This window comes from Mesorhizobium sp. URHB0026 (assembly GCF_054059755.1).
Genome location: NZ_JBSSCN010000001.1, coordinates 1,449,715 through 1,502,898 on the forward strand (window position 1 = coordinate 1,449,715; position 53,184 = coordinate 1,502,898).

62 protein-coding genes and 1 tRNA gene (2 of these 63 cut by a window edge) are annotated in these 53,184 nt (G+C 64.4%); 28 read left to right on the forward strand and 35 right to left on the reverse strand.

Features of this window, described 5'->3' with window-relative positions; all coding sequences use genetic code 11:
* Positions 1–334, reverse strand: the start of a protein-coding gene (locus ACVWWD_RS07335; protein WP_352549562.1) for a DUF805 domain-containing protein. Its footprint begins 395 nt before the window's first position; the window shows 334 of its 729 coding nt (coding positions 1–334); its start codon is at positions 332–334; the stop codon falls past the left edge of the window.
* Between the two features lie 370 nt (positions 335–704).
* Here ACVWWD_RS07335 and ACVWWD_RS07340 point away from each other — a divergent pair, with 370 nt between their 5' ends.
* Both ACVWWD_RS07340 and ACVWWD_RS07345 read left to right on the forward strand, forming a co-directional pair.
* Positions 705–1,418 (forward strand): glycosyltransferase, encoded by a 714-nt coding sequence (locus ACVWWD_RS07340; protein ID WP_457102978.1) that lies wholly within the window; start codon positions 705–707, stop codon positions 1,416–1,418.
* Positions 1,393–1,581: a hypothetical protein gene (locus ACVWWD_RS07345; RefSeq protein WP_023793587.1), complete on the forward strand. Its 189-nt coding sequence runs from the start codon at positions 1,393–1,395 to the stop codon at positions 1,579–1,581. Before ACVWWD_RS07340 ends, ACVWWD_RS07345 begins: the two co-directional genes overlap by 26 nt.
* 3 nt (positions 1,582–1,584) lie before the next feature.
* Here ACVWWD_RS07345 and ACVWWD_RS07350 read toward each other — a convergent pair whose 3' ends face one another.
* Positions 1,585–3,453, reverse strand: a complete 1,869-nt coding sequence (locus ACVWWD_RS07350) for a DEAD/DEAH box helicase (RefSeq protein WP_352549557.1) — start codon at positions 3,451–3,453, stop codon at positions 1,585–1,587.
* A 462-nt stretch (positions 3,454–3,915) separates the two neighbouring features.
* On the opposite strand from ACVWWD_RS07350, the gene ACVWWD_RS07355 reads away from it, so the two are divergent.
* Positions 3,916–4,950, forward strand: a complete 1,035-nt coding sequence (locus tag ACVWWD_RS07355; protein WP_023774477.1) for an aspartate-semialdehyde dehydrogenase — start codon at positions 3,916–3,918, stop codon at positions 4,948–4,950.
* A gap of 178 nt (positions 4,951–5,128) precedes the next feature.
* The gene (locus ACVWWD_RS07360; RefSeq protein ID WP_023774476.1) at positions 5,129–5,581 is read left to right on the forward strand and encodes a GNAT family N-acetyltransferase; all 453 of its coding nucleotides are present in this window, start codon (positions 5,129–5,131) and stop codon (positions 5,579–5,581) included.
* 2 nt (positions 5,582–5,583) lie between these two features.
* On the opposite strand, the gene ACVWWD_RS07365 is transcribed toward ACVWWD_RS07360, so the two are convergent.
* Positions 5,584–5,991: an ACT domain-containing protein gene (locus ACVWWD_RS07365; protein WP_352549554.1), complete on the reverse strand. Its 408-nt coding sequence runs from the start codon at positions 5,989–5,991 to the stop codon at positions 5,584–5,586.
* Positions 5,992–6,180: 189 nt separating this feature from the next.
* Between ACVWWD_RS07365 and ACVWWD_RS07370 the strand changes: the two genes are divergently transcribed.
* Together ACVWWD_RS07370 and ACVWWD_RS07375 are read left to right on the forward strand one after the other, a co-directional pair.
* Entirely contained in the window at positions 6,181–6,588 is a 408-nt protein-coding gene (locus ACVWWD_RS07370; RefSeq protein WP_352549552.1) for a DoxX family protein, read from the forward strand.
* Positions 6,589–6,755: 167 nt separating this feature from the next.
* Positions 6,756–7,019 (forward strand): YMGG-like glycine zipper-containing protein, encoded by a 264-nt coding sequence (locus ACVWWD_RS07375; protein WP_023774473.1) that lies wholly within the window; start codon positions 6,756–6,758, stop codon positions 7,017–7,019.
* Positions 7,020–7,124: 105 nt separating this feature from the next.
* Here the strand turns inward: ACVWWD_RS07375 and ACVWWD_RS07380 are convergent, their stop codons facing one another.
* The 8 genes from ACVWWD_RS07380 to ACVWWD_RS07415 all read right to left on the reverse strand — a co-directional run bounded on the left by ACVWWD_RS07380 (position 7,125) and on the right by ACVWWD_RS07415 (position 13,989).
* The gene (locus tag ACVWWD_RS07380) at positions 7,125–7,970 is read right to left on the reverse strand and encodes an acyl-CoA thioester hydrolase/BAAT C-terminal domain-containing protein (protein ID WP_352549549.1); all 846 of its coding nucleotides are present in this window, start codon (positions 7,968–7,970) and stop codon (positions 7,125–7,127) included.
* A 124-nt stretch (positions 7,971–8,094) separates the two neighbouring features.
* Positions 8,095–8,496, reverse strand: a complete 402-nt coding sequence (rpsP, locus tag ACVWWD_RS07385; RefSeq protein WP_352549547.1) for a 30S ribosomal protein S16 — start codon at positions 8,494–8,496, stop codon at positions 8,095–8,097.
* 48 nt (positions 8,497–8,544) lie between these two features.
* Positions 8,545–8,871 (reverse strand): chorismate mutase, encoded by a 327-nt coding sequence (locus tag ACVWWD_RS07390; RefSeq protein ID WP_352549545.1) that lies wholly within the window; start codon positions 8,869–8,871, stop codon positions 8,545–8,547.
* Positions 8,872–8,878: 7 nt separating this feature from the next.
* Positions 8,879–10,495 (reverse strand): signal recognition particle protein, encoded by a 1,617-nt coding sequence (gene ffh, locus ACVWWD_RS07395; protein WP_352549543.1) that lies wholly within the window; start codon positions 10,493–10,495, stop codon positions 8,879–8,881.
* Between the two features lie 313 nt (positions 10,496–10,808).
* Positions 10,809–11,765 carry a CPBP family intramembrane glutamic endopeptidase gene (locus tag ACVWWD_RS07400; protein WP_352549541.1) on the reverse strand — a complete coding sequence of 319 codons (957 nt, stop codon included), beginning with the start codon at positions 11,763–11,765 and terminating at the stop codon, positions 10,809–10,811.
* Positions 11,766–11,941: 176 nt separating this feature from the next.
* Complete coding sequence (locus ACVWWD_RS07405) at positions 11,942–12,541, reverse strand: DUF1236 domain-containing protein (RefSeq protein ID WP_023782104.1); 600 nt, start codon at positions 12,539–12,541, stop codon at positions 11,942–11,944.
* A gap of 62 nt (positions 12,542–12,603) precedes the next feature.
* The gene (locus tag ACVWWD_RS07410) at positions 12,604–13,701 is read right to left on the reverse strand and encodes a zinc-binding metallopeptidase family protein (RefSeq protein WP_023774467.1); all 1,098 of its coding nucleotides are present in this window, start codon (positions 13,699–13,701) and stop codon (positions 12,604–12,606) included.
* A gap of 84 nt (positions 13,702–13,785) precedes the next feature.
* Positions 13,786–13,989 carry a hypothetical protein gene (locus tag ACVWWD_RS07415; RefSeq protein ID WP_352549539.1) on the reverse strand — a complete coding sequence of 68 codons (204 nt, stop codon included), beginning with the start codon at positions 13,987–13,989 and terminating at the stop codon, positions 13,786–13,788.
* Between ACVWWD_RS07415 and ACVWWD_RS07420 the strand changes: the two genes are divergently transcribed.
* Positions 13,988–14,785, forward strand: a complete 798-nt coding sequence (locus ACVWWD_RS07420; RefSeq protein ID WP_023793574.1) for a lytic murein transglycosylase — start codon at positions 13,988–13,990, stop codon at positions 14,783–14,785. The genes ACVWWD_RS07415 and ACVWWD_RS07420 overlap by 2 nt on opposite strands.
* Before the next feature lie 49 nt (positions 14,786–14,834).
* Here the strand turns inward: ACVWWD_RS07420 and ACVWWD_RS07425 are convergent, their stop codons facing one another.
* The 3 genes from ACVWWD_RS07425 to ACVWWD_RS07435 form a co-directional block, all read right to left on the reverse strand.
* A complete protein-coding gene (locus tag ACVWWD_RS07425) occupies positions 14,835–15,062 on the reverse strand; it encodes a hypothetical protein (RefSeq protein ID WP_457102979.1) in 228 nt (75 codons plus the stop codon).
* Positions 15,063–15,377: 315 nt separating this feature from the next.
* Entirely contained in the window at positions 15,378–15,812 is a 435-nt protein-coding gene (locus ACVWWD_RS07430) for a hypothetical protein (protein WP_352549535.1), read from the reverse strand.
* Positions 15,813–15,983: 171 nt separating this feature from the next.
* On the reverse strand, positions 15,984–17,207 hold the full coding sequence (locus ACVWWD_RS07435) for an argininosuccinate synthase (protein ID WP_023782099.1): 1,224 nt from the start codon (positions 17,205–17,207) through the stop codon (positions 15,984–15,986).
* Between the two features lie 314 nt (positions 17,208–17,521).
* Between ACVWWD_RS07435 and ACVWWD_RS07440 the strand changes: the two genes are divergently transcribed.
* Complete coding sequence (locus ACVWWD_RS07440) at positions 17,522–18,163, forward strand: LysE family translocator (protein WP_023774461.1); 642 nt, start codon at positions 17,522–17,524, stop codon at positions 18,161–18,163.
* On the opposite strand, the gene ACVWWD_RS07445 is transcribed toward ACVWWD_RS07440, so the two are convergent.
* Genes ACVWWD_RS07445 through rlmN form a run of 3 tightly spaced genes read right to left on the reverse strand, consistent with a single transcriptional unit; the run spans position 18,135 to position 20,286 of the window.
* Positions 18,135–18,608, reverse strand: coding sequence for a hypothetical protein (locus ACVWWD_RS07445; RefSeq protein WP_023782098.1), 474 nt, complete (start codon positions 18,606–18,608; stop codon positions 18,135–18,137). The genes ACVWWD_RS07440 and ACVWWD_RS07445 overlap by 29 nt on opposite strands.
* On the reverse strand, positions 18,605–19,054 hold the full coding sequence (locus tag ACVWWD_RS07450) for a hypothetical protein (protein ID WP_457102980.1): 450 nt from the start codon (positions 19,052–19,054) through the stop codon (positions 18,605–18,607). The genes ACVWWD_RS07445 and ACVWWD_RS07450 overlap by 4 nt, the downstream gene beginning before the upstream one ends.
* On the reverse strand, positions 19,051–20,286 hold the full coding sequence (gene rlmN / locus ACVWWD_RS07455) for a 23S rRNA (adenine(2503)-C(2))-methyltransferase RlmN (protein WP_352549531.1): 1,236 nt from the start codon (positions 20,284–20,286) through the stop codon (positions 19,051–19,053). Before rlmN ends, ACVWWD_RS07450 begins: the two co-directional genes overlap by 4 nt.
* A gap of 277 nt (positions 20,287–20,563) precedes the next feature.
* On the opposite strand from rlmN, the gene ACVWWD_RS07460 reads away from it, so the two are divergent.
* Positions 20,564–20,863, forward strand: coding sequence for a hypothetical protein (locus ACVWWD_RS07460; protein WP_023774457.1), 300 nt, complete (start codon positions 20,564–20,566; stop codon positions 20,861–20,863).
* 82 nt (positions 20,864–20,945) lie between these two features.
* Here ACVWWD_RS07460 and ACVWWD_RS07465 read toward each other — a convergent pair whose 3' ends face one another.
* A complete protein-coding gene (locus tag ACVWWD_RS07465) occupies positions 20,946–21,443 on the reverse strand; it encodes a DUF305 domain-containing protein (protein ID WP_457102981.1) in 498 nt (165 codons plus the stop codon).
* Positions 21,444–21,630: 187 nt separating this feature from the next.
* On the opposite strand from ACVWWD_RS07465, the gene ACVWWD_RS07470 reads away from it, so the two are divergent.
* Positions 21,631–22,986, forward strand: coding sequence for a chloride channel protein (locus ACVWWD_RS07470; RefSeq protein ID WP_457102982.1), 1,356 nt, complete (start codon positions 21,631–21,633; stop codon positions 22,984–22,986).
* Between the two features lie 53 nt (positions 22,987–23,039).
* On the opposite strand, the gene ACVWWD_RS07475 is transcribed toward ACVWWD_RS07470, so the two are convergent.
* The 3 genes from ACVWWD_RS07475 to ACVWWD_RS07485 form a co-directional block, all read right to left on the reverse strand.
* On the reverse strand, positions 23,040–23,543 hold the full coding sequence (locus ACVWWD_RS07475) for an invasion associated locus B family protein (protein ID WP_015314944.1): 504 nt from the start codon (positions 23,541–23,543) through the stop codon (positions 23,040–23,042).
* 286 nt (positions 23,544–23,829) lie between these two features.
* Positions 23,830–24,192: a YkvA family protein gene (locus ACVWWD_RS07480; protein WP_352552362.1), complete on the reverse strand. Its 363-nt coding sequence runs from the start codon at positions 24,190–24,192 to the stop codon at positions 23,830–23,832.
* A gap of 127 nt (positions 24,193–24,319) precedes the next feature.
* Entirely contained in the window at positions 24,320–24,616 is a 297-nt protein-coding gene (locus ACVWWD_RS07485) for a 4a-hydroxytetrahydrobiopterin dehydratase (RefSeq protein ID WP_023774453.1), read from the reverse strand.
* Positions 24,617–24,666: 50 nt separating this feature from the next.
* Here ACVWWD_RS07485 and ACVWWD_RS07490 point away from each other — a divergent pair, with 50 nt between their 5' ends.
* Entirely contained in the window at positions 24,667–25,185 is a 519-nt protein-coding gene (locus ACVWWD_RS07490; RefSeq protein WP_352552364.1) for a low molecular weight protein-tyrosine-phosphatase, read from the forward strand.
* On the opposite strand, the gene thpR is transcribed toward ACVWWD_RS07490, so the two are convergent.
* Together thpR and ACVWWD_RS07500 are read right to left on the reverse strand one after the other, a co-directional pair.
* Positions 25,089–25,685 (reverse strand): RNA 2',3'-cyclic phosphodiesterase, encoded by a 597-nt coding sequence (thpR, locus tag ACVWWD_RS07495; RefSeq protein WP_352552366.1) that lies wholly within the window; start codon positions 25,683–25,685, stop codon positions 25,089–25,091. The two genes, ACVWWD_RS07490 and thpR, sit on opposite strands and share 97 nt — an antisense overlap.
* A 129-nt stretch (positions 25,686–25,814) precedes the next feature.
* Positions 25,815–26,450 (reverse strand): arylesterase, encoded by a 636-nt coding sequence (locus ACVWWD_RS07500; protein ID WP_352552368.1) that lies wholly within the window; start codon positions 26,448–26,450, stop codon positions 25,815–25,817.
* A gap of 83 nt (positions 26,451–26,533) precedes the next feature.
* Between ACVWWD_RS07500 and ACVWWD_RS07505 the strand changes: the two genes are divergently transcribed.
* From ACVWWD_RS07505 to ACVWWD_RS07520, 4 genes are all read left to right on the forward strand, one after another.
* Positions 26,534–27,229: an ABC transporter ATP-binding protein gene (locus tag ACVWWD_RS07505; RefSeq protein ID WP_352563484.1), complete on the forward strand. Its 696-nt coding sequence runs from the start codon at positions 26,534–26,536 to the stop codon at positions 27,227–27,229.
* Positions 27,229–29,778, forward strand: coding sequence for an ABC transporter permease (locus ACVWWD_RS07510; protein ID WP_457102983.1), 2,550 nt, complete (start codon positions 27,229–27,231; stop codon positions 29,776–29,778). Before ACVWWD_RS07505 ends, ACVWWD_RS07510 begins: the two co-directional genes overlap by 1 nt.
* 227 nt (positions 29,779–30,005) lie before the next feature.
* The gene (locus ACVWWD_RS07515) at positions 30,006–30,779 is read left to right on the forward strand and encodes a Bax inhibitor-1/YccA family protein (protein WP_023774447.1); all 774 of its coding nucleotides are present in this window, start codon (positions 30,006–30,008) and stop codon (positions 30,777–30,779) included.
* 105 nt (positions 30,780–30,884) lie between these two features.
* Positions 30,885–31,463 (forward strand): GNAT family N-acetyltransferase, encoded by a 579-nt coding sequence (locus ACVWWD_RS07520; RefSeq protein WP_023782087.1) that lies wholly within the window; start codon positions 30,885–30,887, stop codon positions 31,461–31,463.
* Between the two features lie 75 nt (positions 31,464–31,538).
* Here ACVWWD_RS07520 and ACVWWD_RS07525 read toward each other — a convergent pair whose 3' ends face one another.
* A complete protein-coding gene (locus tag ACVWWD_RS07525) occupies positions 31,539–31,919 on the reverse strand; it encodes a DUF2794 domain-containing protein (protein WP_023782086.1) in 381 nt (126 codons plus the stop codon).
* Between the two features lie 550 nt (positions 31,920–32,469).
* Here ACVWWD_RS07525 and ACVWWD_RS07530 point away from each other — a divergent pair.
* Genes ACVWWD_RS07530 through ACVWWD_RS07555 form a run of 6 tightly spaced genes read left to right on the forward strand, consistent with a single transcriptional unit; the run spans position 32,470 to position 38,411 of the window.
* Positions 32,470–33,105 (forward strand): helix-turn-helix domain-containing protein, encoded by a 636-nt coding sequence (locus ACVWWD_RS07530; RefSeq protein ID WP_352552376.1) that lies wholly within the window; start codon positions 32,470–32,472, stop codon positions 33,103–33,105.
* Positions 33,106–33,140: 35 nt separating this feature from the next.
* Positions 33,141–34,211 carry an extracellular solute-binding protein gene (locus tag ACVWWD_RS07535; protein ID WP_352552378.1) on the forward strand — a complete coding sequence of 357 codons (1,071 nt, stop codon included), beginning with the start codon at positions 33,141–33,143 and terminating at the stop codon, positions 34,209–34,211.
* 22 nt (positions 34,212–34,233) lie between these two features.
* Positions 34,234–35,097: an ABC transporter permease gene (locus ACVWWD_RS07540; RefSeq protein ID WP_352552380.1), complete on the forward strand. Its 864-nt coding sequence runs from the start codon at positions 34,234–34,236 to the stop codon at positions 35,095–35,097.
* A complete protein-coding gene (locus ACVWWD_RS07545) occupies positions 35,097–35,894 on the forward strand; it encodes an ABC transporter permease (protein WP_352552382.1) in 798 nt (265 codons plus the stop codon). Before ACVWWD_RS07540 ends, ACVWWD_RS07545 begins: the two co-directional genes overlap by 1 nt.
* Positions 35,891–37,003 (forward strand): ABC transporter ATP-binding protein, encoded by a 1,113-nt coding sequence (locus ACVWWD_RS07550; protein ID WP_352552385.1) that lies wholly within the window; start codon positions 35,891–35,893, stop codon positions 37,001–37,003. Before ACVWWD_RS07545 ends, ACVWWD_RS07550 begins: the two co-directional genes overlap by 4 nt.
* Positions 37,004–37,025: 22 nt before the next feature.
* Positions 37,026–38,411 carry an NAD(P)/FAD-dependent oxidoreductase gene (locus ACVWWD_RS07555; protein ID WP_352552387.1) on the forward strand — a complete coding sequence of 462 codons (1,386 nt, stop codon included), beginning with the start codon at positions 37,026–37,028 and terminating at the stop codon, positions 38,409–38,411.
* Positions 38,412–38,465: 54 nt separating this feature from the next.
* Here ACVWWD_RS07555 and ACVWWD_RS07560 read toward each other — a convergent pair whose 3' ends face one another.
* Together ACVWWD_RS07560 and acnA are read right to left on the reverse strand one after the other, a co-directional pair.
* Complete coding sequence (locus ACVWWD_RS07560) at positions 38,466–39,275, reverse strand: DUF1223 domain-containing protein (RefSeq protein WP_352552389.1); 810 nt, start codon at positions 39,273–39,275, stop codon at positions 38,466–38,468.
* A 400-nt stretch (positions 39,276–39,675) separates the two neighbouring features.
* Positions 39,676–42,366 (reverse strand): aconitate hydratase AcnA, encoded by a 2,691-nt coding sequence (gene acnA / locus ACVWWD_RS07565; RefSeq protein WP_023774437.1) that lies wholly within the window; start codon positions 42,364–42,366, stop codon positions 39,676–39,678.
* Positions 42,367–42,650: 284 nt separating this feature from the next.
* On the opposite strand from acnA, the gene ccmA reads away from it, so the two are divergent.
* The 4 genes from ccmA (at position 42,651) to ACVWWD_RS07585 (ending at position 44,841) form a co-directional block, all read left to right on the forward strand.
* Complete coding sequence (ccmA, locus tag ACVWWD_RS07570; protein WP_457102984.1) at positions 42,651–43,256, forward strand: heme ABC exporter ATP-binding protein CcmA; 606 nt, start codon at positions 42,651–42,653, stop codon at positions 43,254–43,256.
* A gap of 49 nt (positions 43,257–43,305) precedes the next feature.
* Complete coding sequence (ccmB, locus tag ACVWWD_RS07575; RefSeq protein WP_023782077.1) at positions 43,306–43,971, forward strand: heme exporter protein CcmB; 666 nt, start codon at positions 43,306–43,308, stop codon at positions 43,969–43,971.
* Positions 43,972–44,095: 124 nt separating this feature from the next.
* The gene (gene ccmD, locus ACVWWD_RS07580; protein WP_023774434.1) at positions 44,096–44,263 is read left to right on the forward strand and encodes a heme exporter protein CcmD; all 168 of its coding nucleotides are present in this window, start codon (positions 44,096–44,098) and stop codon (positions 44,261–44,263) included.
* Positions 44,260–44,841 carry a DsbE family thiol:disulfide interchange protein gene (locus ACVWWD_RS07585; protein ID WP_023782076.1) on the forward strand — a complete coding sequence of 194 codons (582 nt, stop codon included), beginning with the start codon at positions 44,260–44,262 and terminating at the stop codon, positions 44,839–44,841. The genes ccmD and ACVWWD_RS07585 overlap by 4 nt, the downstream gene beginning before the upstream one ends.
* Before the next feature lie 81 nt (positions 44,842–44,922).
* Here the strand turns inward: ACVWWD_RS07585 and ACVWWD_RS07590 are convergent, their stop codons facing one another.
* From ACVWWD_RS07590 to ACVWWD_RS07605, 4 genes are all read right to left on the reverse strand, one after another.
* On the reverse strand, positions 44,923–45,162 hold the full coding sequence (locus tag ACVWWD_RS07590) for a Trm112 family protein (RefSeq protein WP_023782075.1): 240 nt from the start codon (positions 45,160–45,162) through the stop codon (positions 44,923–44,925).
* An 84-nt stretch (positions 45,163–45,246) separates the two neighbouring features.
* Entirely contained in the window at positions 45,247–45,918 is a 672-nt protein-coding gene (locus ACVWWD_RS07595) for an LON peptidase substrate-binding domain-containing protein (protein WP_023782074.1), read from the reverse strand.
* A gap of 106 nt (positions 45,919–46,024) precedes the next feature.
* Positions 46,025–47,047: a thioredoxin gene (gene trxA / locus ACVWWD_RS07600; protein ID WP_023782073.1), complete on the reverse strand. Its 1,023-nt coding sequence runs from the start codon at positions 47,045–47,047 to the stop codon at positions 46,025–46,027.
* Between the two features lie 84 nt (positions 47,048–47,131).
* The gene (locus ACVWWD_RS07605) at positions 47,132–47,629 is read right to left on the reverse strand and encodes a prolyl-tRNA synthetase associated domain-containing protein (RefSeq protein ID WP_352552396.1); all 498 of its coding nucleotides are present in this window, start codon (positions 47,627–47,629) and stop codon (positions 47,132–47,134) included.
* Between the two features lie 210 nt (positions 47,630–47,839).
* Here ACVWWD_RS07605 and ACVWWD_RS07610 point away from each other — a divergent pair.
* Positions 47,840–47,914: transfer RNA gene (locus tag ACVWWD_RS07610), tRNA-Gly, on the forward strand.
* A gap of 94 nt (positions 47,915–48,008) precedes the next feature.
* On the opposite strand, the gene ACVWWD_RS07615 is transcribed toward ACVWWD_RS07610, so the two are convergent.
* From ACVWWD_RS07615 to ACVWWD_RS07625, 3 genes are all read right to left on the reverse strand, one after another.
* Positions 48,009–48,305: a hypothetical protein gene (locus ACVWWD_RS07615; RefSeq protein WP_023793522.1), complete on the reverse strand. Its 297-nt coding sequence runs from the start codon at positions 48,303–48,305 to the stop codon at positions 48,009–48,011.
* Positions 48,306–48,502: 197 nt separating this feature from the next.
* Positions 48,503–49,048 carry an outer membrane protein gene (locus ACVWWD_RS07620; RefSeq protein ID WP_352552399.1) on the reverse strand — a complete coding sequence of 182 codons (546 nt, stop codon included), beginning with the start codon at positions 49,046–49,048 and terminating at the stop codon, positions 48,503–48,505.
* Positions 49,049–49,127: 79 nt separating this feature from the next.
* A complete protein-coding gene (locus ACVWWD_RS07625) occupies positions 49,128–49,328 on the reverse strand; it encodes a DUF2934 domain-containing protein (RefSeq protein WP_031240359.1) in 201 nt (66 codons plus the stop codon).
* A 176-nt stretch (positions 49,329–49,504) separates the two neighbouring features.
* Here ACVWWD_RS07625 and ACVWWD_RS07630 point away from each other — a divergent pair, with 176 nt between their 5' ends.
* Both ACVWWD_RS07630 and ACVWWD_RS07635 read left to right on the forward strand, forming a co-directional pair.
* Positions 49,505–49,720, forward strand: a complete 216-nt coding sequence (locus ACVWWD_RS07630; protein ID WP_352552402.1) for an invasion associated locus B family protein — start codon at positions 49,505–49,507, stop codon at positions 49,718–49,720.
* A 69-nt stretch (positions 49,721–49,789) separates the two neighbouring features.
* Positions 49,790–51,034 carry a Xaa-Pro peptidase family protein gene (locus ACVWWD_RS07635; protein WP_352552404.1) on the forward strand — a complete coding sequence of 415 codons (1,245 nt, stop codon included), beginning with the start codon at positions 49,790–49,792 and terminating at the stop codon, positions 51,032–51,034.
* 41 nt (positions 51,035–51,075) lie between these two features.
* On the opposite strand, the gene ACVWWD_RS07640 is transcribed toward ACVWWD_RS07635, so the two are convergent.
* A complete protein-coding gene (locus ACVWWD_RS07640; protein WP_023782064.1) occupies positions 51,076–52,512 on the reverse strand; it encodes an amidase in 1,437 nt (478 codons plus the stop codon).
* Between the two features lie 342 nt (positions 52,513–52,854).
* On the reverse strand, positions 52,855–53,184 hold the 3' portion of the coding sequence (locus tag ACVWWD_RS07645; protein WP_352553659.1) for a Gfo/Idh/MocA family protein. Its footprint extends 762 nt past the window's final position; only the last 330 of its 1,092 coding nucleotides appear in the window; the start codon falls outside the window, past its right edge; the stop codon is at positions 52,855–52,857.

Below are 53,184 nucleotides of genomic sequence, written 5' to 3' on the forward strand. Positions count from 1 at the left end.
AGAGATCACTGGGTTCGGCGGTTGCGCTCTCGCTGGATCGGCCGAAATGCCGCGCCTGCCCGCGCGCCGTGGATGCGGTGCCGGCTTGGGCCGGTGCCGCACTTATGCCGGCGCCCACCGTCGAGTTCACGGCCGGGCTCGGGGTGGGTTGGCCAGCGATCGAAAAGACGTCCCGCGCCTGGCCGCCGCCCGGCTGGAACTCGACCGTCGTCCCGTTAGGCATGGCGGTTTGCCGGCGCAGGTTCTCGCGGGTGAAAGTGTAGCTGTTGCCGTCGGCTCCGGTGATGAAGCCGAAGCCCTGGTCTTCGTCATAGTGAAGCACTTCGCCGCGCATCCGCCCGCCCCTTATAGCCCGTTCCCGGCCAAGATGTGGCACAGGCCCAAGCCCATGGGCAAGCCGCCCATAGCTACCGTCTTCGCGGCGAATGAAGCATAAGACACCGAGTGCAACCGTTTTGGCCAAAGCAGACCATGACAGTGGAATATTCCAATGCCGCCGCGGCGACCGACGATGGCGAGGTGACGGTGCCGCCCGGGCGGGTCACCTTGGCCATCTGCCACCGGGCTGATGCTCTGGCCGCCCGGCAAGGGCCTGGCTGGCATTCCACGGGTAGGGAGCTTTCTCGTGAACGCGGCTCTGGCGGATCCGGTTGGATGCGAAACCCGAGGCGCCGGGCCAGAGCACCGGGGCGGAGCCAGGCCTCGTGCTGATCAGCCATCACATCCTGACCCAACAACACCGATCCGCGGTATCGGCTACCACCAGCAAGCTTGCCTTTCTTTGCCACGATCTCATCCCGACACTGCGTCCGGACCTGGTCGGTGCGGGCATCGGCGAGACCCGATACGGCTCTTATCTCGAACACTTCGTGCGCATCGGCGTTCTGCGCTTCCGCCGAGGTTGGCGCGACGTTGAGCGATCACATGCGCAAGGCCGGCGTCGCCGCGCCTGTGGTGTACCGGTTTCCGATGCCCTCCATCCTCCACGAGACCGCTTCGCGCATGGGCGCGACCTCCCGCATAGAGACCGGCGAACCGTTTGTAATCTATTGTTCCACCATCCAAGTACGAAAGAACCACATCCTCTTGGCGCGCACTGGCGGCAGGCGCTGGACGAAGGCGTCAAGCGGTCGAAGCTTGTCTGCGCTGGGCGCTGGGGCTGGATGATCGAGCCGCTGCGCGCCTATCTCAAGACTTATCCGAAGCTATCCGAATCGGTCACGTTCACCGGCCTGGTCAACGACGAGGAGCTAATCCAGTATTATCGAAGCGCCTCTTTCGGCGTCTTTCCCTCGCATATTGAGGGCTGGGGCTACGGCGCCTCGAAATGTCTCGATTTCGGCATTCCGGTGATCGTCTCGACCGCGCCGTCGCTGATCGAGGAGCGGCGGCATGATGCCGGCGATCGACCCCAATGACCAGGCCGGCTGGTACGCTGCGATCCGCAAAATGGCGGAAGACCACGCCTGGCGATCCTCGCTGGCGGATCGCATCGCCCAAAACCACCGCCCGACGCCGGCATGGGCAAGCTGGGCCGCGATCAAGGCCGGCCTGAAGGAGAGCGCGGCCGGCCGTCTCTAGATTTTACGAAGGCCGCTTCTTCGTCTTCTTGTTTTTTGGCGGACCGGCGTTGTCGAATTTCGGCTTGCCCGGCTTCTTCGCCCACGGCTTTGCCTCATGCGTGGTGGCCGGACGCTGGTCGGCTGAAGCCGGTGCACGCTTCTCGAATTTGCGCTTCGGCGCGTTCGGGTCGAATGGCGCCTTGCCGCGATGCGGTTTCTTGTCCGGGCTCGGCGGCTGATAGCCGGCCCGCGACAGGTCCGGCGTGCCGTCCAGCCGCTTGACCACGATGTTGCCCTGCAATTTGCGGTCGGGCTCGATCGCGGCGAGAAAGCGCTCCGCCCAGTCGGCGGCGATCTGCACGAACGTCTCTTCCGGCTGCATCTTAATGGCGCCGATCTCGCGCTTGCTGATGCTGCCGGCACGGCACAGCATCGGGATCAGCCAGCGCGGCTCGGCATTCTGGCGGCGGCCCACCGACAACGAGAACCAGACGCTGGCGCCGAAATCGTCGCGGCGGCTGGGCGCCTCGTCGCGATGGGCGAATTTTTCGCCCGCCGCTCTTTCACGCGATGGTGTGAAAGGCGCGACGTCCATGAGATCCTCGGGCGCCGAGCGGCTGGCGCGGCACTGGCGCACGAAAGCGGCCGCCACCTGTTCGGCGCCATGACGGCTAAGAAGCGCATCGATGAACTCGCGCTCGTCATCCTTCAGCGGTTCGTCGAAAGCCGGGTCGGCAAGAATGCGCTCGTCGTCGCGCCGTATCACGTCGTCGGCCGAGGGCGGGCTCGCCCATGTCGCCGTCAGCTTGGCGCTTTGCAGCAGCCGCTCGGTACGCCTGCGGGCGCTGTTGGGCACGATCAGCGCGCTGACGCCCTTGCGCCCGGCACGTCCCGTGCGGCCGCTGCGGTGCAGCAGCGTTTCGGGATTGGTCGGCAGGTCGGCGTGGATCACCAGTTCGAGATTGGGCAAGTCGATGCCCCGCGCCGCGACGTCGGTGGCGATGCAGACTTTCGCACGGCCGTCGCGCATCGCCTGCAGCGCATGGCTGCGTTCGTTCTGGCTGAGTTCGCCCGAAAGCGCGACGACGGAAAAATTGCGGTTGTTGAAGCGTGCCGTCAGATGATTGACGGCGGCGCGCGTGTTGCAGAACACCAGCGCGTTCTTGGCCTCATAGAAGCGAAGCACGTTGATGATGGCGTTCTCGCGGTCGGCGTGGGCGACATTCAGCGCCCGATATTCGATGTCGAGATGCTGCTTTTCCTCGCCGGCGGCCGAGATGCGTACGGCATCGCGCTGATAGCCCTGGGCGAGCGTGGCGATGGAGCGCGGCACGGTGGCCGAGAACATCAGCGTCCGGCGCTCGGCCGGTGCGGCATCGAGGATGAATTCGAGGTCCTCGCGAAAGCCGAGATCGAGCATCTCGTCGGCCTCGTCGAGAACCACGGCCTTGAGCGTCGACATGTCGAGCGAATGGCGCGTGATGTGGTCGCGTAGCCGGCCTGGCGTGCCGACGACGATGTGGGCGCCGCGCTCCAGCGCGCTCCGCTCGGTGCGCATGTCCATGCCGCCGACGCAGGACGCCACCGTGGCGCCGGTCGGCTCATAGAGCCATTCGAGTTCGCGCGTCACCTGCAGCGCCAGTTCGCGCGTCGGCGCCACCGCCAATGCCAGCGGCGCCGCTGCCGGGCCGAAACGTTCCGCGCCGTCGAGCAGCGTCGGCGCCATGGCAAGGCCGAAGGCGACGGTCTTCCCCGAGCCGGTCTGCGCAGACACCAGCGCATCGGCCTGGCCGAGCTCCAGCACCGCCTTCTGCACCGGTGTCAGGTCGGAATAACCACGTTTTTCCAGCGCTTGTGCCAGCGCGGGAACAATACCATCGAAGTTGGACATCTCGTTCTTTCGGAATTCAGGGGTTCTGCGCTCATCATGGAGCACATGCCGGGGGGGCTGGCGGCGCCAGCCAGACAATCTTGGCCGTTCGTACTTCCTGCCGCCCTTCTTGTACAGGGTGCCATGAAGGCTATGCGTGGTGTCGCCAATTGACTCCTGCCGCAAACCGCGTAAAAGCCCGCTTCGAACGGGACTCGTTTTTCGATGCGCGGCCTTTTGATGGCTCTTCTTGCATTCGATGCCCCCAGCCTCAATGCGAACCATTGGGCCGGGCGCGTCGCCGCGTCGCCTGGTTCTGGCAAAACCCCATTCTTGGCCAAGAAAACCACCAAAACCACCACCAAAACGGTGTGATTCCCTTGGCCTAACCACCCTCTCCCGGGTCCGGCCTGGGGGACGGAACCCGCACTTGGCCGGCGGGTTTTCTCCAAAAACCAAGCGGAGAGGGACAGGAGATCTCAGATGAGTTTCAAGGTTGCGATAGTCGGCGCCACGGGCAATGTGGGCCGGGAAATGCTCAACATTTTGGAAGAGCGCGGCTTTCCAGTGAGCGAAGTCGTGGCGCTCGCCTCGCGGCGCAGCATGGGCACGGAAGTGTCGTTCGGCGACCGCACGCTGAAGGTCAGGCCGCTCGATCAGTATGATTTTTCCGACACGGACATCTGCATCATGTCGGCCGGCGGCAATGTCTCCAAGGAATGGTCGCCGAAGATCGGCAAACAGGGCTGCGTCGTCATCGATAATTCGTCGGCCTTCCGCTACGACCAGGACGTGCCGCTGATCGTGCCCGAGGTTAACCCGGACGCGATCTCGCTGTTCACACGCAAGAACATCATCGCCAACCCGAATTGCTCGACGGCGCAGCTCGTCGTGGCGCTGAAGCCGCTGCATGATTTCGCCACCATCAAGCGCGTCGTCGTCGCCACCTACCAATCGGTGTCGGGCGCCGGCAAGGAAGGCATGGACGAGCTGTTCACACAGACCCGTGCGGTGTTCGTCGCCGACAGCGTCGACGTCAAGAAATTCACCAAGCGCATCGCCTTCAACGTCATCCCGCATATCGACGTCTTCCTCGATGACGGTTTTACCAAGGAAGAATGGAAGATGGTCGCCGAGACCAAGAAGATGCTCGATCCCAAGATCAAGCTGACGGCGACCTGCGTGCGCGTGCCGGTGTTCATCGGCCATTCGGAAGCGGTCAACATCGAGTTCGAGAAGCCGATCACCGCCGATGAGGCGCGCGACATCCTGCGCGATGCCCCCGGCTGCCAGGTCTTGGATAAGCGCGAGGATGGCGGCTACATCACGCCGCTGGAATCGGCCGGCGAGGACGCCACCTTCATCTCGCGTATCCGCGAGGATTCGACCATCGACAACGGCCTGTCGATGTGGATCGTCTCCGACAATCTGCGCAAGGGCGCGGCGCTGAACGCCGTGCAGATCGCCGAGCTCCTGGTCGAGCGCGGCCTTATCCAGCCGAAGAAGAAGGCGGCCTGACGTAGGTTTGTTTTCGCTCACGGGCCGTATCGCCGCTGCCGCGGCGGGCCCTCCGCGAGGGCGCCGGACGACCGGCGGCCCGCGGTCGCCGGGCTCGGCCTTCGGCCGTTAGCTCTCTTCTCCCCGTCACTATACGGGGAGAAGGTGCCGGCAGGCGGATGAGGGGCAGCGCCGACCTATGAGCGATCGCACCAAAATCACTCTGCGCCCGGCCATCGATTCGGATGCCGCCGCAATCGCGACCATGATGCGTGCGTCGCTCAACGCTTTCGACTGGATGCCAGTGCTGCATACGCCGGAGGAAGACCTTTTCTTCATCCGCGACGTCATGCTGCCACGGCAGCAGGTGACAGTCGCCGAGGCTGGCGAAGAGATTATCGGCTTCATCGCCGTGAACGGCGATTGGGTGGAACAGCTCTATCTCGATCCGACCTGGACAGGACAAGGCGTCGGCAGCCGGCTGCTGACGGACGCCACTGCCGCCCTGCCGGTGGTGAACCTCCATTGCTTCCAATCCAACACCGGCGCCCGGCGTTTTTACGAGCGCCATGGGTTCCGTGCGGAAGCATCCGGCGACGGCACGGCTAACGAGGAAGGCCTGCCTGATATTTTGTATGTCCGCCGGCGTTGATTTCAGCCACCGCTGTCCGTAGCCAGCTGGCGCAGCAACCCCATCGCCTCCTCCGCCCGCCCAGCCGGCACAAACAGATGGTCGTGGTAAAAACCCGAGACCGGATTGACGCCCATGCCGGCGGCGGCCAGTCGCGCGGTGATGGCGGCGAGAAAGCCGACGGCTTCCAGCGATGAGTGGATGTCCAGCGTGATCATCCGGCAGCGGAATGAAACGGTGAGTCCGGCTTTCCTTGCCGCCGCCTCGGTCACGATCAATGTCGTGCCCTCGCGCTCGCCAAACACCATGACCGGCTCCAGGCCTTCCGGATGGGGAGCCCCAGGCGCCAGCGTGGCGAAGACATGAATGCCGTCGAGCAAGTCCGGCGTCACCGATGCCAGCAATGTCTTCAGGTCGGTCTCGCCGGTCATTCTTCGTCTCTCTTGTTGCAACGGATCGCCCGCTCCTCAATAGCCGCCATGGGCGAATGCCGATAGCCGGGCCCGCGTCGCGGGGCGCACCGGCGCCAAAATGAATCCGGTCCGTGTAGGATTGCCGGCCCATGCCGCGTCCTTGGCTTGACCCCTGCAAAGGGCTCAAACCAACCGGAGGGAACACCAATGAGCATTTCCGAAACCGCGCCCGTTTCCGGCGCCCTGTGGACCGGCCGCGTGTTGAGCGGCGTCATTATCCTGTTCATGATATTCGACGGCGCCATCAAGCTGCCGCCGCTCGATATCGTCACCCAGGCGATGGTGCCGCTGGGCTGGTCGGCAGATCCGAATGTCGCGCGCATGCTCGGCGTCATCGGCCTGGTCTCGACCGCGCTCTACGCGCTGCCGAGCACCTCCGTGCTCGGCGCCATCCTGCTCACCGCCTATATGGGCGGCGCCATCGCCACCAATGCGCGCATCGGCAATCCGCTGTTCTCGCACACGCTGTTCGGCGTCTATCTCGGCATCATCCTGTGGGGCGGCCTCTATCTGCGCGACCCCAGGGTGCGCGCGCTGATCCCGTTCAGCCGATAGCCAAGAACAACGTCGCTTTATCTTCACGCCAGCGGGTGGCAACACCGATGATGCGATTTTGTCTGAGCGAGCGGCGTCGCGATCTTCGTTTTCCTCGGGATCAAATTAGCCGTCTGAGAGTTAAGCACTTGGCGGCGAGACGGCGATCCGCGTGAGAGGAACGACAAATGAAGAAAATCCTGGCCATTCTGGTGCTGACGACGGCACTGGGTGCATGTTCGCAAACGGAAAAAGGGGCTGCCGTGGGCGGCCTAGGTGGTGCTGCGGTTGGCGCGGCCGTGGCCGGAGATCCGGTGCAGGGCGCTGTTGTCGGCGGTGCGGTGGGCGCCGTGGCTGGCGCGCTGATCGGCCATGCCAGCGAAAGCGGCCAATGCCGGTACCGCGATCGCCACGGTCGGGTCTATGTCGATCGCTGCCCAAGCGGTTATTGATCGGCCGCATTTCAGACATGAACAGCAAAACGGCGGGCTTGACCCGCCGTTTTCGATCGATGAATTGGCTGCGCTCGCTTGAGACAGCCGCCGCCGCGGGCAGCGCTACAGCAGCTCCCGGATGTATCCCCAGGCGTCCCGCCCCAGATCCGCATCAGCGCGGTCATTGCCGCCATGCGCATGCGATCTTGAGCGCGGGGTGGTTTCGCCAGGCAGGAGAATGCGATGGCCGGCGCCTGGGCCCGAAACCAGGCGCGTGGCCTTTCCGGCATCTTGCCGACGTCGGACAATCGAGCGGGCAAATCCCAGGGATGGCCACAGCGCATCGTCGCCGCCCGCGACCAGCATGACCGTCGCCGAAATGTCCTCGACCGGAATGGCGGCCTTGCCGGCCTCCTCCTTGAAAGCGGTCAGGCAGTGTTCGAAAAGCCCGCGGTAGGACACAAGGCCGTCGACGCAGCTTGCTTTCCAATTTGGGTCGGTTGGAACAAACGGGAACGGCAGTCCCTTGAGCGTCCACGACGACCGCTCGGGCCAGCTGACGCCGTCGGCGCCCGGCCCGATATTTCCCCAGACCACCGATGTCGGGCTGATCGCGACAACGGCGTCGATGCGCGGGTCATGCGCCGCAACGAGCAAGGCCGCCTCGGCGCCTTTGGACGTGCCGACATAGACGATACGCCGGCATCCCAAACCGACAAGACGGTCGGTCGCGGCGAAAAAAATCTCCAAGGGGATTTCGCAAATGCCTGGGATCTGGCCTTGGCCGCCAAACCACCGGAGGGCAAGGGCAGAGACGCCCACATCGGCAAACAGCCTGGCGCGCCCGACGTCGACGCGGCCGCTCGATCCGCTCAGCACCACGACACCTGCCGTGGCCTCGGGGGATCGCAACAGGGTTCCGGCGACGACGCCGGACAGGCTCTCCTCCGCGACTGCCCGTTGGTCCATCCGATCCTCAGCCGGAAATCAGAAGCTTTCCAATGAAACAGCAACGGCAGGTGAGCGGCAAATGCAAACAGCAAAACGGCGGGCAAAGGCCCGCCGTTCTGTTCCCGCAAGGAATAGGAAGCGATTACTCGGCGGTAGCGGCTTCCGGTTCGGCCGGTGCGGCAGCGGCCGAGGCGACGGCGGCAGCGGCGTCTTCCTGGGCCTTCTTCAGCAGGGCGGCGCGTTCCTGCGCCTTCTTGCCGGGCTCGGCCTTCTTCGGGTTGGAGCGGGCCTCGCGCTTGGCAAGGCCGGCCTCATCGAGGAAGCGCAGCACGCGGTCGGTCGGCTGGGCGCCGTGCGACAGCCAATGCTTGACGCGGTCGGCATCGACCTTGATGCGCTCGCCGTCCTTCGGCAGCAGAGGGTTCCACGAGCCGAGCGACTCGATGAACCGGCCGTCGCGAGGCGAACGGGCATCGGCGACGACGACGTGGTAGTAAGGACGCTTCTTCGAGCCCGCACGGGCCAGTCTGATCTTCAGTGCCATTTCTTTTCTCCTAAAAGCTCTGATTTCGTTTGATAAGTCAGCGTTTCTTCAACCCGTTTTCGTCACGCCGTTGGCAGCGGCGATCTGTTCGTGGTGCCGGATCACTTCGCGGACGACGAAGTTGAGGAATTTCTCCGCGAAATCCGGGTCGAGATGCGCGTCATGCGCCAGCTGGCGCAGGCGGGCGATCTGCTGCTGCTCGCGCGCCGGGTCGGCCGGCGGCAGGCCATGCTCGGCCTTGAGCACGCCAACCGCCTTGGTGCAGCGGAAGCGCTCGGCCAGCATGTGGATGAGGGCCGCGTCGATGTTGTCGATCGAGGCGCGGTAGCCGGCCAGGATGCTGCGGGCGTCGGCCATGTCCTTTTCTTCGTTCATAGCGTCCTCACTTCTTCTTGCCGAGACCGGGCAGGCCGCCACCGCCGCCAAGGCCGGGAAGCTTCATGCCGCCGGGCAAGCCGCCGCCGGGTAGGCCGGGCAAGCCGCCGCCGGGAAGACCGCCGGGCAAGCCCTTCATGCCGCCGAGGCCGGCGGCCTGCGCCTGCTTCTGCAAGGCTTCGAGCTGCTTGGGGTCCATCTTCGACAGATCGGGCATGCCGCCGCCCATCATGCCGCCCATGCCACCACCGGGCATCATGCCGCCGAGGCCCATCTTGGAGGCAAGGCCTCCCATCATGCCGCGCATCAGGCCGCCGCCTTTGCCCTTGCCGCCCATCGCCTTCATCATGTCGGCCATGCCGCGATGCATCTTCAAGAGCTTGTTGATTTCGGCGGCATCGGTGCCGGAGCCGGCGGCGATGCGCTTCTTGCGCGAGTGCTTAAGGATATCCGGATTGGCGCGCTCGGCCTTGGTCATCGAGGAGATGATGGCGAGCTGGCGGCCGAACATCTTGTCGTCCAGGCCGGCGGCGGCCATCTGGTCCTTCATCTTGCCCATGCCGGGCATCATGCCCATGATGCCGCCCATGCCGCCCATCTTCGACATCTGCTGAAGCTGCTGGGCGAGGTCGTTCAGGTCGAACTTGCCCGACTGCATCTTCTTGGCCATCGCCGCCGCCTGCTCGGCGTCGATGTTTTCGGCGGCTTTTTCGACCAGGCTGACGATGTCGCCCATGCCCAGGATGCGGTCGGCAATGCGCTTGGGGTGGAATTCCTCCAGCCCGTCCATCTTTTCGCCGGTGCCGATCAGCTTGATCGGCTTGCCGGTGACGGCGCGCATCGACAGCGCGGCACCGCCACGGCCGTCGCCGTCCATGCGGGTCAGCACAAGGCCGGTGATGCCGACTCGCTCGTCGAAGCTTTTCGCCAGGTTGACGGCGTCCTGACCGGTCAGCGAATCGGCGACCAGCAGGATTTCGTGCGGGCCCGACACCTTCTTGATGTCGGCCATCTCGACCATCAGCGGCTCGTCGATATGGGTGCGGCCGGCGGTATCGAGGATGACGACGTCATGGCCGCCGAGCTTGGCCGCCTGCACGGCGCGCTTGGCGATATCGACCGGGTTCTGGCCTGCGATAACAGGCAGCGTCGTCACCTTGACCTGCTCGCCGAGCTGGCGCAGCTGCTCCTGCGCTGCCGGACGCCGCGTGTCGAGCGAGGCCATCAGGACCTTTTTGTTCTGACGCTCGGTCAGCCGCTTGGCGATCTTGGCCGAAGTGGTGGTCTTGCCGGAGCCCTGCAGGCCGACCATCATGATGACGACCGGGGCAGGCGCGTTGAGGTCGATGGCGACACCCTCGGCGCCGAGCATGTCGACCAGCTCGTCATGGACGATCTTGACGACCATCTGTCCCGGCTTGATCGACTTCAGCACCGCGGCGCCGACGGCCTTCTCGCGCACCTTGTCGGTGAAGGACCGCACCACTTCCAACGCCACGTCGGCCTCGAGCAGCGCACGGCGCACCTCGCGCAGCGCTGCCGAGACATCCGCCTCCGACAACGCGCCGCGACCGGTCAGGCCGTTCAGGATGGAGCCAAGACGCTCCTGCAGCGATTCAAACATTCGTTTTCCTTTTCCCTGGCACCCGGATGGTGCCCGAGAGGTAATGCGTTCGCGCCCAGTCTCCTAGCAAAAGCCAGTCTCCAAGCAAAAGCCACTACAAGCAAAAGCCCAAAACCAAAAAGCACCCGGGGGCGCACAGCGCTGCCGGGTGTTGGCCTCCAGGATCTGTTTACAGCACTCGGCCTCAAAGAGGTTTCGGCGTCCTGGTCGGCTTGCTCGGAGGAATACTCGTCGCGGAATTCGTGGGCTGTAGACAGGAAATCGGCGAGAGAGTCAAGGCAAAGCCGGTGTCGCGCTGTTTCCAGGGCCGCGATCAGGCCGCATCCACGGCGTTTGGAACCTCAGCCGTGACCTTGAGTGGCGACCGCGGATGCAGCAGCAAGACAATCGTCAGCAGGCTGCAGGCAATGCCGATGAGGGCAATGAGGATGGCATCCGATATCATCCAGCCCGGTCCTTCGAGCGGCTTTGCAGTGAACAAGGCGAAGGAATTGTAGCTCTGCTGATGCGAGATCAGCAGGAAGCCGGTCAAAATGTTGCCGAGATGGGCGCCAAGTGCGGCGCCGAGATTGCCGGTGGCGTAGACCACGAGGGTCAGAAGCAGCGCGAAGGCAGCGATCGAGACCAGCACGCTGGCGTTGATGGCGGCCGTCGAACCGCCGCTCCAGTGCAGCGAGGTGAACAGCAGGCCGGGCAGCAGCGCCCAGACGAACGGGCTTCTGAACCGATTGGCCAAGCCGCGCGGCAAGTAGCCGCGGAACAGCACCTCCTCCGACGAGGTCTGCAGCAGGGTGAGCGCGGCGATCGGGATCGCGAACAGCAGCCATGACGGCAGGCTGATCATGCCGCGCGCGATGCCGGGCTGCAGCAGATAGAGCAGGATTTCGGACAAGGACGAGGTGATCAGCACCGCGATCAGCCCCTTGAGGAAGTCCAGTCGCGCTACGCGGCGGCCGGCGCCAAGCAGCGCCGACAGCGGCTCGCCATGCACCCAGCGCATGACGATCCACAGGCCGATCCAGATCACGGCGAAAGAGGCGAGCGCACAGAGGATGCCGACGGGCGAGGCGAGAAAACCCTCCATGTCGTGTGGCGAAGCCGCCGCCCCACGCCAGGCGAAGTAAACACGGGTGCCACCGAACAGCACGGCCGCGGTGGTGGCGCCCCAGAACAGGACGACGATCAGCGTTCCCAGCAACAGGCGCGGCAAAGTCGTCCTGGCGTTCGGCGTGTTGCGATAGCGCTCGAAGGCAGTGTCGTCGACCGTCACGCTTGTCCTCGATCCCAATCCACCGCTGCTTGATCTGGCTGATGGTTTCGGGAACCGGGCGCGATGTCAGCAGAATACGCAAACCCGGATTGGCACGGAACACAGGCGTCGGCCAGCCTACCGCGGTCGCCTATCAGGTTTCGCCGGCGGCCGCTTCGGCGACCGCCGGCATCGCATCAACGCACGACGTACATGATGCGCCGTGTCTGCGGATCGATCAGCGCCCGCTGGCCGTTCACATAGACATAGCGGTAGTTGTAATCAGGAATTTCGCGCAGCTCGACCGTATCGGGCAGGGTCGCGCCGGTGACCACCTCGCCGTCGAGATAGACGGGGTCGAGGCGGTGGGTGTCGACATAGGTCCGTACCGCGGCCGGCGGCGCTGGAAAGTCGCCAACCACCGGATCGCTGGAAATGATTGCACCAGTATAGTCGGTCGAATAGTTGCCGATGTCGGCCGGCGGCGTGACCACGGCAACGGCGGAGCGGCGCTGCGTCAGCACCACGCGGCTGCCGCCGAAATCGGCCGTGACGTAGTCGGAATAGACCCAGCCCTGGCCACCCGCTTCGGCGATGGTGCACCATTTGCTGTTTTCGATGCAGCCGTTGAGCGTCGCCGACTGGCCTGCGGCGAGCACGCCGATCACTGGATACTGCGGACCAGGGCCGGCGCGCACGTTGAGATCGGTGACTGCCGAGACTGCGGTATCGGCCAGCGCCGCGCCCGACATTGCGGTCAGCATCCCCGCTATTGCGGGAAACAATAAGGATTTCATGGGTTCTCTCCGTTTCACAGTCCCTCGGCGGTGAAAACGGGGCAGCAGCGCATGCGTTCCGGCTAAAATGCGCGAGCCAACTCACGATTTGTTCCGCCGTCCACCGGCAAGCCGGTCAGAAGATCGTGTACGAACGCCAGTTTCCGCGCCGTCGCGTCCGAAATGACGAAGGGGTAGAGGTCGGGGAGACCCATGCAGCGGTTGATCGAATTGGAGGCTTCCGACAGCACCAGCCAGCGGGCAAGGATCTTGTCGAAGGGCTCGGGCGTGTTGGCGGGCTCCGAGGGTGCTGCCCGCGGCTCGCCCCCGGTATCGCCCCGCGGCAGTTCGTTCGCCTCCACCGTCTCCAGCCGGCCGAGCGGAAAGTTCAGCGCATGCACCATTTCCAGCGTGTCGGTGATGTGCAGGTGGTGGGCCCAGGTCTCGGCCCAGTCCTCCCACGGATGCGAGGTGGCGTAGGCCGAGATGTGGTCTTGCTGCCAATCGGGCGCCGCGCCGTTGGCGTAATAAGCTTTCAGCGCCTGTTCGTAGTCGGCACGCTCGTCGCCGAACAAGGCGCGGAACGCTTCCAGCCTTCGCGGATCGTCGCGGATCAGGCGGTCCCAGTAATAGTGGCCTAGCTCGTGGCGGAAATGGCCGAGCAGCGTGCGATAATTCTCACCCATCTGGACGCGACGTTTTTCGCGCTCGGCTGAATCGGCTTCGGCGACATTCAGCGTGATCAGGCCGTTGTCGTGACCGGTGAGAATCCGTTCGCCGCCCGGGCCGCCGCCGATCGGATCGGCGAGGAAGTCGAAGGCCAGCCCGATCTCGTCCGTCGGGCTCTGCTTGGGCGCCACCGGCAGGCCGAAGGCGAGCAGCGAATAGATGGCGCGCTTCTTCGCCGCCTCGACGCGAATCCAGCGGCGGCGATTGCCGTCGACCGAGAGATCGGGGATCAGCTGGTTCAGCACGCAGGCACGGCAGAAGACCTGTTCCGGCTCGGCCATCCAGTTGCAGGCGCATTCGTCGGCATTGGTGCACTGGATCGCGCCGTCGACGCCTGACAAGACAAAGCGCGCGTCCTCGGGATCATAGAGCACGAGACTGCTACAGTTCAGGCACTGGGCATTCTCGAAATAGAGACGGTGGCCGCAATGCGGGCAGTCGAAAAGTTTCATTTCGATCTCAATCCATCAGAAGGGATGCATGGCGGCCCGTGCCCAAACGCGAACCACCGGCCGGTGTTCCGCGCTCCATCGCGACTATTTTGCTTCCCCGGTCCAGGCGCGCCTGCCCGGTCCATGGGCGGCATCAGCGTCTTCATGCCTGACACTCGCCATAATAATCACTTGATCGTAGGCAAATTCCCCGCCATTCGCCAGCATCGCGCCACAGACGGTGACAAATGCGCGTTTCGCTGGCAAATTCGCAAACGGGACGTGAATCAGGAACCAGGAGAACAACATGGCATTTCTTGCCAAGGGTAGGATTTTAGCGGCGGCGGTGGTGGCGGCGCTGGGGCTGGCAACCGGTGCGCAAGCGGCGGCCAGCTGCGGCAAGACCGGCGCCGGCTTCGACGCCTGGAAGCAGGACTTCGCCGCTGAGGCCAAGTCCGAAGGTGTCGAGTCGAGGGGTCTGGCCGCTCTGGCCGGCGCCACCTACGCAACAAGGACGATCTCCGCCGACCGCGCCATCCACAAGGCTTTCAGCGGATCGGTGGACGATTTCATGAAACGCCGCGGCGGGTCGGCGATCATCTCCAAGGGCCGTTCGCTGAAGAAGTCGAACGCGGCGCTGTTCAACCAGATCGAAGCCAACTACGGCGTGTCGCCGGGCGTGCTGCTCGCCATCTGGGGCATGGAAACCGGCTTCGGTGCTTCCATGGGCAACCAGAACACGGTCTCCGCCATTGTGACGCTTGCCTATGATTGCCGCCGTCCCGACTATTTTCACCCGCACGCCATCGCGGCTCTGAAGCTGGTTGATCGCGGAGCGTTGACCGCCTCGTCGGTCGGCGCCATGCATGGCGAGATCGGCCACACGCAGTTCCTGCCGGGAAATGTCTTGAAGTATGCGGTCGGTAGCGGAAACCTGCGCGACAAGGCCACCGCTTTGGCCTCCACCGCCAACTTCCTCAAGGGTCACGGCTGGCGGGCTGGCGCCAGCGCCCAGTCGAACATGGGCGCGATCGCCGGCTGGAATTCCGCAAGCGTCTATCAGCAGGCCATCGCCCGCATCGCCACCGCGATCGACGCCGATTGATCGAACCGCACGGCATTGAACGAAAAACCCGGCCTCCGCGCCGGGTTTTTCATTTCACGTCGAGCGTATAGGAGCAGCCGGCCAGCGTCCTGCCCCCGTGGGACTCGACGGTCGAGACGTTGAGCGTGATGCGAGTGGCAAGGCTCACACCGCTGGCGTCCTCGCTGCTTTCGGCCACGACCTTCTCGCCGAGGAACTTGTCCGGCGTCGAAACCGTCGCCGGAACGTCGAGCTGGCGAGCGAGGTCCGGCGCGGCGATCCCGTCGAGCACCGCCATCGGCCCGGCGCGGTAAAGACGATTGTCCCCGTATCGCGTCCGAAGACATGGATCGGAGCGGGCAGCTCATACTGCCGCAGGAAGGGATTGCCGGAAGCGGCCTCCTTCCAGCCGAGGGTCTGCCCCACATCCGGCTCGCCGGCCAGCCAGAGGGCAAGACCATTATACGCTGGCACATTGGCCCTGCATTCGATGAGGGCGGCGAGGTCCAAGGAGGCGAGGTCGAAATCCCCAGCGGCGACCGGCGTCGCGAAAAGCACCAGCGGCACCAGCCATTCCCGTGAAATGGCCGGCTTCGATCCCGTCACGTCGCTCTCAATGATTTGCCCAGCCGCTCAACGGGCATTTCTGGGAAATGGGAACCTGGAAGGCGCCGTCAACACCGCTGCAGTTGCGAAATTTGAGAGACCGCGGCGCGGGGGCTTGCGTGACTTTAGCAGGCTTCGGCTTGCCCTTGATGACCATCCAGATTTCTGTCGGTTGGTCGAGTTGCAGCCTGTTGATGTCGGAATAGCTGACCCGGCCGCTGCGTACGCCATCGGCGAGGCGCTGGCAGAACAAAGTCGGCATGCGCTCCTGCGATGTGCCCATGAAAGAAGCCATATCGTGCTTGAATGAAATGTTCCATACGCGGACGGCGCCAAGGCACCCTTCCAACCCCGCGTCAGGGGCGCGTTTCGCGGCCGCTTGTGATGACTGGCACCCGATGAGAGCGACGGCTGCCGCAAGCAGAAGAACATTGTTTTTCATGTCAAAGCCCCTTGATCCCGTGCAAGAACCTAAATGAAGCCGCTCAGAGATCAAGGACCAACTTGTCTGGAGCGTTTTTGACTTCCAGTATATTAGACAGATAAAATAAAACCCGACGTCTCCGTCGGGTTTTGTAAGCGTGAGTTGGCGAAAGCCAGGCCGCTGCCCGGTTCAGCCTCGGCGGTTGCGTGCGGCCAATGTCCGCAGCCTCAGCGCATTGAGGCGGATGAAGCCGGCGGCGTCCTTCTGGTCATAGGCGCCACGGTCGTCCTCGAAGGTGACCAGCGCGTCGGAATAGAGCGTCTTCCCAGACTTGCGGCCGGTGACCATGACATTGCCCTTGTAGAGCTTCAGCCGCACCGTGCCTTCGACGTCTTCCTGGCTCTTGTCGATCATCGCCTGCAGCATCAGGCGCTCGGGCGAGAACCAGAAGCCGTTGTAGATGAGCTCCGCGTAGCGCGGCATGAACTCGTCCTTGAGGTGCGCGGCGCCGCGGTCGAGCGTGATCGATTCAATGGCGCGATGGGCCACGATCAGGATGGCGCCTCCCGGCGTTTCATACACGCCTCGCGATTTCATGCCGACGAAACGGTTCTCGACCAGGTCGAGCCGGCCGATGCCATTGTCGCGGCCGAGATCGTTGAGCGCGGCCAGCATGGTGGCCGGCGACAGCTTCTTGCCGTTGAGCGCGACCGGGTCGCCCTTCAGGAATTCGATCTCGATCTCGGTGACGGCATCCGGCGCGTCCATCGGCGACACGGTGCGCTGATGCACGAATTCCGGCGGCTCGCTCCACGGGTCTTCCAGCACCTTGCCCTCGGAGGACGAGTGCAGCAGATTTGCGTCGACGGAGAACGGTGCGTCGCCCCTCTTGTCCTTGGGCACCGGGATCTGGTGCTGTTCGGCGAAGTTCATCAGGTCTGTGCGCGATTTGAACGACCAGTCGCGCCACGGCGCGATGACCTTGATGTCGGGGTTCAGCGCGTAGGCCGAAAGCTCGAAACGGACCTGGTCGTTGCCCTTGCCGGTGGCGCCATGCGCGATGGCGTCGGCGCCGGTTTCCCTGGCGATCTCGACCAGGTGCTTGGAGATCAGCGGCCGCGCGATCGAGGTTCCCAGGAGATAGGTGCCTTCGTAGACGGTATTGGCGCGGAACATCGGGAACACGAAGTCGGCGACGAATTCCTCGCGTACGTCGACGACACGAATGTCCTTGATACCCATCATCTCGGCCTTGCGGCGCGCCGGCTCCAGCTCGCCGCCCTGGCCGAGATCGGCGGTGAAGGTGACGACTTCGGCGCCGAGTTCGGTTTGCAGCCATTTCAGAATGATGGATGTGTCGAGGCCGCCGGAATAGGCGAGCACGACCTTCTTCACGTCTTTGGTCTTGGACATTTCTGCTCCGTCGAAAAGCGGACGCTTGAGGCAAGGCGTCAGGGATTGTCGGAGCGCCTTTTAGCAGGAACGGCAAAGCGAGCAAGCGCACGCGGCGCCAGCCTTCTGATCCAGCGCGGCAGTGCGACGCCCGGCTTGATCGGGAGCAACGATCTCGGGGCCATGCCGCCGGCCACCAGGCGCTCAAGAGCGCCGCCTTGAAGCGCGGCGAAAACTGGCCGAACCGCTCCAGCTCCACCGGAGGATGCGCCGGCCCCGTCTGGCGTCGGCGCGATGCATCCTGTATACGCCCCGAATCTTCCCGGGGCCTTGCCATGTCCTTCATTCCCGACACCACCACGCTGATCCAGTTCGCCATCGCCACCGTTATCCTGGCGATCACGCCAGGCCCCGACATGACGCTGTTCGTGTCGCGCACACTGAGCCAGGGCCGCGCCACCGGCTTCGCCTCGATGGCCGGCGCGCTGTGCGGCACGCTGATCCACACCACGCTGGTGGTGGTCGGCGTCTCGGCGCTGATCGTCGCCTCGCCGATGGCTTTCTTCGTGCTGAAGATCTTCGGCGCCGGCTATCTCGTCTTCCTCGCTTGGCAGGCGATCACCAAGGGTTCGGCTTTCTCGCCGGAAAAGAAGACCGGCCCGCAAATCTCGCTGTTGCGCAGCTGGGCGGCGGGGCTCGGCGTCAATTTGCTCAACCCGAAAATCATCCTGTTCTTCATGACCTTCCTGCCGCAATTCGTCTCCGCGCACGATCCGAACGCGCCGGGCAAGCTGTTCTTCCTCGGCTCCATGTTCATCGTGCTGTCGATCCCGGTGACGGTACCGATGGTGCTGGCGGCTGAAAAATTCGCGGCGGCAATGAAAGCCAGCCCCCGTGTGACGCGGGTGGTCGACTATCTTTTCGCCGGCGTGTTCTCGGCGTTCGCGCTCAAGATTCTGACGGCCCAGGCGAAGTAGAGACCTTCCACCAGCTTCCTGCCCAGCGCCCGGCGGCAAGCCAATAGAAGATGCCGCCGACCATGCCGCCACCGAGCACCGCCATGATGGCGCTGGCTTCGGTGACCGCGAAAGCGGAATCGCGGACATTGTCGACGAGGCCGAGGAAAGCCCCCGCCACCACCGCGCCGGCGAGGGCGTAGAACAACCAGTCGCGCCGACCGAGGATTTCGGCAATCAGGATGACGATCGCCGCCGGCATGAAGCCGAAATAGGCGACGAACAGGGCGACGAAAGGAATTGAAAAATAGAGCGACGCCGTCGCCGCCGGATGCGCTTGCGCCGGCCCGTAGCCGAGCGAGGCCAGGAACAGGATGTTGAGGAAGGCGCTCGCCGCCAGCGAGGCTACGGCATAGCCGAACAGGATGATGGCGAAGCGCACGATGTACGCGACGAGACGGTTCATTGGGGATCACGGCCCCTGAGACGACCGGAGCTGCGTCCAGCCAGAAGCCAGTAGACCCAGCCTGCGGCAATGCCGGCGGCGGCCAGAAAACCCAGGAAGCCCGGATTGAAAACGAAGCCTCCGGCCGAGCCCGGCACAAAAACACCGAAGGCGATCGACGTGACCGCGCCCGTGACCGCGAAGTAGAACCATCCTCGCAGCGCCAGCCGTTCGGCGACGAAGATCGCCGGGCCGACGATCAGCAGCGCGCAGATGGCCACGGTCAGCACGGCGAGCGGGAAGGAGGCCAGCCAGTCGAACGTGAAAATGATTGACCAGTTGCCGTCCTCGATCCCGGCCAGCAGAACGATCAGCAGCACAGGCACCACGATCGAGGTCAGCACGGCGGCGAGGTAGCCGACTGCTATCACCGCGAAACGTGTGAGGCCGGCGACGAGACGGCTCACACCTCGCCGTGCCCCGCGATCATCATGGCTTCCAGCGCCAGCCGGTCGACCTTGCGCATGCGTTCCGATTCCGACTTCAGCTGGCCGCAGGCGGCCAGGATGTCGCGGCCGCGCGGCGTGCGGATCGGCGAGGCATAGCCGGCATTGTTGATGTAGTCGGCGAACTTCTCGATCGTCTCCCAGTCCGAGCATTGGTAGTTGGTGCCCGGCCACGGGTTGAACGGGATCAGGTTTATCTTGGCCGGAATCCCCTTGAGCAGCTTGATCAGCCCCTTGGCGTCCTCGATGGAATCGTTGACGTCCTTCAGCATCACATATTCGAAGGTGATGCGCTTGGCGTTGGAGAGGCCGGGATAGGCGCGGCAGGCGGCGATCAGTTCCTTCAGCGGATATTTCTTGTTGATCGGCACCAGAAGGTCGCGCAGATCGTCGTTGGTCGCGTGCAGCGAGATCGCCAGCATGACACCGATCTCCTCGCCGGTGCGGAAAATCTCGGGCACGACGCCCGAGGTCGACAGCGTGATGCGACGCTTGGACAGGGACAGGCCGTCGCCGTCGGAGGCGATCAGCAGCGCCTTCTTCACCGCCTCGAAATTATAGAGCGGCTCGCCCATGCCCATCATGACGATGTTGGACACTTTCCGGCCCTCGGCCGGCACGATGGCGCCATCCGGCGTGTCGCGGTCGGGGAAGTCGCCGAGCCGGTCGCGCGCGGTGAGCAACTGCGCCAGGATTTCTTCGGCGGTCAGGTTGCGCACCAGCTTCTGCGTGCCGGTGTGGCAGAACGAACAGGTCAGCGTGCAACCGACCTGCGAGGAGATGCAGAGCGTGCCGCGGCCTTCCTCGGGGATATAGACCGTCTCGATCTCCACCGGCCGGCCGGCGCCGCGCGGCGGAAAGCGGAATAGCCACTTTCGCGTGCCGTCGGCGGAAATCTGCTCCTCGACGATCTCGGGCCGGGCAACGGTGAAATGCTTGTCGAGTTCGGCGCGCAGATCCTTGGAGATGTTGAACATGCCGGCGAAGTCGGAAACGCCGCGCACATACATCCAGTGCCAGAGTTGCTGGGCGCGCATCTTTGCCTGACGCTCCGGCACGGTGCCGGATTCGACAAGAGCGGCGGCGAGTTCCGTCCGCGTGAGGCCGATCAGCGATGGCTTTTCGGTCCGCGCGGCACGGCCGCGCAAGGCGTCACGGGCGCCGTCGGCGGTAAGATCGAGTGAAAGGGTCATGGTTGCACAGATATAAGCGGTTTGCGGCCGATTTCATCCATCGGCCCGATATGAAGGGCGGCGCATAGCACAGGTTGAGCGCGAAGTCATGCGGTGCACGCCAAACCGGGTCTGCCGTCGGTGTCCCGATCGCGACCGTCCCCGTGAAGGACGATCGAGGCCGGCCGAGGGAATGTCGTTGGCGGCGATCACTTAGTCGTGTTGGCGTAACGATCCCCCTCGCGGCTTCGAACCCTGAACGGGGCAACTGTGCCCCTACAGAATGGGAGAATGCAGGATGAAATCGATCAAGCTCGCCGTCATTGCCGGTCTCGCCGCGCTTTGCGCCTCGCAGGCGTTTGCCGAGGACACGATGGGCACCATGAGCATGATGAAAGGCGGACAAGTGACGGCGATCATGCCCGACGGGCATATGGGCACCATGACGCCGGACGCGAAGATGGGCGCCGACATGATGAAGATGGCCAAGCCGATCAAGCACTGCATGATGATGATGACCGACGCCAAGGGCAAAGCCTACATGATCGACACCTCGACCAAGAAGGCCCAGGCCGAATGTGAAAAAATGGCCATGTGACCATCTCGCAAGGACTTGCCCGCCGGCTTTGAGGCCGGCGGGACGGGCAGCTTTCATATTGTCCGCGCGTCCATCCCCGCGCCTACCGGTCGATGGACAGCGTATCGATCCCGGTGCTCTGGTCGGTTTCCGGCGGTGGCGGCGCGGCCTCGCGGGCTCGGTAGGACGGCAGGTCGGGAGCGCCGGCCGCTGCGGGATTGGCTTCGAGCCGCGCGATCAGGCGCTTCATTTGCGTGATCTCGGGCACCTGTGCGTCGATGATGCCGTCCGCCAGCTTTCGCACCTCCGGATCGCGGATATGGGCGCGTTCGCTGGTCATGATCGCGATCGAGTGGTGCGGGATCATGGCCTTCATGTAAGAGACGTCGCTCACGGTTTCCTGGCTTCTGACCAGCCACAAGGCACCAGCGAATACGAGCATGCCACCGATGACGATGCCGACATTCGCGGCCACGCTCTCGTACATCCCCCACATGAAGCCGATCATGACGATGGCCATGGCGGCGCCCATCACGATGGCCATCCACACCCGGGTCTGGCTGAAGAAAACATGATCCAGCGCATAGGTGTTCAGGTACATGAGCCCCTACATGAGGACCGTTGAAACCAGGATCATCGCGGCGAATCTGACATAGCGCATGACCGCGGGCTCCTTGCTCAACGGCACACAACCGCGACGGTGGCCTTTTGATCCCGTCCGATCGGCAGACTCGCGCTTGATCGGCGTCATGTCTGTGTTAGGGCTGGGTTTTCCCCCGAGGACAGACATGGCCGGCCAATCGCGAAAACACCCCATGCTGCGGCGTTCGCGCGCCATGTGGGGCTCGCGCCGCGTCTGGCAGCCGCGTCTGGTGTTCTGGGCGGGAGCCATCTCCATCGGCCTGATCAGTGTGCTGTTCGCCGTGCTGGCCGACAAGGCGCAGGCTCTGTTTCATGTCGTGATCGGCAATGACGGCGGCTGGCGCTTCTATCTGCCGCTGGCGATCACGCCGCTCGGCTTTGTGCTGTGCGCCTGGCTGGCGCACGCCGTCTTCCCGGGCTCGCAAGGCAGCGGCATTCCGCAGGCGATCGCCGCCCGCCACCTTCGCGACGACGACGACCGCAGCCATATCCTGTCGCTCAGGCTGGTGGTGGGCAAGATCGCGCTCACCCTTGTCGGCCTGTTCTGCGGCGCTTCGATCGGCCGCGAGGGACCGACCGTGCAGGTCGGCGCATCGCTGATGCTGCAGGCGGCGCGCTGGGGCGGCATGGCGCAGGCGCGCGGCCTGATCCTGGCGGGGTCGGCCGCCGGCATCGCCGCTGCCTTCAACACGCCGCTCGCCGGCATCGTCTTCGCCATCGAGGAGATGGGCCGCACCTATGAGGCGCGCACCAACGGGCTGGTGCTGACGGCGGTCATCCTGGCCGGCCTCGCCTCGCTCGGCGTGCTCGGCAACTACACCTATTTCGGCGTGTCCAAGGAGACGATCTCGTTTGCCGTCGACTGGCCGCTTGTAATCGCCTGCGGCGTCATCGGTGGCGGCTTTGGCGCCTTGTTCTCGTTGCTGGCCCTCAAGGCGACGCGGCGTATCCGACGCTGGAACGCGCTGCAGCCGCTGTGGCGCGCGCTGCTGGTGGCCGCGATCTGCGGACTGGGGGTCGCGGTGATCGGCATCGCCTCGGGCGGGCTGACCTTCGGCACCGGCTACGCGCAGGCGCGCAGCGCGGTCGAAGGCACGCCGCTGCCCTGGTTCTTCTTTGCCGAGAAATTCGGGGCCGGCCTGCTGTCGATGATCTCAGGCATTCCCGGCGGCATCTTCGCGCCCTCGCTGGCGGTCGGCGCCGGCATCGGCAGCTCGCTCGGCCTGATGTTCGGGAGCAGCGCCGGCGTCGCGGCCCTGCTCGGCATGGCAGGCTATTTCGCCGGCGTCGTGCAGGCGCCGATGACGGCTTTCGTCATCATCCTGGAAATGACCGGCAATCACGACAATGTCATCGGCCTGATGCTGGCTTCGATGCTGGGCTACGGCACCGCGCGGCTGATCTCGCACGAGCCGCTTTATCACGCCCTGTCGCGGGTGTTCATCGCCGAGGCGATCCGGCGGCGGCGGGCGGAGGCAGCACCGGAATCAGGGCTGGGCTGAAAAAGCAAAGGCCGGGCGTTACGGCCCGGCCTTCGGTTCAAAAACGAAGATAGCTATTTGCACTTGGCAATCGAGGACAACGCCGCCGAAATGCCCTTAAGCGAGAAGACATAGTTCGTGGGATTGCCGCGGCCCGACTTCGCCGACACCTTCATGTCGGTTCCGGTCTTCATCGCCGCGATCAGCACTGGCTCTTCCGCCGCGTTCTCGACCCAGGCCGATTTGCCGCGCGTGAACATCGAGAAGCTCTTCTTGTCGATGGTGACGGTGGCCTTGGAACCTTCCTGGAAATTGTAGCCGGCGATGAACTGCGGTTCATAGGACACCTGCTGGCCGGGTCGCTGGCTGACGAAGAAGAACATGTCGCCATGGTCGAGCGTCGGCGGCTGCTTGTCGGTCGGCACTGTCAGCACGTAGCAGACCTTGCCGCCCGAAGCCTGGTAGCTGTAGGTTCCCCAGGCATTGTGCTGGCCGATCTTGGTCGCCTGCTGCGCCAGCGCCGGCGCCGCCGAGGCCGCCAGGACCAGGCTCGAAACTAGTGCAATCAATCCGCGCATCGTTTTTCCCGTATTCCAAATGGTGCGGAGGCGGGCCGCGTGGCGTCCTGCCGTCGCTTCATTTTGATTTAATCTGGGTTACCAAACGGTGAATTCCCCAAGAGAAAAGGACCTTCACCCCAGGAAACCGCCGCCATTTCCGCGCCGCCGCCTTGTCAGCGGCCGGCTCGGTGTCCCTTTGGCGACTTGGAGGCCACGAAAACGGCAAGAGTTTGACTTTTAACCCGCCGCTGAACGCCCCTGTCCAGAGGTCGAGCCGTCGCGGCGGAATTCGGCCGGCGGGACTTCAGCCCTTGTCGGCGATGGCGTCCTTGGCGGCTTGCCGGTGCGCGGGTGTGATATGGGCGCTGACGGCGGTGATCGCGGCGGTCAGCACGGCGATGTCGTCGGTGAAGCCGAGACCGAGGATGAAGTCGGGGATGAGGTCGACCGGCAGGACGAAATAGCCGAGCGCTGCCACCAATATGCCCTTGGCGCGCAGCGGCGTCTTCTTGTCCATGGCGCAGTAATAGGCGGCGACGACATCTTCCATGAACGGAATCTGCCGAGCGGCCTTCCTGGCCGTGCGCCAGAACTTTTCGCGCACTTCGCCCTCGCCGACCAGCTTGTCGCCAAAGCCGAAAAAATCAAAACCGGATTCTCGCGCCATCTATCTCTCTCCTTGCGGATACCGGCGCATGCCGCCGATCAAAATGTGGTGAAAGCCGAACCGGGCTGCAAGATGCCGGCGCCGATTTGCCGGGTCCGCGCCCGGCCTGGACGCTGGACAGCCGCGTTCAGCCGCCGAAATAGCGGTTCATCTTCTTGGCGAGGTCTATGTCGAGCGCCGTCACGCCGCCGGCGTCATGCGTGTTCAAGGTCACATTGACTGTCTTGTAGACATTCGACCAATCGGGATGGTGGTCCATCTTCTCGGCGGCCAGCGCCACCCTGGTCATGAAGGCGAAGGCTTCGGAGAAATTGACGAAGGTGAAGGTGCGGCCGATCGAGGCGCCATCCTGTGCCAGTGTCCAGCCCTCAAGCCCTGTGAGCGCCGCTTCGGCGGCCTCCCTGCCCAGTTTCTCTCTCGTCATGTCCGCTTCCCGTGCTATTGCGCTGAAGTCGTCACCATAGCGCCGGATCCATGATCGCGAAGCCCATAAATTCCATTCTTTTCGTCTGCCTCGGCAACATCTGCCGGTCGCCGCTGGCCGAAGGCGTCCTTCGCGCCGTGCTGGCGGAGCGCGGATATGGCGACGATATCGTGCTCGATTCGGCCGCGACCGGCGGCTGGGAGGTCGGCTCCGCTCCCGACCCACGCTCGATCGCCATCGCGTCTCACCACGGCATCGACATCTCGCGGCAGCGGGCGCGCAAGATCATGGCGGAGGATTTTCACCGCTTCGACCTGATCTTCGGCATGGACCGGTCCAACGTCGCCGACCTGAAGGCGCTGGCGCCGGCGGCGGTGCGCGACCGTATCCACCTGTTCCTGGAATTCGCCGAGGGAAGGCCGCGCGATGTACCGGATCCCTACTATGAGGACCAGCAAGCGTTTGCCGAGGTCTATCGCATGATCCGGGAGGCGTCGGAGGTGCTGGCGACACGGCTGGCGGCACGCGTATCGACGCCGGACAGCGGCCATGCCTCCTCGACGATATAGGGGCCGCCACCGACCGAATCGCGCGAGGACATCAGCACGAAACGGCCGATACGGAACGGCAGCGTCGAGAAATTGCCGCGCGCCGACAGATATTGGGCGACGTCGAGCGGGCTCGAATTGCGCAGCCGCGCCAGCGTCACGTGCGGCATGAACCTGCGCGGATCGGCGGGGATGCCGAGCCGTTGGCAGATGCGCTCGATTTCGGCCTGGAGAGCCGCCAGATCGGGCGAGGGCGAAGCGCCGGCCCACACCGCATGCGGCTTCTTCTGGCCGAACGCGCCGACACCCGACAGCGTCAGCGAAAAGGACGGGCGATGCACCCGGTCGAGCGCGTTGGCGATCTCGTCGGCGACATGGCCCTGGACGTCGCCGATGAAGCGTAGCGTCAGATGGTAGTTTTCGACGTCGATCCAGCGGGCCCCGGGCAGGCCGCCCCGGAGCAGGGACAGCGAAAGGGCGGCATCACGCGGAATTTCGAGGGCGGTGAAAAGACGCGGCATGAAGAGCCTCCCTTCCTCGAATCGAAACTGTCATCCCTTAGCGAATCATCGATAATCAAATGGAGCAAGTGGTTTGTTGGTCGCGGATGCAATCTAAAGCTTCCGCAACGGAACCGGTTCCATCCGACGTCACGATCCGCCTGGCATGGCCTTCTCGACGGTGGGCAGGATGCGTTCGACCATCAGGTCGACGCCGCGAGCACTCGGATGCAGGCCGTCCTCGAGTTGCAGGCCGGGCTGGCCGGCGACGCCGTCGAGGAAGAACGGATAGAGCGGAACATCGTATTTGCCGGCCAGGTCAGCAAAAATTGCGTCGAAGGCGCTCTGGTAGTCGGCGCCGAGATTGGGCGCCGCCCGCATGCCGGCTAGCAGCACGGCAATCTTTCGCTCTTTGAGCTTGCCCAGTATCTCGTCCAGATTCCTTTTCGTGATGTCGGGCGCGACACCCCGCAGCATGTCGTTGGCGCCGAGTTCGAGGATCACCAGCTGCGTGCCGTCAGGCACCGACCAGTCGAGCCGCGCTAGGCCGCCGCTGGAGGTGTCGCCGGAGACGCCGGCATTGGCGACGATGACGTCATGGCCCTTCGCACGAAGTGCTGCCTGCAATTTATCGGTAAAGCCCTCGCCCGGGCCAAGGCCGTACCCCGCCATCAGGCTGTCACCGAAGCCGACGATCTTGAAAGGCTCGGCGCGCACCGACGAGATGCCGCCGCAGATGGCGAGGAAAACGATCAGGCCCGCGGCAAAGCGGCGTTTGAAAGACATGCGGCAGGTCCCATATGACAGAGAATTCTTCCGGCGATGGCTTCCGACAGGCAGAGCCTCCCTTCATATAGGACGCTTTCATTTTGACAGAAGCCGTCATCGCGCTGAAAGACGTATCCCTGACACTCGGCGAAGGCGCTTCGTCGGTTCATGTATTGAAGGGTGTCAGCCTCGACGTCGCGCGCGGCGAGGCGACTGGCATCGTCGGCCCGTCGGGGTCCGGCAAGTCGACATTACTGATGGTGCTGGCAGGGCTGGAGCGGGTCGATTCCGGTACGGTGCGCATTGCCGGCGAAATCCTCAACGGCAAAAGCGAGGACCAGATCGCTTCGTTTCGCGGCCGAAACATTGGCATCGTGTTCCAGTCCTTCCACCTCATCCCCAATATGACGGCGCTTGAAAATGTCGCGGTGCCGCTCGAACTGGCTGGCCATGCCGATCCGTTCTCGGTGGCGGCGCGCGAACTGGCGGCCGTCGGCCTCAGCGACCGCGTCACCCATTATCCCGGCGAGCTCTCCGGCGGCGAGCAGCAGCGCGTGGCGATCGCCCGGGCGCTGGCACCATCGCCGCGCATCCTGATCGCCGACGAGCCGACCGGCAACCTCGATCAGGCGACGGGGAGGCAGGTCGCCGATCTGCTGTTCGCCAAGGCCGCCGAACGCGGCATGACGCTGGTGCTGGTGACCCATGATCCGGCGCTCGCGGCGCGCTGCTCGCGCCAGGTTTCGATGCGCTCCGGCCGGATCGAGGCGCCGCCGCCGGTCAGGGTCAGCGCCTGATGCCGCTGGCGCGGACCTTGAAGCTTGCCATCCGCTTCTCGCTGCGCGAGATGCGCGGCGGCCTGTCCGGCTTCCTCATCTTCCTCGCCTGCATCGCGCTCGGCGTGGCGGCTATCGGCGGCGTCAATTCGGTGGCCCGCTCCATCACCGCCGGTGTCGCCGATCAGGGCCAGACGCTGCTCGGCGGCGATCTTCGCTTCCAGATCAACCAGCGCGACGCCAGCCAGGCAGAACTCGGCTTTCTCGACGGGCTGGGCGTGGTTTCGCATACCGCCAGCATGCGCTCGATGGCGCGCCTGGCTGACGGGTCCGACCAGGCGCTGGTCGAGGCCAAGGCTGTCGACGAGGCCTATCCGCTCTATGGCGCGCTGGAAACCGAACCGGTGCTGACGAAGCAGGAACTGTTCGGCGGGCAGTTCGGCGTTTTCGGCGCCGCGGCACCCGACCTCTTGTTCGAACGGCTGCATCTCAAGATCGGCGACCGGCTGAAGCTCGGCACCGCCACGTTCGAACTGCGCGCCAGGCTGGTGGCCGAGCCTGACGCGGTCTCCGACGGGTTCGGCTTCGCGCCAAGGCTGATGATCTCGACCGAGGGCCTGGCCGCCACCGGGCTGATCCGACCGGGCAGCCTGGTCGAGAACGCCTACAAGGTCCGGCTGCCCGCCGGTGCCGACGAGGCTCGGCTCAAGGCCATCCAGGACCAGGCGGCCAAGGATTTTCCGGAGGCCGGCTGGTCGATCCGCACGCGCAGCAACGCCGCACCGGCGCTTTCCTCCAACATCGAACGCTTCTCGCAGTTCCTAACGCTGGTCGGGCTCACCGCGCTGGTGGTCGGCGGCGTCGGCGTCGCCAACGCGGTGCGCGCCTATCTCGACGGCAAGCGCGGCGTCATCGCCACCTTCAAGAGCCTGGGGGCATCCGGCGGCTTCGTCTTTGCCGTCTACCTCGTGCAGATCCTGATCATCGCCGCGCTTGGCATCGTGCTCGGCCTCGTGCTCGCGGCGCTGATGCCGTTCGCGGCGAGTGCCGCGCTTCAGTCGGTCATTCCCGTGCCGGCGCAAGGCGGCTTCTATCCCGGCGCGCTCGCCATGGCGGCCCTGTTCGGCCTGCTGGTGACGCTGGCCTTCGCGCTGCTGCCGCTCGGCCGCGCCCGTGACGTGCCGGCAACCGCGCTGTTTCGGGAGATGGGGCTGGAAGGCCGGGGTCTCCCGCGCCCCGTCTATGTCGTTAGCGCGCTCGGCATCGCGCTTTTCCTGGCAGCGCTGGCGATCCTGTTTTCGGGCGACCAGCGCATCGCCTCGATCTTCGTCGGCGCCACCGTTTTTGCTTTCCTGGTGCTGCGTCTCGTCGGCGGTCTGGTGCAATGGGCAGCCAGGAAAAGCCCGCGCGTGCGGTTTGTCGCGCTGAGACTTGCCATCGGCAACATCCACCGGCCCGGGGCGCTGACGCCCTCGGTGGTGCTCTCGCTGGGGCTTGGGCTGACGCTCTTGGTCACACTGGCGCTGATCGACGGGAATCTCAGGCGTCAGATCTCCGGCAGCCTGCCGGAGCGGGCGCCGAACTTCTTCTTCGTCGACATCCAGGGCAGCGAAGTCGATGCGTTCTCGTCGCTGATCGCGGACGAGGCGCCGCAGGGAACGCTGGCCAAGGTGCCGATGCTGCGCGGCCGGGTCATGGCGCTCAACGGCGTCGCCGTCGACAAGGTCAAGGTGCCGGCCGAGGGCGCCTGGGTGCTGAAGGGAGATCGCGGCCTGACTTACGACACCAAGCAGCCGGAAAACGCGACGCTGACCGAAGGCAAGTGGTGGCCCGACACCTATACCGGCGAGCCGCTGGTTTCGTTTTCAGACAAGGAAGGCAAGGAAATCGGGCTGAAGCTCGGGGACACGATCACCGTCAATGTGCTCGGCCGCAATGTCACCGCCCGCATCGCCAATTTCCGCCAGGTCGAATGGGAAACGATGGGCATCAATTTCGTCATGGTGTTCTCGCCCAACACATTCGCCGGCGCCCCGCATGGCTGGATAGCCACGCTCACCGAAAAGAACGCCTCGACGGCCGACGACGCGCGCGTCCTCAACGCCGTCACCCGCGCCTTCCCCGCCGTGACGACGGTGCGGGTCAAGGACGCACTCGACATCGTCAACCGGCTGGTCGGCCAGCTCGGCACGGCGATCCGGGCGGCGGCCGGCGTGGCGCTGATCGCCTCGGTTCTGGTGCTTGCCGGCGCGCTTGCCGCCGGCAACCGGGCGCGCATCCATGACGCGGTGGTGCTGAAGACGCTGGGCGCCACCAGGCGAACGCTGATCGCGGCATTCTCTTTGGAATACATGCTGATCGGACTGGCCACCGCGATTTTCGCGCTCGCCGCCGGCAGCGCCGCCGCCTGGTTCGTGGTCGCACGCATCATGACACTGCCATCACATTTCATGCCCGAGGTGGCGGTGGCGACGATTGCCTTTTCGCTGGTGATCACGGTCGGCATCGGCCTTGCCGGCACTTGGCGGGTGCTCGGCCACAAGGCCGCACCCGTGCTGCGAAACCTCTGATTCGCCGGCCGGCGCCCGCCTGCCCGGGTTAAAACTTGGTAAGAATGCCGTCCGAAACGGCCGGCGAAGGCGCATTTTGACCCGTCACGAACCGTTACACCCGGTTACGGTCTTGTTCTCGACGCGAATAACCATCATATTCCGCGCAGGCATGCTGGAGCCCCCCAGCGGCGCCTGGGTCCGCAAGAGGCCCGACACCGGACGGGGCAGAAGCAACGAGGATTCCAATGGCTGATCCCATTCGCAACTATCAGACGTCGGCGGTGCCCGGCGTCCGCGCCGACATCGACCAGGGTCTGCGCGCCTACATGATCAAGGTCTACAATCTGATGGGGCTTGGGCTGCTCATCACAGGCCTTGCCGCCATCGGCACGATCATGCTGGCCACCACCACCGATCCGGCTTCGGCCGTCGCGACGCTGCCGAGCGGCGAGATGCTGACCTCCTTCGGCTACGCGATCTTCGGTTCGCCGCTGCGCTGGGTTGTCATGCTGGCGCCGCTGGCCGCCGTGTTCTTCCTGTCGTTCAGGATCCAGTCGATGAGCGTCGCCGCCGCGCAGACCACCTTCTGGGTCTATGCCGGTCTGGTCGGCCTGTCGCTGTCGTCGATCTTCCTGGTCTACACCACGGCCAGCATCTCGCAGACCTTCTTCGCCACCGCCGCGGCCTTCGGCGCGCTGTCGCTGTTCGGCTACACCACCAAGCGTGACCTGTCGGCGATGGGCTCGTTCCTGATCATGGGCGTGTTCGGCATCATCATCGCGTCGGTGATCAACATCTTCCTGCAGTCGTCGGCACTGACCTTCGCCGTCTCGGCGATAGGCGTGTTGGTCTTCGCCGGCCTCACCGCCTATGACACGCAGAAGATCAAGGAGATGTATTTCGAGGGCGACACTTCCGATGTCGCGGGCCGCAAGGCCATCATGGGCGCGCTGTCGCTCTACCTCGATTTCATCAACCTGTTCATGTTCCTGCTCCAGTTCATGGGCGACCGCCGCTAAGCGGCATTGGACCATCGACTCCTGAAAGGACGGCCCAACGGCCGCCCTTTTCTTTTACACGGGCCTCTGCTGTTATTGAAAGCACAGGAGAGGCTTGCATAAAGAATGAGCAATATCGTGATCAGGCCTGCGACCCCCGCCGACCTCGACGCCATAACCGAAATCTACGCCGACGCGGTTGCCAACGGCACGGCGAGCTATGAACTGGAGCCCCCCAGCCGCACCGAGATGGGGACGCGATTCGCCGCACTCGCGGCCGGCGGCTTTCCGTATCTGGTGGCTCAAAAGGCAGGCGCCGTGCTTGGCTATGCCTATGCCGGCGCGTTCCGGCCGCGCCCGGCCTATCGCTTCATCGTCGAGGATTCGGTCTATGTCGCGCCTGACGCGAAGGGCCAGGGTGTCGGCCTTACACTAATGCAAAGCCTGGTCGCGGCGGTCGAGGCGGCAGGCTTCCGCCAGATCGTCGCGGTGATCGGCGATGGCCGCGCCGACAGCGCCTCGGTGAGGCTGCACGAAAAGCTCGGCTTCCGTCATTCCGGCCGCCTCGAGGGCTCCGGTTACAAGCACGGGCGCTGGTTGGACACGGTATTCATGCAGCTATCGCTCAACGGCGGGGCATCGCTGCCACCTGATTCGGATTCGCTGCCGGAGCGGAAGTTCCGGAAGGGAGAACTGAAGAATTGAGGAATAAGACACTCGGCGCCTGACGTAAGCGGCTCTTTTCCTTCGCTCCTCAATTCTTCAATTCGCCATTCACCCCTATACCAGCTTCAGCTTGCTGTCGAAGACGCCGAGCACGCGGCCAAGCTCCTGGCCGCGTTTGAGGATGCGCCCGCCCGCCGCGATGACGGCGAAGGCGCCTTGCTTGCGCGCCAGTTTCGGGTCCTTGACGATCTGGAACAGCGGCACTTCGCTGGCCCGGCGGAAGACGGAAAAGACAGCGCGGTCGGTGAGGTGATCGATGGCGTAGTCGCGCCATTCATTGGCCGCGACCATGCGTCCGTAAAGCCTGAGGATCTGGTCCAGTTCGCGCCGGTCGAAGCGGACCGGCTGGTCGAGGCGTGCGCTGCGCGCCTCGTGTAGCGGGATCAATATCGCGGATGCGTCTCCATCCCCCATCCCGCCGCCGTCATCGGTCATGCCTGCCTCGATCCTCAAAAATGAATCTTTGCCAACCAAAGTTGGCCCCTTCGCATCGCAATTGCAAGAGCCGGAGAACCGAAGCAGCGGCGCGCCGTTTCCGCCGCGTCCAGTCACGTTTGTGAAACGCGTGTTGGAATTGGTGATGGTTCGCCACATTTCTGCCTTTTTTTATCCGCGCTCATGCCCCAATGTCCGACGAATTTACCGGCGTTGCCTGAGACGGTTCGGTCCGGCACCGGCTCGTAAACCCCAAGCCCCCCGCCCACGGGTCTGCGTCGGATCGAACCAACCTCGGCCTTTTCCTCGGAAAAGCCGGGTGCGACGATCCCAAAACCTAAATGACCGACGTCAGAAGCAAGCTGACGTCGGTTTTTTCGTTTTTGAGCCTTGCACCCGGGACTGCGCGCGCCGAGCATCGGCGTAGGGCCGAGGTCGCCAGCCCCACGTCGCTATTCAATTCTGCCGACCATGCTTGCCATTTTCCGTATCACTTAATAGGGTGTTAAGTGGAACGGAGACGACAATGCCACACGCATCGGACTCCCCAGTGAAACAGTTGAATGGCCGGGCGGCCGTGTCGGAGGCCGGCGGCGTCGGCCCTCGTATCAAGGCATCGCGCACGGCCCGGCGCGTCTCGCTACGCCAGCTTGCCGACATGACGGGCACCACGGCGAGCTTCATCAGCCAGCTCGAGCGCAATCTGTGCGGCGCCAATACGGGCACGCTGCTCAAGATCGCCGCCGCTCTCGATCTCGGCATCAACGATCTGTTCGAGGACAATGCCCGTCCCCTGCACAAGGTGTTGAGGCGCGAGGAGCGGCCGGTCGTTCCGGTCGGCCTCCAAGGCCGCAAGATGCTCCTGTCGCGGCGGCCGATCCATCAATTCGAAGTCTATGCCGGCCATTTCGAGGTTGGCGGCTCGACCGGCGACGAGACCTATGTGCATGGCGGCGAGCACGAAATGTTCATGGTGCTCAGGGGCACCGTCGAGCTGACGCTTGCCGACGAGCGCCATCTGATGCGCGAAGGCGACAGCGTCGAATACGCAACCTCGGTGCCGCACCGGACCGTCAATGTCGGCGACACGCCGGCCGAGGTCCTCTGGATCATCGCGCCGCCGACCGCCGGCGCGCTCGAACTCGATCGATACAGGCCCGGAAACCGCTCGCATCCGGGTGAATGAAAACAATGCGAGTTCTGCAAATGGGAGAGATGATCATGAAACTGGGATTTGGACATGCGGCGGCCGTCGCCGTGCTTCTGGCGGCCACCGCCGCGCTCGCGCAATCCAAGCCGGTGGCGGGAGAGGTCGCTGATGGCTCGCTGAAGGGCAAGACGCTGACCCTGGTTTCCTATGGCGGCATCTACCAGGACGGCCAGGCGGCCGCACTCAAGGAGTTCGTCGACAAGTCCGGCGTCAAACTCCTCAATGACGGTCCGACGGAGATCGCCAAACTGCAGGCGCAGGTCGAGTCCGGCAATGTGACCTGGGACGTCGTCGATACCGACGACCTGCCGCCCTATGTCTATTGCGGCAAGCTGTTCCAGAAGCTCGATCTGACGAAGCTCGACGTCTCGAAAATCCCGGAAGGCCAGGTCGGCGAATGCTCGGTGCCGGCGATGAACTACGGTGTCGTGCTGATGTACAACAAGGAAAAGTACGGGGATAATCCGCCCAAGAGCTGGGCCGACTTCTTCGATACCCAAAAATTCCCCGGCGTGCGTGGCATCGACGGCTCCGGCAGCCCGACCGGTGGCCTGCTGGAACAGGCTTTCAAGGTTGCCGGCGGCGACCCGAAGGCGATGACGGTGGCCGATATCGACAAGGCGATAGATGTGGTCCGCAAGCTCGGCCCCGACACGATCTTCTGGAAGACGGGTGCAGAATCGCAGCAGCTCGCCGAATCCGGCGAGGCCGACATGCTGATGATGTGGACGGGCCGCGCCATGACGGCGGTCAAGAACGGCGCCAAGTACGCGCCCGCCTGGCAGGACTGGCTGGTGGTGATGGACCAGATGACAATCCCCGTCGGCGTCAAGGATACGGATGCGTCCTATGCGTTGCTCAATGCCTATCTTGGCAAGCATGCCCAGGAGATATTGGCGGAGAAGACCTCCTACACGCCGATCAACAATGACGCGCAGCCCAAGGTCGACGCTTCCGTCGCCGCCTACCTGACCAATACGCCTGAACGCCAGAAGCAGGGCTACAAGCAGAACTTCAAGTTCTGGGTTCCGAACTTCGCGGTGGCGCAGGAGAAGTGGGCGGCGCTGATGGCCGGCAACTGACCGGCTGACGGGAAGCAAGGCCGTGAGCGCGTCCGAGCCAACCATTCCGGCCGCCGAAAGGCGCTGGGCATGGCGGCCGTTCGCGCTCGCGTTGCCGGCCCTGGTCCTGCTTTTCGGGGTGATCGGCTATCCGCTACTGACCATCGTGCTGCGCAGCCTGTCGGAACCGGAGTGGGGAGCGCAGAACTATGTCTGGTTCTTCAGTGCGCCGATCAACCTTGTCGTGCTCCAGCGGACCTTCGTCATTTCGGCTTGGGTCACGCTGGTGTGCTTGGTTTGCGCTTATCCCTACGCCTATCTGATGACCGCGGTCGGTCCTCGCGTCCGGCTGGTGCTGCTCTTGTGTGTGCTGATCCCGTTTTGGGTGAGCGGCGTGGTTCGCACCTTGTCCTGGGTGATCCTGCTCCAGGATTCAGGCGTCATCAACTCGATCCTCAGGTCGCTCGGGCTCGGTGGTATCAGGCTGATCCGCACCCAGACGGGCGTGGTCATCGGCATGGCGCAGGTGCTTTTGCCGTTCATGATCCTGCCGCTCTATTCGGTCATGAAAGGTATCGATCTCAGGCTGATGCGCGCGGCGCAAAGCCTTGGCGCGCGGCCGTCCCGCGCCTTCTTCACCATCTACCTGCCGCTGTCGCTGCCGGGCGTCTATGCCGGGGCGATCATCGTCTTCATCCTGGCGCTCGGCTTCTACATCACGCCGGCTTTGCTCGGCGGTCCGCGTTCGACCATGCTGTCCACCCTGGTGCAGACACAGGTGCTCAGCCTGCTGCAATGGGGCCGTGGCGGCGCCATGGGCGTGGTGCTGCTGGTCACGACCTTCGTGTTGCTGGCGCTCGCCGCGCCCGTGATGCGATCCCGGTACCGGGAAGCGGAGCGGCGCTGATGGAGATGAAGCCGCTCACCCGCGTCATCCTCGGCCTTGTCTGCCTGGTGGTGGCCATATGGCTGGTGGCCCCCACGCTGGTCGTGGTGCCGATGTCGTTCAACGAGAACAAGTCGCTGGCGTTTCCGCCGCAGGGCTTTTCCTGGCAATGGTACCAGAATTTCGCCACCAACCCGGACTGGTCGAACAGCTTCCTCAATTCGCTGAAGGTCGCCTCGATCGTTGCCGTGCTGGCAACGGTGCTCGGCACGCTTGCCGCCTTCGGCCTCGACCGCATGAAGGCACGGCCGGCAAACCTGCTGCGCATGCTGATGTTGACGCCGATGGTGGTGCCGGGCGTGGTGCTGGCCATCGGCATCTACGCGGTCTATCTCGATACACGGCTTGTCGGCACGCTGCTCGGCTTCGTGCTCGCGCACACCATCCTTGCGCTGCCCTTTGTGCTGATTGCCGTCTCGGCCAATCTCGAAGTGTTCGACAGGCGGCTCGAGACAGCCGCGGCGAGCCTCGGCGCCAGCGCGCTCACCGCCTTCCGCACGGTGACGCTGCCGCTGATTGCACCCGGCATGCTGTCGGGCCTGCTGTTCGCCTTCGCCACCTCCTTCGATGAGATCGTCGTGTCGCTGTTCATCACCAATCCCTACCTCAAGACATTGCCGGTGCAGATCTTCGCTTCCATCACGCGCGACGCCGACCCGACGGTCGCGGCCGTCGGCACCATCCTGTTGTTTGCCACCACGATCCTGATCGGCGGCGGCATGCTTCTTCTTGGCCGCGAGCGGAAAGGACGCCAATGACCTTGGGGCAAGAGAGCAGGGGCGCGGCGATCGATCTCAGGACGATCAGCAAGGCCTATGGCAGCTTCAAGGCGCTGGACGGCGTGTCGCTGCACATCGAGGCCGGCGAGTTCATGACGCTGCTGGGACCAAGCGGCTCCGGCAAGACGACGACACTCAACGTCGTCGCCGGCTTCACCGAGGCCAGTGCCGGCGCGCTGGAAGTGGGGGGCAAGAGCGTCGTCGGCGTGCCGGCGCACAAGCGCAACATCGGCGTGGTCTTCCAGCATTACGCGCTGTTTCCCCATATGACGGTGAGCCGCAACGTCGCCTATCCGCTCGCCTTGCGCGGCGTGGCGGGAGCCGAGCGCGAACGACGGGTGCGCCAAGCGCTCGACATGGTCAAGATGGAGGATTTCGGCCATCGCTTCCCCAGCGAGCTTTCGGGCGGCCAGCAGCAGCGCGTGGCGCTGGCCCGCGCCATCGTCTTCGACCCGCCGCTGCTGTTGATGGACGAGCCGCTCGGCGCGCTCGACAAGAAGCTGCGCGAATGGCTGCAGCTCGAGATCAAGCGCATTCACCGCGAACTCGGCACCACCTTCGTCTATGTGACGCACGACCAGGAAGAGGCGCTGGTGCTGTCGGATCGCATCGCCGTGTTCAACCGGGGCCGGATCGAACAGATCGGTACCGGGCGCGAGCTGTATGACGAGCCGGCGACACTGTTCGTCGGCAAGTTCATCGGCGATTCCACCGTCTTGCGCGGGGCCGCCGCCACCTCGGGCCAGGAGACGGCGATCGAGATATCAGGCCAGACGGTGACGACCGCCAAGCGTCTCCCCAATGGCGGCAGGCCGGTCATGCTGCTGCGTCCCGAAAAGCTGGCGCTCGCCCGCCCTGGCGCGGGCGGCGATGGCCGCAACCGGCTCACGGGGCGCATCGGCGAAGCCATCTATCTCGGCTCCGGCTCAAAATACGAAGTCGATCTGGCCGACGGCTCGAAAGCCATCGTGCGCTCGACGCTGGAAGCAGACAGTTTCGTCATCGGGGACGAGGTCGAGGTGCTGTTCGCCGGCGCCGACGTGAAGCTGCTCCCCGACGACGACAAGGCTGACCTGACGCTCACCTGATTTCGGGACGGATTTCAAAAAAATGCAAGCCAAGCACAATGGCGACGTGTCGTTCTGGTATGCCGATATCGGCGGGGTGCCGGCCTATCGGCCGGCCTTGCCCGGCGACATCGAGGCCGATGTCTGCATCGTCGGCGCCGGTTACACCGGCCTGTGGACCGCCTATTATTTGAAGAAGGCGCGGCCTGCGCTGCGCATCGCCATCGTCGAGAAGGAGTTCGCCGGCTACGGCGCGTCGGGCCGCAATGGTGGCTGGCTGTCGGGCGGCTTCAGCTGGTCGCGTGAGAAATACGCAAAGACCTCCTCGCGCGGCGCGGTGATCGACATGCAGCGCGCCATGTCCGGAACGGTCGATGAGGTGATCGCGGTGACGGAAGCCGAAGGCATCGACGCAGATATCCGCCGTGTCGACAACATCACCGTCGCCACCAACACAGCACAATTGCAGCGCGCCAAGGCCGAATACGAGGAGCTGCTGGGCTGGGAGATGCCGCCGGAGCGGCTGGCCTTCCTCGATGCGCGGGAGGCGCGCCAGCGCATCGCCATCGACAAGGTGCTGGGCGCCTTCGTCGTGCGCAACGTCGCGCGTGTCCAGCCGGCCAAGCTGGTGCAAGGCCTGGCGGCGGCTGTCGCGCGGCTTGGCGTGCCGATTTACGAGCAGACGCAGGTGCTGGCGATCGAGAAGGGCAAGGTCACCACCAGCAGAGGCATCGTGCGGGCAGGGAAGATCGTCCGCGCCACCGAAGGCTTCACGGCTGGCATCCCCGGCTACGAGCGTCTCTGGCTGCCGCTGAACAGCGCCATCGTGGTGACCGAGAAGCTGCCGCAAGAACTGTGGGATCAGATTGGCTGGAACGGTTACGAGGTGCTGGGCGATGCCGCCCACACTTATTGCTACGCGCAGCGCACGCGCGAAGGCCGCATAGCCATGGGCGGCCGTGGCGTGCCCTACCGCTTCGGTTCGCGCACCGATGTGCGCGGCCGGACCCAGCAAGCGACCATCGACCAGTTGCACGAGGTGCTGACCAGGTTGCTGCCGCGGACCAAGGGCGTGCGCCTCGACCATGCCTGGTGCGGGACGCTGGGCGTACCGCGCGACTGGTGCACCACTTCAGGCTTCGACCGGGAAAGCGGCATTGGCTGGGCCGGCGGCTATGTCGGGCTCGGGGTTTCCAGTTCCAACCTGTCAGGCCGCACCTTGCGCGACCTCGTGCTCGGCCACGACACCGAGCTGACCCGGCTGCCCTGGGTCAACCGCACGGTCAAGAAATGGGAACCGGAACCACTGCGCTGGCTCGGCGTGCGTACAATGTACCAGCTCTATCGCATCGCCGACCGGCGTGAAGCAAACGGCTTGGACCGGACCTCACGCCTTGCGGCTTTCGCCGATCGCCTGACCGGACACTGAGCATCCGGGCGAACTGCGTCACAGGTCCCCGGCATTGCGCCGAACCGCGTGACGTTACAGCTTACGATCGAGGGAGGTCTCGGATCCGGGTTTGTGGATGAAAGCCGCACCCAGGATGGGGCCTGGCAGGCCATCCTTGCCGACCGACTGCAAAAGCACGGCGCAGCCGCCTTTCTTGGTGATCTCGCTCAGCGGCAATTCGTATCGCTGCGCCATGCCATGCCACATGCCGGCGGTCTGGATCCCGGTGACCGCGTTCCAATAGGTCATCTTACGGCCGGAGTTCTCGCCCTGGCCGATCTTGACAGTCTGCGGCGCGTCGAAATAGACGATGACGACATGGGCGTCGTTCGGGCCGGCGCCGGCGTCACCTGCGTCGATGATCACCCGGTCGCCGGTGCGGCTGACCTTGATGGGCACACGCATGCCTTCGCCGGCACGGGCCATGCGGGCAAGCGCGCCGTCGACCTCACCGCGATTGGCGCCGTTGACATGCATGCGGCCGTTCAGGACGGCCTGCGGCGTATAGACCGAACGGCTGCTGAAATAGCGCATATAGTCATATTGCCGCTCGGTGTTTTCCTTGTGGCTCAGCGTGTCCTTCCAGCCGAGATAGTCCCAGTAGTCGACGTGATAGGCGAGCGCGACAAGGTCTTGCCTCGTGGCGAGTTCGGCGAAGAACGCGTCCGCCGGGGGGCAGGAACTGCAGCCCTGGCTGGTGAACAGTTCGACCACGCCGAGCGGCCTGTCGGGTTTCTCGGCCTGGGCCGTTTCGGGCTCGCTGGCACGGCCAGCGCCGGCATAAACCGAGAAGGCCAGCGCAAAGGCTGCCAGCCACAATGATCGTCGCGAGGCCATGACCATTCCAATTCCCACCGGTGATGCCGGCTTTGTTCTGCTTTGCCGAAATATGTGGCAGAATGGGAAGTCAACGGGAAGTCACGTTGCGGTGAAATTTACCGCTGCAATCGTGAGGTAAGGCCGCAATAGGAGCAGCCGCTGCATTTCAAGGCGTGGTTCGATTGAGCGGCGGCATCATCGCCATGCGGCAAGTTCTCCTCACCGCCATCTATCTCTATTGCCAACGCACCGGCCCTGGACTTTGGTCCTGGCCGGTCAATGCTTTGACGACCTTGCCTTCATCCCGGCAGGACTGTGCGGCATGCTGGTCCGCGGCCGCGGCAGGGGTATAGCGAGTAGTGAGTAGTGAGTAGTGAGTAGTGAGTAGGAGCGTCCCTGCGTCCTACTAACCACTCACTGTTTTCTAGGCCGCCAGATCGCGCAGCACGTACTGCAGGATGCCGCCGTTCTTGAAGTAGTCGAGCTCATCCAGCGTATCGATGCGGCAGATGATAGGCACGTTCTTCACCGTGCCGTCGCCATAGGTGATCTTGGCGGTCATCGTCTGGCGCGGCTTGATGGCGCTCAATCCGTCGATCTCGACCAGCTCGTCGCCCTTGAGGTTGAGGGAAGCCCATGAGGTGCCTTCCTCGAAGACGAAGGGGATGACGCCCATGCCGACCAGGTTCGAACGATGGATGCGCTCGAAGGACTGGGCGATGACGGCGCGGACACCAAGCAGGTTGGTGCCCTTTGCCGCCCAGTCGCGCGACGAGCCGTTGCCGTATTCGACGCCGGCGAAGATGACCAGCGGCACCCCTTCCTTCTTGTATTCCATCGCCGCGTCGTAGATCGATTCCTCTTCCTTGCTGGGATAGTGGATGGTGTAGCCGCCCTCGCGGCCGTTCTCGCCCAGCATGTGGTTGCGGATGCGGATGTTGGCGAAGGTGCCGCGCATCATCACCTCATGGTTGCCGCGCCGCGTGCCGTACTGGTTGAAATCGGCAACGCCGACGCCATGGTCGGTCAGGTATTTGCCGGCCGGCGAGGCGGCCTTGATCGAACCCGCCGGCGAGATGTGGTCGGTGGTGATCTTGTCGCCGAACAGGCCGAGCACGCGGGCGCCCTTGATGTCGCCGATCTTGCCGAAACCCGTGGTCATGCCGGCGAAGTAGGGCGGGTTCTGCACATAGGTCGAATTGTTGTCCCAGGCATAGGTCTGACCTTCCGGCGCCTTGACGTTCTGCCAGTACTCGTCGCCCTTGAAGACGTCGGCATATTTGCGGGCGAACAGCTCGCGGGTGACGTTCTTCTCGATGAACTCCTGGATCTCCGCCGAGCTCGGCCAGATATCCTTGAGATAGACCGGATTGCCGTTCCTGTCGTCGCCGAGCGGCTCCGTGGTCAGGTCCCTGGTGACTGTTCCAGCCAAGGCGTGGGCGACGACCAGCGGCGGCGACGCCAGGTAGTTCGCCTGCACGTCGGGCGAGACGCGGCCTTCGAAGTTGCGGTTGCCGGAGAGCACCGCGGCAGCGATCAGACCCTTGTCGTTGATGGTTTTGGAGATCGGCGCCGGCAGCGGGCCGGAATTGCCAATGCAGGTGGTGCAGCCGAAGCCGACCAGGTTGAAGCCGATCTGGTCGAGCTCCTTCTGCAGGCCCGACTTTTCCAGATATTCCGCCACCACCTGGCTGCCAGGGGCCAGCGAGGTTTTTACCCACGGCTTCTGCTTCAAACCGAGGCGGTTGGCGTTGCGGGCAAGCAAGCCCGCACCGATCAGCACTGATGGGTTCGAGGTGTTGGTGCACGAGGTGATGGCGGCGATGACGACGTCGCCATGGCCAAGGTCATGGTCGGTGCCTTCGACGGCGTAGCGCTTGGAGATTTCCGCCGCCTTCTTGTATTCGGTGTCCATCGCCTTGGCGAAACCGGCCGGAATGCCTTCCAGCGCGACACGGCCCTCGGGGCGCTTGGGACCGGCCATCGACGGCACGACGCTGTCCAGCTCCAGTTCGAGCAGGTCGGTGAAGACCGGATCGGCGGAGCCGGACTCGCGCCACATGCCTTGCGCCTTGGAATAGGCCTCGACCAGGGCGATGCGGTCCTCGCTGCGGCCCGACATTGTGAGATAGCGGATGGTTTCCTGGTCGACCGGGAAGAAACCGCAGGTGGCGCCATATTCGGGCGCCATGTTGCCGATGGTGGCGCGGTCGGCCAGCGTCATGTTGGACAGGCCAGGCCCGAAGAACTCGACGAACTTGCCGACCACGCCCTTCTTGCGCAGCATCTGGGTGACGGTGAGCACGAGGTCGGTGGCGGTGACGCCCTCCTTGAGCTTGCCGGTGAGGCGGAAGCCGATGACTTCCGGCAGCAGCATGGAAACCGGCTGGCCGAGCATGGCCGCCTCGGCCTCGATGCCGCCGACGCCCCAGCCGAGCACGCCAAGGCCGTTGATCATGGTGGTGTGCGAATCGGTGCCGACGCAGGTGTCGGGATAGGCGGTGGTTTCGCCGTCCTCGGTGTTGGTCCACACCACCTGGCCGAGATATTCTAGATTGACCTGGTGGCAGATGCCGGTGCCGGGCGGCACGACGCGGAAGTTGCGGAATGCCTGCTGGCCCCATTTCAGGAACTTGTAGCGCTCTTCGTTGCGCTCATATTCGAGCTCGACATTGCGGGCGAAGGCCATCGGCGTGCCGAACTCGTCGACGATGACGGAATGGTCGATGACGAGGTCGACCGGCACCAGCGGGTTGATCTTCTGCGGATCGCCCCCAAGCGAAGCCATGGCGTCGCGCATGGCGGCGAGATCAACCACGGCCGGGACGCCGGTGAAATCCTGCATCAGCACGCGGGCCGGGCGGTAGGCGATCTCGACGCCGGCGGTGCCCTTGTCGGTCAGCCAGCCGGCCACCGCCTGGATGCTCTCCTTGGTGACGGACCGGCCGTCCTCGTTGCGCAGCAGGTTTTCCAGCAGCACCTTCATCGAATAGGGCAACTGGGCAATGCCGGTGAGGCCGTTCTTCTCGGCTTCGACGAGGTCGAAATAGACATACTCGGCGTCGCCCGCTTTCAGCGTGCGGCGGCAATTGAAACTGTCGAGGGATTTTGACACGTGCGATCCGTCCTGTCTGTTCAGCCTGAAAGGGAACGGACGCCGATGGCATGCAATCACGCGCAAAGGTGCGGGTACGGCCATTTCCGCTGTCCGTTCCCAAGCAACCCGAGCCGTTCAAGGCGGCGCGTGCGCTGGTTCGGCGCTAATTCTGTTCCCGCGCCGACCGCTGGCACGGATGCCCCGCATATAGAGAATTTTGTGGAATAGTTCTAGACAGTTGCAGAGCAAATTTGTGCGATGCGGCAGCGTTCGCGAAACATTGATTTCAGGGCAGGCGAGGGATGCGGCTTATCGCCGAAAATCTGGGCGGCGAACGCGGCGGCGAGCCGGTTTTCTCCGGCATCGGCATTGTGCTCGATCAGGGCCAAGCCCTGGTCGTCACCGGGCCGAACGGCTCGGGCAAATCGACCTTGCTCATGGTGGTCGCCGGCCTGCTGCCGAAAACCGAAGGCCGTCTGCTGCTCGAGGGCGGCGACGAGTTCCCCTCGATCGGCTCGGCCTGCCACTATCTCGGCCACCAGAACGCGATGAAGGCGGCGCTGAGCGTGACCGAGAATTTGCGCTTCTGGCGGGAGTTCCATGGCGAAGGCCGGCTCGATGTGGAGGAGGCTCTGGCAACGGTCGGGCTCAGCGGCATCGGCCATTTGCCGTTCGGCTATCTTTCGACCGGGCAAAGACGCCGCGCGGCGATCGCGAAACTCTTGGTCAGCCATCGGCCGCTGTGGCTGCTCGACGAGCCGACGGCAGGGCTGGACAAGGCTTCGGAGGCGCGATTTGCAAGGCTGATGCGCGAGCATTGCGATGAAGGCGGGATGATCGTGGCGGCGACGCATCTGCCGCTGGGATTGGCGGCGGCGAAAGAGTTGGTGATGGGGGAGGCCTTTTGATGACTGCCCCCTACGGCGCCCCCCTTCTTCAACAAGGGACCACATCGTAATGTGGTCGCTCTTCCTACGCGACATCCGCCTCTCGATCCGTGCCGGCGGCGGCGCGCTGACCGGCGTAATTTTCTTCCTCGCCGTCATCGCCACCATCCCTTTCGGCGTTGGGCCGGATCTCAAGCTTTTGGCCCGCATCGGTCCGGCGATCCTGTGGATCGGCGCGCTGCTTGCCTGCCTGCTCGGCCTCGACCGGCTGTTCCAGGCCGACCGCGAGGACGGTTCGCTCGATCTCCTGGTGCTCGGCAACGACCGGCACATGCTGGCGCTGACGGTGCTGGTGAAGTGCGTCGCGCATTGGGCGGGCAGCGTCCTGCCGCTGGTGGTCGCGGCCCCACTGCTCGGCCTGTTCATGAACATGGAACCGTTGGCCATGGGCGCCACGGCGCTGACGCTGCTGGTCGGCACGCCGGCCATCACCTTCATCGGTGCCGTGGGCGCCGCGGTGGCGGTGGCGCTGCCGCGTGGCGGCCTCTTGATCTCGGTGCTGGTGCTGCCGCTGACCATACCGGTGCTGATCTTCGGCGTTTCGGCGAGCTATGGCGCGACGGCCAATCCCGATCCGTTCCTGCAGCCCTTCCTCATTCTTGCCGCGCTGACGCTGTTTCTTGGCGTCCTGGGGCCGACCGCCGCGGCGCTGGCGCTGCGCCACGGCACGGATTGAGGCGCAAGAGCTCTGAAGGCTGCGGCGTGGCGGCCGATTGCGGAGCCGCCGGCGCGCGGCTAAGGGAAGACATGATCGAACGAGGCGGAAAGACCCGGCTGAAACTGGCGATGGAGCGGCGCGCATGAGCGCGCATGCGCTCTACGTCGCGGCGGCCTACGCGATCACCGCCGTGGCACTGGCCGGGCTGATCGGCTGGATACTCATCGACCAGCGGGCGCGCAAGCGCGAACTCGCCGAACTCGAGGCGGCCGGCGTGCGCCGCCGTTCCGACAAGGCAGCCAAGCCATGAGCACAGGGACGGAAACGCCGACGCCGCCCCGTCGCCGCCTTTTCGTATATTTGCCGCTGCTGGTCTTCCTCGGACTGGCCGGACTGTTCCTGTCGCAGCTTTTGTCGGGACGCGATGCCTCGGAAGTGCCGTCGGCGCTCATCGGCCTGCCGGCGCCGCGGACCAACCTGCCGCCCCTGGAGGGCAGCAATTTGCCCGGGCTCGATTCGAAAGCCTTCGCCGGCAAGGTCACGCTGGTCAACGTCTTCGCGTCCTGGTGCGCGCCGTGCCGGGAAGAGCACCCGGTGCTTCTCGCGCTGGCGCAGGACAAAAGGTTCGCGATGGCGGCGCTAAACTACAAGGACCGGCCGGAAAACGCCCGCCGCTTCCTCGGCGACCTCGGCAATCCGTTCCAGGCGATCGGCGTCGACGAGGCCGGCCGCACGGCGATCGACTGGGGTGTCTATGGCGTGCCGGAAACCTTCGTCATCGGCAAGGATGGCAAGATAGCCTACAAGCATGTCGGCCCGCTGACGCCAGAGTCCACCAGGGAGCTTCTCCTGCCGCAGATCGACAAGGCGCTGGCGATGCCGAACTGAGGCGATGGCGCGAAAACCCCAGGATATCCCTTGGTTTGTATACGTTTATGGTTGAAGCGGAGCGGACCGCTCCGCGCCACCTCAATTCGGCCCACCTGATCGTGGCGGCGACAGCACATCCTCGGCCGAGAGCACCCTCGCTTCCGAGGGCAGCATGATCGGGATGCCGTCGCGCACCGGATAAGCGAGCTTGGCGACCCGCGAGACCAGCTCGGCGCGCTCGGGATCCCAGGCCAGCGGCCCCTTGGTCAGCGGGCAGGCCAGGAGTTCCAGCAGCTTGGGGTCAACATTGGTCTTCTTTCCGTCGCGCCCATCCACCATTGGGTCCCCTTCCGGTTTCACGCCCAGCATGTCAGGAAATCAATCAGGCCGTCATTTGCAGGGCGGCTGGATATCGACGCATCCCTACTGCAGGCTCGAGCCAAAATCCTCATTCTCGCGCGCCAGCGTCATCTCGGTGATGGCGATCAGCGTTTCGGCCCTGGTTTTCAGGTCCGCGGCCTCGAGCAATGCCTGCTTCTCGGCCGGTCCGTAGGGCGCCATCATCGACAGCGCGTTGACCAGCATGGCGTTTTCCGCGCGGCTGACGCTTTCCCAGTCGGCTTCCAGATCATTGGCCTGCAGATAGGCGCGAAAGGCTCTGAGCAGCGCCGGCCGGTCGATTTCATTAGCCGCCTGCTCCTCGTCGAGATCGGCGAGGAAGGGAGCCGGCTTCGCCTGGCGGAAGGGCGTCTTGACCGTCAGCTCGTGGGCGACGCGGAACCGGCACACGCCTTGCAACGAGATCAGGTAGCGACCGTCGCCGGTCTCGGAAAAGGCGATGATGCGACCGATGCAGCCGACGCTGCAAAGCTCCGGCTCGCCGTCCTCGCGCAATGCGCCATTGAGGCCGGGCTGGATGACGCCGACGAGCCGCGAGCCGCCGACCGCCTCGTCCACCATCTGCAGGTAGCGCGGCTCGAAGATGTTGAGCGGCATGCGGCCGCCCGGCAGCAGCAGCGCGCCTTCGAGCGGAAAGAGCGGGATCGTCGACGGCAGATCCTTGGCGAGCCGGTAATGCGCGTTTCCCGCTTGCACCTCGTTCCTCCGATCGCTTCCCTCGCGAAGCGTCAATCCTGCCCTGTCCTATCTGGGGCTCAGGCCTTGCGCCGCAAGCCCTTGCGACAAAACAACCATGAGCGGCTCAGGAAAACAGCAATGCCGACAATTTGCGGCGCGCCGCAAGCGTCGCCTCGTCGGTCATGCCCCAGGCCTCGAACAGCTGCAGCAACTGCGTCCTGGCGCCATCCTCGTTCCAGCTCCGGTCGGCCTTGATGATGGCCAGCAGATTGTCGGCGGCTGCCGTGCGATCGCCCATGGCGTTCTGGATCATGGCCAGGTCGAAACGGGCCTGATGGTCCTTGGGGTTTTCCGCAAGCCGCCGCTCGAACTCGGCCGGATTGCCCAGCGCCGCCGCCTGCGCGGCCAGCGCGATCTTGGCACGCAGGGCGGCCAGCGGCGGTGCATCCTTCTTGGCCTCGGGCGCGGTTGCCAGGAGCGCCTCGGCACCCTCGGTGTCGCCGGCCTCGAACAACAGGTCGCCCAGCCCGCCAATCGCCTCGACCGTTTCCGGCGCCTGCGCCAGGATGGTATCGTAGATGTCGGCCGCGGTCTGCATGTCGCCGGCGTCGCGCGCCTCCGCCGCCGCCGCCAGGGCCTCGGCCACCGGCGGCGCGCCATTGCCCTTGCCGCCGACCTTGGTGATGAATTCGTTGATCTGGCTCTCGGGAATGGCGCCCATGAAGCCGTCGACCGGCTGGCCGTCCTTGAAGGCGATGACCGCTGGAATCGACTGAATGCCGAGCTGGCCGGCGATCGAGGGATGGTCGTCGATGTTCATCTTGACCAGCTTGACCCTGCCGCCGGCGGCCTTGACCGCCTTTTCCAGCTGCGGGGTGAGCTGCTTGCAAGGTCCGCACCACGGCGCCCAGAAATCGACCAGCACGGGCTGGCGGCGCGATTCCTGGATGACGTCGGCGGCAAAGGCCGCGGTCGTCGTGTCCTTGATGACGTCGCCGGCGACGGGGCCGGCGTTGGGCCCGGCTGCTGGCGGCGCGGACGCCTGGCCGAGTCCGGCTTTGGGCTCGGTTCCGCCATACTGCACCGTGGTGGCATACTGGCCGCCCTTGTTTCCGAATGATCCGCCAAACGGATTGTTGTCGCTCATCTCGTCACCCTTTCGGTCGCGCCGCCGGCCCGTGGCCCGGCGCCCTGTCTCAATTGGAAATCGGCTTTGCCACCCATGTGGCGATCATGCCGAGACTTTCAAGATAGCAGCATCATGCCCGGTTGCCTCGACGAATCTGATGAGATCGGCGGCCGCGATCGATGTCGTCGCCTCGTTGGTCAGTGGATGCGCGTTGATGACGGAATGGTCCATCAGATCCTTGTCGAGCACCAGCCTGACCCGGTTTTCCCTGTCGTTGATGATGCCGAAGACCGTGACCGCCCCCGGCGTGACGCCGAGCAGCTCGATCAGCATTTCCGGTTTGCCGAACGAAACCCGGCTGGCGGCGCCGATCAGCTGGTGTATCTGCTTGAGATCGACGACCGCGTCCTCGCCGACGGTGACCAGGAAGAAATTGTCCTTCTTGTCCTTCAGGAACAGGTTCTTGGTGTGTCCGACGGCGATCTCCCCGCGCAGCGCCTGCGAATCGGCAACCGTATAGAGCGGCGGGTGGCGTATCGTCGAAACCGCGATGCCGAGTTCGGCAAGAAAGGCCATCAGGTCAGCTTCGGTCTTCGGCATGGGTCTCTTCTTCGTCGGTTTCTTGGCCTTGCCGTTTACGGCCAATGAGGCGACCGACACAAGACCGTCGCGCAAGCGGCGATCAAATCGGCGCGTCGCGGGCGGTTTGCCGGCATCGATCGGAAGGTTGCAAAAGCCTGCTATTTCCCTGTTGCAATCGCCGCGCTCTTCAGCCATATAGGCCCGGCTTGCGGCCAAGACGCCGTGTGAGCGGGTGTAGCTCAGGGGTAGAGCACAACCTTGCCAAGGTTGGGGTCGAGCGTTCGAATCGCTTCACCCGCTCCAGTTTCCTCCAGGAAATCAAGCACCGAAAAGCCGCGGTTCGCCGCGGCTTTTTCGTTTTTGACGGATTGAACCTCGACCGCCCAAGAGCCGGACGTCACTTATGGGACTGCTGGAAGCCGGCAACGTCGTACTGAGATACGCTCTTCGGGTTCTTGGAGTTCTGCGGCTGGGTACCTGCGTAATGTGTTCCCGCATTTCCGTCCGGGTTGAAGGCTGAACCCGGCGCGGTGCTGGCATTGCCCGGCGTAACACTTCCTGTCTGAGCGGTGCCGATCGTTTGATCGGGTTGGCCTTTCGTCCCCGTTACCGAGTGGACGTTGGCAGCCGAAGCCAGGCCGGCGGAGGTCATCAGCAAGCCCAGTACCATGGGGAAGAGGTGATGTTTCATCATTGTTCTCCCAAAATCGGTTTGATTTCAGGGCGCTCGCGGTCTCGGGAGCACCCGGCGAACAAGACTGAAACGCTTTTCGGGACGCCGTTCATCCCGAGCATCACGGATCTGTGATGTCGGGCGCCGCCGGCCTGTCGCACAGGCTAACCAACGCCTTCCGTTGGGTGCACGGGAAATTCCTGCGCCGCTCGACTGGGCTACTGACCCGTCCCGAATTTGTATGTGGCGCGGGCCATGACGGCATCCACTTTGGCGTCGGTCCGATACGTCTCTGGGTTCACTCCGATTGTGCCATCATCAAATACGTTGTTGCCGCAGCTGGTCTTGGACCCAAGATCGATGTGGGTGTAATCGACGCCAGGAGATAGGTTGTCGGTAATGGCATAGTCGATCCCGGCGCCGAGGGCATAGCCGCTTTGCCAGTCGTTCTTCTCGTATGTGACCAAGGCATCGTTGTCCCGGGCCGTGAACTTGACCTTGCCGCCGGCATACCCGGCCGTTGCATAGATCAACACACGATCGAAGGCATAACCAATGCGTCCAACGGCTGTAACGTAGTTGGAGATTTTACCGGTTTCAGTGTCGCTGTCTGGGAAATAGGGGCTGACGATGGTCTTTTTGATGCCCGTGGCAGTCCACGTCGCCTCGCCACCCAGGACGATCTGGTTCCACTGATACTGTGCGCCTATGTGAGCGTCGGTTGCCGTGATGTCGCCGTTTGCCGCGCCCTGCCGACGCACCACTTGCGTAAATGGCTCTCCTGGCGACCGGCACGTCACCAGCCGCAACCCCGGTGATCTCGTTCCGCGACAAAGCGGGGCGTCAGTATTTGGTACCCGAACTGTCGCCAGCGGCATCCGCGCCTGGTTGCTTTCGTCCGCCGGTCAGCCGACCGGACTCGAACTCCTCGACCGCCTTGTCCCAGCAGGCCTTTTCACGGTCGGGCATCAAGCCTTCCCGCTCCCAGAGTTCGCGGGCCCGCTTGCTGATATGCGCGACACGTTCTTCGTGGCTAATCACCATGGCCGTCTTCCTATGGATATCCAGAGGAAGCAACCGGACAGCGCCTGAAATGTTCCAATTGGACGCGTAGAGTCCCCGCCGGTTTGTTCTTCTCCACATGGATTGATGGGCCGGCTAACCATGCCTCGTCGATCTGATCGCGCAGCAGCGCCATGCCATAGCCCTTGCGGCGATGGATGGACGAAAAGCGATGTCGCCTGTTCCTGCCGTCCGGCGCCAGCTACCAGATCGACCAGGGACAGAAGACGCTGCCGCCGGACCTCGTCAAGGCGATGAAGCCGGGAACCAATCTGAACATCGGCATGGAATCCGTCACCCGCAAGCCGGTCACCATGCCGGTGTCGCTGGCCGGCTTCAGCGTCGCGTTGACCAAGCTGGAATCGATCAAGTAGACCTTCGGTCGCTTGATTGTCGGCGCCCGCGATGCTCCGTTGCCGGTTCCATGCATACGGAGAAGCCTCATGACGGGTTTTGTCGACCGGCAGCGCGCCACGCAGTTAATGCAACGCGCCGGCATCGCGGCGCTGGTGCTCTCAGCGCCCGAGGCCTTCCATTATGCGACCGGCGCTTCGATCGGCCCGGCCGGCCTGTTCCGGCGCGCCGGCGCCGGCTTCGTCGTCGTCCCGGCCAGACAGGACCTGCCGATCGGCGTTGTGGTCGCGGACTTCAATGCCAGGCAACTGCGGACCGCCGCGCCCGAGATGGTCGTGCGCTCGCACCCGATCTGGATCGAAACCGCGCCGGTCGAGACAGGACCTGCAGGGCTGCCCTTGGCGGAGCGTATCGAGGCTGGCCAGGCTTCGCTCGGCCGCGCGCCGGATTTCGCGCGTCCCGCAACCTTCGACCTCGCCGGCTCGGTGCGCCAGTTGCAGGCAATCCTCACCGAGTTCGGGCTGCAGCGTGCCACGCTCGGCCTCGACCTCGACTTCATTCCCGCCGCCGATTTTGCCGCCATCCAGGCGCTGCTGCCGGATTGCCCTGTTGTCGACGGCTCGCCCGTGCTGGACCGGCTGCGCGCGGTCAAGTCGCAGCGCGAGATCGACCTGCTGCGGCAAGGCATCATCCTGTCGGAAGCCGGCCTGGAGCGGCTGCAGGTGGATGCCATGACCGGCATGCGCCAGAGCGATCTCGTCGCGCTCTACCGGCAGGGCGTCGCCACGGCGGCTGCCGGCTTGTCCCATCCGGTCATCACGGCCGAATATGTGACGCTGGGCGCCCGGGCCAAGGGCGCCGACGCCAGGGCCGTGGCGGGCGATCCGCTGAAATGCGACATGGTCTGTACGGTCGGTGGCTACGCCTCCGACATGTCGCGCAACTTCACCTTCGGCCCGCCTTCGGCCGATCAAGCTGAACTGCACGCCATTGCCGAGCGCGCCTTCGACGACGGGCTGGCCGAGCTTGTTCCCGGGAGCACGCTTGCCCATGTCCACCGCGTCGCCACCGACAGCCTGGCGCGCCAAGGCCTGCGCTCCTACCGCCGCGGCCACTTCGGCCACGGCGTCGGACAGTCGGTCTTTTCCGAGCAATGGCCGTTCATATCGGCTGGCAGCGAGGTCGTCATCGAGGCCGGCATGGTGCTGGCCTTCGAGATCCCGCTCTACATCGACGGCCTCGCCAGCTTCAACCTCGAGGACCAGTGCCTGATCACGCCGGAAGGCCCCGTGGCGATGAACCGGCTGCCGCGGCGGCTGGAAGTGATTGGGTAGGCCAGCACCATGCGGCGGTGGTCACCTGGGCGCGTGAAGAACTAAGCGCTCACGGCCGGCCGCCTGTCCTTCCATGGCATTTCCTGTTCCAGCCGCGCCGACGCCGCCAGTACCGTCGCCTCGTCGCCGTAGCGGCCGACAAGCTGCACGCCGACCGGCGCGCCGCCCTGCGACCAGCCGAGCGGCAGCGAGATCGCCGGCTGGCCGGAGATGTTGAAGGGGAAGGCAAAGACTGCATCCGCCCATTTGGCGTTGTAGCGGTCGATATCCGTCTCCGACATGTCGTAATAGCCGAACGGGCGCGGCAGTTGCGTCAAGGTGGGCGTGACGAAGAGATCATAGGCCTTGAGGTCGCCGACAATATCGCGGCCGACTTGCCTGAGCTGCTCGACATCGGAGATGTGCCTGACCCCGCTGGTGGCGCGGCCGCGCTCGATGATTGCCCAGGTCACCGCCTCGACATCGCCTGACGTCACCGGCCGGCCGATCACCGTTTCGAGATAGTCGAAGGTCGCCGCCGTCTGCACGCAGGTCATGTTGGTGTAGGTCGCCCATACGCCGTTGGCATCGAGCGGCATGTCGTGCTCCTCGACATGATGCCCCAACCGCTCGAGTGCGGCCACGGTCGCCAGCACCGCCGCCTTCACCTCCGGATCGATGGCGGTGCCGTTGGGCGGCGTGACTGTGAAGCCGATGCGCAGGTTTTTCGGCGCACTCCCCGACAGGCTAATCCAGGAGGCATCCGGCACCGGCGGCGTATAGGGCTCGCCGGGCAGGGCGCCGGCCACCGCATCGAGATAGGCCGCCGTGTCGCGCACCGTGCGCGAGCAGCAGAGGAAGTAGGCACCGCCGTACCAATAGTCGCCAAACGGCGCCAGGCTGACGCGGCCGCGTGACGGTTTCAGGCCCACGATCCCGCAGCAGGAGGCGGGGATGCGGATCGAGCCGGCGCCGTCGCTGGCCTCCGCGATCGGCACCATGCGCGAGGCGACAGCCGAGGCCGCGCCGCCGCTCGATCCGCCTGGCGTGATGCCCTCCTTCCACGGGTTTTTCGTCGTGCCGTAGAGTTTTGGTTCCGTCGTGATCGACCATCCGTTTTCGGGCGCGTTCGACTTGCCGACCAGCACCAGTCCCGCCGCCTTCATGCGGCGGACGACTTCGGTGTCGAAATCGGCGACGACATCTCTGAGGTAGAAACAGGAATTGGTGTTGGGCGCACCTGTCCAGGACGAGGCCAGTTCCTTGAGCAGGAATGGTACGCCGGCAAAGGGTGCCGATCTGTCGACCGTCGCGGCTTGCGCGCGCGCCATGTCATAGAGGCGATGAATGACCGCATTGAGCGACGGGTTCAACCGCTCGACTAGCGTGATCGCCGCCTCGACCAGTTCCGCCGGCGAAACCTGGCCGCCGCGGACCAGCGCGGCGAGGCCAAGCGCGTCGGACTCGGCATAGGTTTTCAAAAGACTGTCGGTGACCATGTCTCACTCCCTATTCTCCTGTCCTCGACACTCGTCGAGGCGACCGAGCCATCGCTTCGGTCATTTGCCAATGTTGGCACCGCCCTCATCCGCCTGCCGGCACCTTCCCCCGTATAGTGACGGGGAGAAGGGAGGACGGTCGCAACCCCGGCGCCACTCCTGTGGCCTTAAAGGTTGGCGAAGTCGTCGGTGACGGCGTCTTTCTCCCCGTCACTATACGGGGAGAAATGCCCGGCAGGGCAATGAGGGGCAGGGCAAACTTGAGATGGTTGTCCTGCAGGGGCTCCAATCTCGCCAATGTTCTCACTGCCGGCGCCCTCCAGCGCCGGCAACCGGATGAAGTCAGGCCAGTTCCACCGTCCGTCCCAGCTCGATGCTCTGTTCGGCCGCGAGCACGATGCGCAGGCTGTTGACCGCGGCATCCATCTGCTCGGTCAGATCGAGGTCCTCGCTTATGGCGCGCAGGAAAAACGCCTGCTCGCGGTCGCACAGTTCCTGGTGGCCGGGCTCGTCCTCCATGCTGACGATCTCGTCGGGCTTTTTGAAATTCTTGTCGCCGTCGACGGCGGCATAATGGATCTTCAGCGCCTCGGTCTTGGTGTGGCGGTCGATGTCGGCGGAGTTCGACACTTCGGCCAATTCGGCGGCGCTGCTCGCCTGCTGGCCGGCAAC

Coding starts and splice junctions, on each gene's coding strand:
- ccmA (WP_457102984.1), top strand. CDS start 42,651: ATGCGGCTTATCGCCGAAAATCTGGGCGGCGAACGCGGCGGCGAGCCG.
- ACVWWD_RS07370 (WP_352549552.1), top strand. CDS start 6,181: ATGAGCATTTCCGAAACCGCGCCCGTTTCCGGCGCCCTGTGGACCGGC.
- ACVWWD_RS07425 (WP_457102979.1), bottom strand. CDS start 15,062: ATGGCGGTGCTCGACGGGATCGCCGCGCCGGACCTCGCTCGCCAGCTC.
- ACVWWD_RS07640 (WP_023782064.1), bottom strand. CDS start 52,512: ATGGTCACCGACAGTCTTTTGAAAACCTATGCCGAGTCCGACGCGCTT.
- ACVWWD_RS07525 (WP_023782086.1), bottom strand. CDS start 31,919: ATGACCGATGACGGCGGCGGGATGGGGGATGGAGACGCATCCGCGATA.
- ACVWWD_RS07345 (WP_023793587.1), top strand. CDS start 1,393: ATGATGCCGGCGATCGACCCCAATGACCAGGCCGGCTGGTACGCTGCG.
- ACVWWD_RS07535 (WP_352552378.1), top strand. CDS start 33,141: ATGAAACTGGGATTTGGACATGCGGCGGCCGTCGCCGTGCTTCTGGCG.
- ACVWWD_RS07430 (WP_352549535.1), bottom strand. CDS start 15,812: ATGAAAAACAATGTTCTTCTGCTTGCGGCAGCCGTCGCTCTCATCGGG.
- ACVWWD_RS07515 (WP_023774447.1), top strand. CDS start 30,006: ATGGCTGATCCCATTCGCAACTATCAGACGTCGGCGGTGCCCGGCGTC.
- ACVWWD_RS07615 (WP_023793522.1), bottom strand. CDS start 48,305: ATGATGAAACATCACCTCTTCCCCATGGTACTGGGCTTGCTGATGACC.
- rlmN (WP_352549531.1), bottom strand. CDS start 20,286: ATGACCCTTTCACTCGATCTTACCGCCGACGGCGCCCGTGACGCCTTG.
- ACVWWD_RS07390 (WP_352549545.1), bottom strand. CDS start 8,871: ATGAACGAAGAAAAGGACATGGCCGACGCCCGCAGCATCCTGGCCGGC.
- ACVWWD_RS07485 (WP_023774453.1), bottom strand. CDS start 24,616: ATGACGAGAGAGAAACTGGGCAGGGAGGCCGCCGAAGCGGCGCTCACA.
- ACVWWD_RS07415 (WP_352549539.1), bottom strand. CDS start 13,989: ATGTTGTTCTCCTGGTTCCTGATTCACGTCCCGTTTGCGAATTTGCCA.
- ACVWWD_RS07460 (WP_023774457.1), top strand. CDS start 20,564: ATGAAATCGATCAAGCTCGCCGTCATTGCCGGTCTCGCCGCGCTTTGC.
- ACVWWD_RS07480 (WP_352552362.1), bottom strand. CDS start 24,192: ATGGCGCGAGAATCCGGTTTTGATTTTTTCGGCTTTGGCGACAAGCTG.
- ACVWWD_RS07520 (WP_023782087.1), top strand. CDS start 30,885: ATGAGCAATATCGTGATCAGGCCTGCGACCCCCGCCGACCTCGACGCC.
- ACVWWD_RS07510 (WP_457102983.1), top strand. CDS start 27,229: ATGCCGCTGGCGCGGACCTTGAAGCTTGCCATCCGCTTCTCGCTGCGC.
- ACVWWD_RS07585 (WP_023782076.1), top strand. CDS start 44,260: ATGAGCACAGGGACGGAAACGCCGACGCCGCCCCGTCGCCGCCTTTTC.
- ACVWWD_RS07475 (WP_015314944.1), bottom strand. CDS start 23,543: ATGCGCGGATTGATTGCACTAGTTTCGAGCCTGGTCCTGGCGGCCTCG.
- ccmD (WP_023774434.1), top strand. CDS start 44,096: ATGAGCGCGCATGCGCTCTACGTCGCGGCGGCCTACGCGATCACCGCC.
- ACVWWD_RS07420 (WP_023793574.1), top strand. CDS start 13,988: ATGGCATTTCTTGCCAAGGGTAGGATTTTAGCGGCGGCGGTGGTGGCG.
- ACVWWD_RS07375 (WP_023774473.1), top strand. CDS start 6,756: ATGAAGAAAATCCTGGCCATTCTGGTGCTGACGACGGCACTGGGTGCA.
- ACVWWD_RS07545 (WP_352552382.1), top strand. CDS start 35,097: ATGGAGATGAAGCCGCTCACCCGCGTCATCCTCGGCCTTGTCTGCCTG.
- rpsP (WP_352549547.1), bottom strand. CDS start 8,496: ATGGCACTGAAGATCAGACTGGCCCGTGCGGGCTCGAAGAAGCGTCCT.
- ACVWWD_RS07490 (WP_352552364.1), top strand. CDS start 24,667: ATGATCGCGAAGCCCATAAATTCCATTCTTTTCGTCTGCCTCGGCAAC.
- ACVWWD_RS07630 (WP_352552402.1), top strand. CDS start 49,505: ATGGACGAAAAGCGATGTCGCCTGTTCCTGCCGTCCGGCGCCAGCTAC.
- thpR (WP_352552366.1), bottom strand. CDS start 25,685: ATGCCGCGTCTTTTCACCGCCCTCGAAATTCCGCGTGATGCCGCCCTT.
- ACVWWD_RS07365 (WP_352549554.1), bottom strand. CDS start 5,991: ATGACCGGCGAGACCGACCTGAAGACATTGCTGGCATCGGTGACGCCG.
- ACVWWD_RS07625 (WP_031240359.1), bottom strand. CDS start 49,328: ATGGTGATTAGCCACGAAGAACGTGTCGCGCATATCAGCAAGCGGGCC.
- ACVWWD_RS07355 (WP_023774477.1), top strand. CDS start 3,916: ATGAGTTTCAAGGTTGCGATAGTCGGCGCCACGGGCAATGTGGGCCGG.
- ACVWWD_RS07405 (WP_023782104.1), bottom strand. CDS start 12,541: ATGAAATCCTTATTGTTTCCCGCAATAGCGGGGATGCTGACCGCAATG.
- trxA (WP_023782073.1), bottom strand. CDS start 47,047: ATGAGCGACAACAATCCGTTTGGCGGATCATTCGGAAACAAGGGCGGC.
- ACVWWD_RS07410 (WP_023774467.1), bottom strand. CDS start 13,701: ATGAAACTTTTCGACTGCCCGCATTGCGGCCACCGTCTCTATTTCGAG.
- ACVWWD_RS07550 (WP_352552385.1), top strand. CDS start 35,891: ATGACCTTGGGGCAAGAGAGCAGGGGCGCGGCGATCGATCTCAGGACG.
- ACVWWD_RS07560 (WP_352552389.1), bottom strand. CDS start 39,275: ATGGTCATGGCCTCGCGACGATCATTGTGGCTGGCAGCCTTTGCGCTG.
- ccmB (WP_023782077.1), top strand. CDS start 43,306: ATGTGGTCGCTCTTCCTACGCGACATCCGCCTCTCGATCCGTGCCGGC.
- ACVWWD_RS07605 (WP_352552396.1), bottom strand. CDS start 47,629: ATGCCGAAGACCGAAGCTGACCTGATGGCCTTTCTTGCCGAACTCGGC.
- ACVWWD_RS07360 (WP_023774476.1), top strand. CDS start 5,129: ATGAGCGATCGCACCAAAATCACTCTGCGCCCGGCCATCGATTCGGAT.
- ACVWWD_RS07465 (WP_457102981.1), bottom strand. CDS start 21,443: ATGTACCTGAACACCTATGCGCTGGATCATGTTTTCTTCAGCCAGACC.
- ACVWWD_RS07635 (WP_352552404.1), top strand. CDS start 49,790: ATGACGGGTTTTGTCGACCGGCAGCGCGCCACGCAGTTAATGCAACGC.
- ACVWWD_RS07555 (WP_352552387.1), top strand. CDS start 37,026: ATGCAAGCCAAGCACAATGGCGACGTGTCGTTCTGGTATGCCGATATC.
- ACVWWD_RS07445 (WP_023782098.1), bottom strand. CDS start 18,608: ATGAACCGTCTCGTCGCGTACATCGTGCGCTTCGCCATCATCCTGTTC.
- ffh (WP_352549543.1), bottom strand. CDS start 10,495: ATGTTTGAATCGCTGCAGGAGCGTCTTGGCTCCATCCTGAACGGCCTG.
- ACVWWD_RS07350 (WP_352549557.1), bottom strand. CDS start 3,453: ATGTCCAACTTCGATGGTATTGTTCCCGCGCTGGCACAAGCGCTGGAA.
- ACVWWD_RS07500 (WP_352552368.1), bottom strand. CDS start 26,450: ATGTCTTTCAAACGCCGCTTTGCCGCGGGCCTGATCGTTTTCCTCGCC.
- ACVWWD_RS07590 (WP_023782075.1), bottom strand. CDS start 45,162: ATGGTGGATGGGCGCGACGGAAAGAAGACCAATGTTGACCCCAAGCTG.
- ACVWWD_RS07470 (WP_457102982.1), top strand. CDS start 21,631: ATGGCCGGCCAATCGCGAAAACACCCCATGCTGCGGCGTTCGCGCGCC.
- ACVWWD_RS07380 (WP_352549549.1), bottom strand. CDS start 7,970: ATGGACCAACGGGCAGTCGCGGAGGAGAGCCTGTCCGGCGTCGTCGCC.
- ACVWWD_RS07435 (WP_023782099.1), bottom strand. CDS start 17,207: ATGTCCAAGACCAAAGACGTGAAGAAGGTCGTGCTCGCCTATTCCGGC.
- ACVWWD_RS07440 (WP_023774461.1), top strand. CDS start 17,522: ATGTCCTTCATTCCCGACACCACCACGCTGATCCAGTTCGCCATCGCC.